47 protein-coding genes, 1 tRNA gene and 1 pseudogene are annotated in these 49,531 nt (G+C 70.7%); 22 read left to right on the top strand and 27 right to left on the bottom strand.

The window, feature by feature from the left end:
• Nucleotides 1-137 precede the first annotated feature (137 nt).
• From ACWF9Z_RS21175 to ACWF9Z_RS21195, 5 genes are all read right to left on the bottom strand, one after another.
• Nucleotides 138-1,415, bottom strand: a complete 1,278-nt coding sequence (locus tag ACWF9Z_RS21175) for a beta-ketoacyl-[acyl-carrier-protein] synthase family protein (RefSeq protein WP_453604179.1) — start codon at nucleotides 1,413-1,415, stop codon at nucleotides 138-140.
• A gap of 79 nt (nucleotides 1,416-1,494) precedes the next feature.
• On the bottom strand, nucleotides 1,495-1,743 hold the full coding sequence (locus ACWF9Z_RS21180; protein WP_356650184.1) for an acyl carrier protein: 249 nt from the start codon (nucleotides 1,741-1,743) through the stop codon (nucleotides 1,495-1,497).
• 63 nt (nucleotides 1,744-1,806) lie between these two features.
• Nucleotides 1,807-2,811, bottom strand: a complete 1,005-nt coding sequence (locus tag ACWF9Z_RS21185) for a beta-ketoacyl-ACP synthase 3 (RefSeq protein WP_453604181.1) — start codon at nucleotides 2,809-2,811, stop codon at nucleotides 1,807-1,809.
• 19 nt (nucleotides 2,812-2,830) lie between these two features.
• Nucleotides 2,831-3,748: an ACP S-malonyltransferase gene (locus ACWF9Z_RS21190; RefSeq protein ID WP_453604183.1), complete on the bottom strand. Its 918-nt coding sequence runs from the start codon at nucleotides 3,746-3,748 to the stop codon at nucleotides 2,831-2,833.
• 89 nt (nucleotides 3,749-3,837) lie between these two features.
• Entirely contained in the window at nucleotides 3,838-5,055 is a 1,218-nt protein-coding gene (locus tag ACWF9Z_RS21195) for a PucR family transcriptional regulator (RefSeq protein WP_453604184.1), read from the bottom strand.
• A gap of 104 nt (nucleotides 5,056-5,159) precedes the next feature.
• Between ACWF9Z_RS21195 and ACWF9Z_RS21200 the strand changes: the two genes are divergently transcribed.
• Nucleotides 5,160-5,873, top strand: coding sequence for a pirin family protein (locus ACWF9Z_RS21200; RefSeq protein WP_453604185.1), 714 nt, complete (start codon nucleotides 5,160-5,162; stop codon nucleotides 5,871-5,873).
• 70 nt (nucleotides 5,874-5,943) lie between these two features.
• Here the strand turns inward: ACWF9Z_RS21200 and ACWF9Z_RS21205 are convergent, their stop codons facing one another.
• A complete protein-coding gene (locus tag ACWF9Z_RS21205) occupies nucleotides 5,944-6,384 on the bottom strand; it encodes a nuclear transport factor 2 family protein (protein WP_453604187.1) in 441 nt (146 codons plus the stop codon).
• Between the two features lie 120 nt (nucleotides 6,385-6,504).
• Between ACWF9Z_RS21205 and ACWF9Z_RS21210 the strand changes: the two genes are divergently transcribed.
• Nucleotides 6,505-7,095: a TetR/AcrR family transcriptional regulator gene (locus ACWF9Z_RS21210; RefSeq protein WP_453604189.1), complete on the top strand. Its 591-nt coding sequence runs from the start codon at nucleotides 6,505-6,507 to the stop codon at nucleotides 7,093-7,095.
• 8 nt (nucleotides 7,096-7,103) lie between these two features.
• Here ACWF9Z_RS21210 and ACWF9Z_RS21215 read toward each other — a convergent pair whose 3' ends face one another.
• The gene (locus ACWF9Z_RS21215) at nucleotides 7,104-7,931 is read right to left on the bottom strand and encodes a serine hydrolase domain-containing protein (protein ID WP_453604191.1); all 828 of its coding nucleotides are present in this window, start codon (nucleotides 7,929-7,931) and stop codon (nucleotides 7,104-7,106) included.
• A 52-nt stretch (nucleotides 7,932-7,983) separates the two neighbouring features.
• Between ACWF9Z_RS21215 and ACWF9Z_RS21220 the strand changes: the two genes are divergently transcribed.
• The gene (locus ACWF9Z_RS21220) at nucleotides 7,984-8,409 is read left to right on the top strand and encodes a MerR family transcriptional regulator (RefSeq protein ID WP_453604193.1); all 426 of its coding nucleotides are present in this window, start codon (nucleotides 7,984-7,986) and stop codon (nucleotides 8,407-8,409) included.
• Nucleotides 8,406-9,428: an aldo/keto reductase gene (locus tag ACWF9Z_RS21225; protein WP_453604195.1), complete on the top strand. Its 1,023-nt coding sequence runs from the start codon at nucleotides 8,406-8,408 to the stop codon at nucleotides 9,426-9,428. The genes ACWF9Z_RS21220 and ACWF9Z_RS21225 overlap by 4 nt, the downstream gene beginning before the upstream one ends.
• Before the next feature lie 55 nt (nucleotides 9,429-9,483).
• Here ACWF9Z_RS21225 and ACWF9Z_RS21230 read toward each other — a convergent pair whose 3' ends face one another.
• The 3 genes from ACWF9Z_RS21230 to ACWF9Z_RS21240 form a co-directional block, all read right to left on the bottom strand.
• Complete coding sequence (locus tag ACWF9Z_RS21230; protein WP_453604196.1) at nucleotides 9,484-10,332, bottom strand: DUF4429 domain-containing protein; 849 nt, start codon at nucleotides 10,330-10,332, stop codon at nucleotides 9,484-9,486.
• Nucleotides 10,333-10,406: 74 nt separating this feature from the next.
• Nucleotides 10,407-11,546 (bottom strand): alpha/beta hydrolase, encoded by a 1,140-nt coding sequence (locus tag ACWF9Z_RS21235; RefSeq protein ID WP_453604298.1) that lies wholly within the window; start codon nucleotides 11,544-11,546, stop codon nucleotides 10,407-10,409.
• A gap of 151 nt (nucleotides 11,547-11,697) precedes the next feature.
• Nucleotides 11,698-12,363 (bottom strand): TetR family transcriptional regulator, encoded by a 666-nt coding sequence (locus ACWF9Z_RS21240; RefSeq protein ID WP_453604300.1) that lies wholly within the window; start codon nucleotides 12,361-12,363, stop codon nucleotides 11,698-11,700.
• A gap of 351 nt (nucleotides 12,364-12,714) precedes the next feature.
• On the opposite strand from ACWF9Z_RS21240, the gene ACWF9Z_RS21245 reads away from it, so the two are divergent.
• Nucleotides 12,715-13,137, top strand: a complete 423-nt coding sequence (locus ACWF9Z_RS21245; RefSeq protein ID WP_453604197.1) for a peptidase inhibitor family I36 protein — start codon at nucleotides 12,715-12,717, stop codon at nucleotides 13,135-13,137.
• On the opposite strand, the gene ACWF9Z_RS21250 is transcribed toward ACWF9Z_RS21245, so the two are convergent.
• Nucleotides 13,118-14,023, bottom strand: coding sequence for a potassium channel family protein (locus ACWF9Z_RS21250; protein ID WP_453604199.1), 906 nt, complete (start codon nucleotides 14,021-14,023; stop codon nucleotides 13,118-13,120). The genes ACWF9Z_RS21245 and ACWF9Z_RS21250 overlap by 20 nt on opposite strands.
• Nucleotides 14,024-14,092: 69 nt before the next feature.
• Nucleotides 14,093-16,825, bottom strand: a complete 2,733-nt coding sequence (aceE, locus tag ACWF9Z_RS21255; RefSeq protein ID WP_453604201.1) for a pyruvate dehydrogenase (acetyl-transferring), homodimeric type — start codon at nucleotides 16,823-16,825, stop codon at nucleotides 14,093-14,095.
• A 435-nt stretch (nucleotides 16,826-17,260) separates the two neighbouring features.
• On the opposite strand from aceE, the gene ACWF9Z_RS21260 reads away from it, so the two are divergent.
• The 6 genes from ACWF9Z_RS21260 (at nucleotide 17,261) to ACWF9Z_RS21285 (ending at nucleotide 21,781) form a co-directional block, all read left to right on the top strand.
• Nucleotides 17,261-17,686: a DUF3052 domain-containing protein gene (locus tag ACWF9Z_RS21260; RefSeq protein WP_214957128.1), complete on the top strand. Its 426-nt coding sequence runs from the start codon at nucleotides 17,261-17,263 to the stop codon at nucleotides 17,684-17,686.
• Between the two features lie 157 nt (nucleotides 17,687-17,843).
• Nucleotides 17,844-18,302 (top strand): peroxiredoxin, encoded by a 459-nt coding sequence (locus ACWF9Z_RS21265; protein WP_453604301.1) that lies wholly within the window; start codon nucleotides 17,844-17,846, stop codon nucleotides 18,300-18,302.
• 144 nt (nucleotides 18,303-18,446) lie between these two features.
• Complete coding sequence (locus ACWF9Z_RS21270) at nucleotides 18,447-19,022, top strand: TerD family protein (RefSeq protein WP_031150730.1); 576 nt, start codon at nucleotides 18,447-18,449, stop codon at nucleotides 19,020-19,022.
• Nucleotides 19,023-19,201: 179 nt separating this feature from the next.
• On the top strand, nucleotides 19,202-19,777 hold the full coding sequence (locus ACWF9Z_RS21275) for a TerD family protein (protein WP_453604203.1): 576 nt from the start codon (nucleotides 19,202-19,204) through the stop codon (nucleotides 19,775-19,777).
• A gap of 25 nt (nucleotides 19,778-19,802) precedes the next feature.
• The gene (locus tag ACWF9Z_RS21280; protein ID WP_453604303.1) at nucleotides 19,803-20,918 is read left to right on the top strand and encodes a DUF475 domain-containing protein; all 1,116 of its coding nucleotides are present in this window, start codon (nucleotides 19,803-19,805) and stop codon (nucleotides 20,916-20,918) included.
• 122 nt (nucleotides 20,919-21,040) lie between these two features.
• Nucleotides 21,041-21,781, top strand: coding sequence for a TerD family protein (locus ACWF9Z_RS21285; RefSeq protein ID WP_453604205.1), 741 nt, complete (start codon nucleotides 21,041-21,043; stop codon nucleotides 21,779-21,781).
• A gap of 31 nt (nucleotides 21,782-21,812) precedes the next feature.
• Here ACWF9Z_RS21285 and ACWF9Z_RS21290 read toward each other — a convergent pair whose 3' ends face one another.
• Nucleotides 21,813-22,559, bottom strand: a complete 747-nt coding sequence (locus ACWF9Z_RS21290) for a TerD family protein (protein WP_453604305.1) — start codon at nucleotides 22,557-22,559, stop codon at nucleotides 21,813-21,815.
• Between the two features lie 444 nt (nucleotides 22,560-23,003).
• Here ACWF9Z_RS21290 and ACWF9Z_RS21295 point away from each other — a divergent pair, with 444 nt between their 5' ends.
• The 4 genes from ACWF9Z_RS21295 to ACWF9Z_RS21310 are packed head-to-tail and all read left to right on the top strand — an operon-like array spanning nucleotide 23,004 to nucleotide 28,283.
• Nucleotides 23,004-24,170, top strand: coding sequence for an HpcH/HpaI aldolase/citrate lyase family protein (locus tag ACWF9Z_RS21295; protein ID WP_453604206.1), 1,167 nt, complete (start codon nucleotides 23,004-23,006; stop codon nucleotides 24,168-24,170).
• Nucleotides 24,171-24,202: 32 nt separating this feature from the next.
• Nucleotides 24,203-26,800: a phosphoribosyltransferase gene (locus tag ACWF9Z_RS21300; RefSeq protein WP_453604307.1), complete on the top strand. Its 2,598-nt coding sequence runs from the start codon at nucleotides 24,203-24,205 to the stop codon at nucleotides 26,798-26,800.
• Nucleotides 26,797-27,627: an HAD family hydrolase gene (locus ACWF9Z_RS21305; RefSeq protein WP_453604207.1), complete on the top strand. Its 831-nt coding sequence runs from the start codon at nucleotides 26,797-26,799 to the stop codon at nucleotides 27,625-27,627. Before ACWF9Z_RS21300 ends, ACWF9Z_RS21305 begins: the two co-directional genes overlap by 4 nt.
• The gene (locus ACWF9Z_RS21310; protein ID WP_453604208.1) at nucleotides 27,624-28,283 is read left to right on the top strand and encodes an O-methyltransferase; all 660 of its coding nucleotides are present in this window, start codon (nucleotides 27,624-27,626) and stop codon (nucleotides 28,281-28,283) included. The genes ACWF9Z_RS21305 and ACWF9Z_RS21310 overlap by 4 nt, the downstream gene beginning before the upstream one ends.
• Nucleotides 28,284-28,336: 53 nt before the next feature.
• On the opposite strand, the gene ACWF9Z_RS21315 is transcribed toward ACWF9Z_RS21310, so the two are convergent.
• The 3 genes from ACWF9Z_RS21315 to ACWF9Z_RS21325 form a co-directional block, all read right to left on the bottom strand.
• Complete coding sequence (locus ACWF9Z_RS21315) at nucleotides 28,337-28,558, bottom strand: FmdB family zinc ribbon protein (RefSeq protein ID WP_453604209.1); 222 nt, start codon at nucleotides 28,556-28,558, stop codon at nucleotides 28,337-28,339.
• A 69-nt stretch (nucleotides 28,559-28,627) separates the two neighbouring features.
• A complete protein-coding gene (locus ACWF9Z_RS21320) occupies nucleotides 28,628-29,170 on the bottom strand; it encodes a DUF4383 domain-containing protein (RefSeq protein ID WP_453604309.1) in 543 nt (180 codons plus the stop codon).
• Between the two features lie 308 nt (nucleotides 29,171-29,478).
• Nucleotides 29,479-30,726, bottom strand: coding sequence for a hypothetical protein (locus ACWF9Z_RS21325; RefSeq protein ID WP_453604210.1), 1,248 nt, complete (start codon nucleotides 30,724-30,726; stop codon nucleotides 29,479-29,481).
• Nucleotides 30,727-30,964: 238 nt separating this feature from the next.
• On the opposite strand from ACWF9Z_RS21325, the gene ACWF9Z_RS21330 reads away from it, so the two are divergent.
• Nucleotides 30,965-31,039: transfer RNA gene (locus tag ACWF9Z_RS21330), tRNA-Val, on the top strand.
• Between the two features lie 460 nt (nucleotides 31,040-31,499).
• Here the strand turns inward: ACWF9Z_RS21330 and ACWF9Z_RS21335 are convergent.
• Nucleotides 31,500-31,619 (bottom strand): TRADD-N-associated membrane domain-containing protein, encoded by a 120-nt coding sequence (locus ACWF9Z_RS21335; RefSeq protein WP_453604212.1) that lies wholly within the window; start codon nucleotides 31,617-31,619, stop codon nucleotides 31,500-31,502.
• A gap of 419 nt (nucleotides 31,620-32,038) precedes the next feature.
• A pseudogene (locus ACWF9Z_RS21340) lies at nucleotides 32,039-32,810 on the bottom strand (tyrosine-type recombinase/integrase); the annotation flags it as partial.
• 426 nt (nucleotides 32,811-33,236) lie between these two features.
• Between ACWF9Z_RS21340 and ACWF9Z_RS21345 the strand changes: the two are divergent.
• Complete coding sequence (locus ACWF9Z_RS21345) at nucleotides 33,237-34,988, top strand: ricin-type beta-trefoil lectin domain protein (RefSeq protein WP_453604214.1); 1,752 nt, start codon at nucleotides 33,237-33,239, stop codon at nucleotides 34,986-34,988.
• 104 nt (nucleotides 34,989-35,092) lie between these two features.
• On the opposite strand, the gene ACWF9Z_RS21350 is transcribed toward ACWF9Z_RS21345, so the two are convergent.
• The gene (locus ACWF9Z_RS21350) at nucleotides 35,093-35,566 is read right to left on the bottom strand and encodes a hypothetical protein (protein ID WP_453604215.1); all 474 of its coding nucleotides are present in this window, start codon (nucleotides 35,564-35,566) and stop codon (nucleotides 35,093-35,095) included.
• 299 nt (nucleotides 35,567-35,865) lie between these two features.
• Nucleotides 35,866-36,927, bottom strand: a complete 1,062-nt coding sequence (locus ACWF9Z_RS21355; protein ID WP_453604217.1) for an IS630 family transposase — start codon at nucleotides 36,925-36,927, stop codon at nucleotides 35,866-35,868.
• Nucleotides 36,928-37,616: 689 nt separating this feature from the next.
• Here ACWF9Z_RS21355 and ACWF9Z_RS21360 point away from each other — a divergent pair.
• Nucleotides 37,617-37,790: an HGGxSTG domain-containing protein gene (locus ACWF9Z_RS21360; RefSeq protein ID WP_453604219.1), complete on the top strand. Its 174-nt coding sequence runs from the start codon at nucleotides 37,617-37,619 to the stop codon at nucleotides 37,788-37,790.
• A 113-nt stretch (nucleotides 37,791-37,903) separates the two neighbouring features.
• Nucleotides 37,904-38,128, top strand: coding sequence for a DUF2277 domain-containing protein (locus ACWF9Z_RS21365; RefSeq protein ID WP_453604221.1), 225 nt, complete (start codon nucleotides 37,904-37,906; stop codon nucleotides 38,126-38,128).
• A 413-nt stretch (nucleotides 38,129-38,541) separates the two neighbouring features.
• On the opposite strand, the gene ACWF9Z_RS21370 is transcribed toward ACWF9Z_RS21365, so the two are convergent.
• From ACWF9Z_RS21370 to ACWF9Z_RS21385, 4 genes are all read right to left on the bottom strand, one after another.
• The gene (locus tag ACWF9Z_RS21370) at nucleotides 38,542-39,057 is read right to left on the bottom strand and encodes a hypothetical protein (RefSeq protein ID WP_453604223.1); all 516 of its coding nucleotides are present in this window, start codon (nucleotides 39,055-39,057) and stop codon (nucleotides 38,542-38,544) included.
• 390 nt (nucleotides 39,058-39,447) lie between these two features.
• Nucleotides 39,448-40,080, bottom strand: coding sequence for a DedA family protein (locus tag ACWF9Z_RS21375; RefSeq protein ID WP_453604224.1), 633 nt, complete (start codon nucleotides 40,078-40,080; stop codon nucleotides 39,448-39,450).
• Between the two features lie 270 nt (nucleotides 40,081-40,350).
• Nucleotides 40,351-42,000, bottom strand: a complete 1,650-nt coding sequence (locus ACWF9Z_RS21380; RefSeq protein ID WP_453604225.1) for an alkaline phosphatase D family protein — start codon at nucleotides 41,998-42,000, stop codon at nucleotides 40,351-40,353.
• 397 nt (nucleotides 42,001-42,397) lie between these two features.
• Nucleotides 42,398-43,012: an HNH endonuclease family protein gene (locus ACWF9Z_RS21385; protein WP_453604227.1), complete on the bottom strand. Its 615-nt coding sequence runs from the start codon at nucleotides 43,010-43,012 to the stop codon at nucleotides 42,398-42,400.
• A gap of 687 nt (nucleotides 43,013-43,699) precedes the next feature.
• On the opposite strand from ACWF9Z_RS21385, the gene ACWF9Z_RS21390 reads away from it, so the two are divergent.
• Nucleotides 43,700-44,152 carry a VOC family protein gene (locus tag ACWF9Z_RS21390; protein ID WP_453604229.1) on the top strand — a complete coding sequence of 151 codons (453 nt, stop codon included), beginning with the start codon at nucleotides 43,700-43,702 and terminating at the stop codon, nucleotides 44,150-44,152.
• A 199-nt stretch (nucleotides 44,153-44,351) separates the two neighbouring features.
• On the opposite strand, the gene ACWF9Z_RS21395 is transcribed toward ACWF9Z_RS21390, so the two are convergent.
• Together ACWF9Z_RS21395 and ACWF9Z_RS21400 are read right to left on the bottom strand one after the other, a co-directional pair.
• Nucleotides 44,352-45,035 carry an HAD-IA family hydrolase gene (locus ACWF9Z_RS21395; protein ID WP_453604231.1) on the bottom strand — a complete coding sequence of 228 codons (684 nt, stop codon included), beginning with the start codon at nucleotides 45,033-45,035 and terminating at the stop codon, nucleotides 44,352-44,354.
• A gap of 154 nt (nucleotides 45,036-45,189) precedes the next feature.
• Nucleotides 45,190-45,930 (bottom strand): peptidoglycan-binding domain-containing protein, encoded by a 741-nt coding sequence (locus ACWF9Z_RS21400; RefSeq protein ID WP_453604232.1) that lies wholly within the window; start codon nucleotides 45,928-45,930, stop codon nucleotides 45,190-45,192.
• A gap of 193 nt (nucleotides 45,931-46,123) precedes the next feature.
• On the opposite strand from ACWF9Z_RS21400, the gene ACWF9Z_RS21405 reads away from it, so the two are divergent.
• A complete protein-coding gene (locus ACWF9Z_RS21405) occupies nucleotides 46,124-48,178 on the top strand; it encodes a DHA2 family efflux MFS transporter permease subunit (RefSeq protein WP_453604234.1) in 2,055 nt (684 codons plus the stop codon).
• A gap of 70 nt (nucleotides 48,179-48,248) precedes the next feature.
• Here ACWF9Z_RS21405 and ACWF9Z_RS21410 read toward each other — a convergent pair whose 3' ends face one another.
• Nucleotides 48,249-48,845, bottom strand: a complete 597-nt coding sequence (locus tag ACWF9Z_RS21410; RefSeq protein ID WP_453604236.1) for a GNAT family N-acetyltransferase — start codon at nucleotides 48,843-48,845, stop codon at nucleotides 48,249-48,251.
• A gap of 145 nt (nucleotides 48,846-48,990) precedes the next feature.
• Here ACWF9Z_RS21410 and ACWF9Z_RS21415 point away from each other — a divergent pair, with 145 nt between their 5' ends.
• A complete protein-coding gene (locus tag ACWF9Z_RS21415; protein ID WP_453604237.1) occupies nucleotides 48,991-49,386 on the top strand; it encodes a nuclear transport factor 2 family protein in 396 nt (131 codons plus the stop codon).
• Nucleotides 49,387-49,531: the final 145 nt, after the last annotated feature.

Consider the following 49,531-nt stretch of genomic DNA (forward strand, 5'->3'; position numbering starts at 1 on the left):
TCTTCAACGCTTGGGCGAGGGGCGGCGCCCGCGCGGGGCGGAGGTCCTACGACGGCCTTTTGGTGCCTCTGAGGCGGGGGGGGCCGGCGCGCCCCCCCCCCCCCCCCCCGGGGGGGCCCTTCTCCGTGGAGCGCGGGTCAGACGGTACGGAACGCCAGGGTGACGTTGTGGCCGCCGAAGCCGAACGAGTTGTTGATCGCGGAGATCGGCCCCTCGGCCGGGAGCTTGCGGGGCTCGCCGGTCACGATGTCGGCGTCGATGTCGTCGTCGATCTCGTCGAGGTTCACGGTCGGCGGGGCCAGGCGGTGGTACAGCGCCAGCACCGTCGCGACGGTCTCGATGCCGCCCGCGCCACCCAGCAGGTGACCCGTCATCGACTTGGTCGCCGAGATCGCGATGTGGTCGAGGTCGTCGCCCAGGACCTTGCGCAGGGCCTTCAGCTCGGCCGTGTCACCCTGCGGGGTGGACGTGGCGTGCGCGTTCAGGTGGACCAGCTCGGCCGGGTCAAGACCCGTGTTGTCGAGCAGGTTCTGCACGGCGGCCGCGACGCCGCGGCCGGTGGGCTCCGGCTGCGCGATGTGGTGGCTGTCCGCGGACAGACCCTGGCCCAGCACCTCGCAGTAGACCCGGGCGCCGCGCGCGGCGGCGTGCTCGGCGGACTCCAGGACCACGACGCCGGCGCCCTCGCCGAGGACGAAGCCGTCACGACCCTTGTCGTACGGGCGGGAGGCCTGCTGGGGGTTCTCGTTGTTCTTGGACATCGCCATCATGTTGGCGAACGCGGCGATCGGCAGCGGGTGGATCGCCGCCTCGGTGCCGCCCGCGACGACCACGTCGGCACGGCCGGTGCGGATCATCTCTACGGCGTAGCCGATGGCCTCGGCGCCGGAGGCGCAGGCGCTGACCGGAGTGTGCACGCCCGCCTGGGCGTTGACCTCCAGGCCGACGTTGGCCGACGGGCCGTTCGGCATGAGCATGGGGACGGTGTGCGGGGAGACCCGGCGCACGCCCTTTTCCTTCAGTACGTCGTACTGGTCGAGCAGGGTAGTGACGCCGCCGATGCCGGAGGCGATGACCGTGCCCAGACGCTCGGGGGCGATCGAGGCGCCCTCGGTGGTCTCGGCGCCCGCCGGGTCGGTGTAACCGGCGTCGGCCCACGCCTCGCGGGCCGCGATGACCGCGAACTGGGCCGAGCGGTCCAGCTTGCGGGCCAGCGGCCGGGGGAGGACCTCACTCGGGTCCACGGCGGCAGGGGCGGCGATACGAACCGGGAGTTCGGCGAAGCGCTCACCCTCGAGGGGCTTTACGCCGGAACGGCCGGCAAGCAGACCTTCCCAGGTCGAAGCGCTGTCGCCACCCAGCGGAGTGGTTGCGCCGATACCGGTGACGACCACGGTGCGATTGGTCGGGCTCACAGGAATTCTTTCTCCACGTCTCAGGGGGTGCTGAATTGTCACGGCGCCACCGCCAGGTGGCGACAAACGCTCGTCAGGCTTAGGCCTGGTGCTTCGCGATGTAGTCCGCGGCGTCGCCGACCGTCTTGAGGCCCTTGACGTCCTCGTCCGGGATCTTGACGTCGAAGCGCTCTTCGGCGGCGACGACGACCTCGACCATGGACAGCGAGTCGACGTCCAGGTCGTCGGTGAAGGACTTCTCGATCTGGACGTCCTCGGTCGGGATGCCGGCGATCTCGTTGACGATCTCGGCGAGACCGGCGACGATCTCTTCCTGGGTGGCGGCCATGTGGCGCTCCTTCTCTAGCTGACTAACTGGGTGGATCAGGCTTCGGGATGTGGATCCCGGGCCCTAGGGGAGGGTAACGACCGTCGCGGCGTAGACGAGTCCCGCCCCGAAGCCGATGACGAGCGCGGTGTCGCCGCTCTTCGCCGCTCCGGTCGCCAGGAGCCGCTCCATTGCGAGCGGGATCGAGGCGGCCGAGGTGTTGCCGGTGGTTTCGACGTCACGGGCGACCGTGACGTGCTCCGGCAGCTTCAGAGTCTTCACCATCGAGTCGATGATCCGCATGTTTGCCTGGTGCGGAATGAAGACGTCCAGGTCGTCCGCGGTGATCCCGGCTGCGTCGAGCGCCTGCTGGGCCACCTTGGCCATCTCGAAGACGGCCCAGCGGAAGACCGCCTGACCCTCCTGCGTGATGGCCGGGAACTTCTCGGCGCTGTCCGTGGTGCGGTACTCGTCCCACGGCACGGTCTGCTTGATGGTCTCGGACTTGTCGCCCTCCGAACCCCACACGGTGGAGCCGATGGCCGGCTCGTCCGAGGGGCCGACGACCACGGCACCCGCGCCGTCGCCGAACAGGAAGGCCGTCGCGCGGTCCTCCAGGTCGGTGAGGTCCGAGAGCCGCTCCACGCCGATGACGAGGACGTACTCCGCGGAACCGTCCACCACCAGGCCCTTGGCCAGGGTCAGACCGTAGCCGAACCCGGCGCAGCCGGCCGAGATGTCGAAGGCCGCGGGCTTGCCGGCGCCGATGCGGTGCGCGATCTCGGTCGCGACCGCCGGCGTCTGCTTGAAGTGCGACACCGTCGAGACGATCACGGCGCCGATCTTCTCCGGTGCGATCCCGGCGGCGGCCAGCGCCTTGCCCGAGGCCTCCACCGACATCGCGGCGACGGTCTCCTGGGGCGAGGCCCAGTGCCGTGTCGCGATGCCGGAACGGGAACGGATCCACTCGTCGGACGAGTCGATGGTCTCGAGGATGACCTCGTTGGGCACCACCCGGACCGGGCGGTAGCCGCCGACCCCCAGGATGCGGGCGTACGGGGAGCCCTTGGCAGGCTTGATCTTCGACATGCTGTGTGGGCTCCTTCTCTCAGACCGCGTGCTCGGCGACGAGCGCCGCGGCCTTTTCGAGATCGTCCGGGGTCTTGAGGGCCACGCTCGGAACGCCCTTCAGCGCGCGCTTGGCCAGACCCGTCAGGGTGCCACCGGGGGACAGCTCGATGATCCCCGTGACGCCCAGATCGGCGAACGTCTCCATGCACAGGTCCCAGCGGACCGGATTGGCCACCTGGCCCACCAGCCGGGCGACGACATCGGCGCCCGTGGTCACGACCTGACCGTCCTTGTTCGAAACGTACTTCAACGCCGGGTCGGCCGGGGCGAGGGCGCGAGCGGCCTCCTCCAGCCGGGCGACGGCCGGGGCCATGTGGTGCGTGTGGAAGGCGCCCGCGACCTTGAGGGCGACGACCTTCATGGAACCCTCGGGCTTGTCGGCCTCGAGAGCGGCGATCTGCTCCATCGTGCCGGCCGCGACGATCTGGCCCGCGCCGTTGATGTTCGCCGGAGTCAGACCCAGCTTCTCCAGGTGCGCGACGACGACGTCCGGTTCCCCGCCGAGGACCGCGGCCATACCGGTCGCGGTGACCGCGGCGGCCTCGGCCATGCCGAGCCCGCGGGTCCGTACGAACGCCAGTGCGTCGGCGTCCGAGAGCACGCCGGCGTAGGCGGCCGCGGTGATCTCGCCGACGCTGTGGCCCGCGACGGCACCGAAGACCGTACGGGACCCGAGCTCGGACGCGGCGAGCAGACCGGCCGCGACCAACAGGGGCTGTGCAACGGCCGTGTCGCGGATCTCTTCCGCGTCGGCCTTCGTGCCGTAGTGGGCAAGGTCGAGCCCGATGGCGTCCGACCAGCCGGCGACGCGGTCAGCGGCGCCGGGCAGTTCGAGCCAGGGAGTCAGGAAGCCGGGCGTCTGTGCGCCTTGGCCGGGAGCGACGAGTACGAGCACCCTCACACTCTCTCTTGTGTTCGGTCCGCGCCGCCCGTGGGGACAGGGACGAAGAACCTTCGGCGTAATTGTTGATGTCCGACAAAAGTCTAGGACTGAGGATCGCCGTCGGCCAGACGCCCGAGGATCAGGGCGATCCTCAAAGTGAACGCGGAACGGACATCTGAGGGCGACCAGCCGGTGACGTCCGTCACACGTCGCAGCCGGTAGCGCACGGTGTTCGGGTGCACGAACAGCATCCGAGCTGCGCCTTCCAGGCTGCTCGCCTGCTCCAGATAGACGCTGAGGGTCTCCAGCAGGGCCGAACCCGCCTCTTCCAGCGGTCTGTAGATCTCCTCCACCAGCTGCTCGCGCGCCGCAGGGTCGGAAGCGATCGCGCGTTCGGGCAGGAGATCGTCCGCCAGCACCGGCCGGGGAGCGTCCTGCCAGGCGGTGCACGCCTTGAGCCCGGCCGCCGCCGCCTGCGCCGACTTCGTGGCGTTCAGCAGGTCAGCGACCACCGGACCGGCCACCACGGGGCCGGCCGCGAACGGACCGATCAGCGACTTCGCCACCTGGATCGGATTGTCACTGCCGCCCGCGATGACGACGAGCCGGTCCCCGAGCACCCCGGTGAGGACCTGGAGCTTGTGATGGCGGGCCGCGCGCCGGATCGCCTCGACCGTCAGCTCGCTGTCACCCTCCGGAGCGGTGCCCAGCACCACGCACACGTGTTCCGGGGAGTTCCAGCCGAGCGCCGCGGCCCGCGACAGCGCGCCCTCGTCGGCCTCCCCGGACAGCACCGCGTTGACCACCAGCGACTCCAGCCGGGCGTCCCAGGCCCCGCGCGCCTCGGCGGCCTGCGCGTACACCTGGGCGGTCGCGAAGGCGATCTCCCGGGCGTACACGAGCAGCGCCTCGCGCAGGATCGACTCGTCGCCCGGCGCCGCGACCTCGTCGATCGCGGTCTCCATGACCTCGATGGTGGTGCGCACCATCTCGACGGTCTGGCGCAGGGTGATCGCCCGCGTCAGCTCGCGCGGGGCCGTCCCGAACACGTCGGTCGAAATGGCCTGCGGGGTCTCCGGGTGCCGGAACCACTCCGTGAACGCGGCGATGCCGGCCTGGGCGACCAGGCCGATCCAGGACCGGTTCTCCGGGGGCATCGCCCGGTACCACGACAGGGTCTCGTCCATGCGGGCGATGGCGTTCGCGGCGAGCCGTCCGGAGGACTTCTCCAGCCGGCGCAGCGTCGCGGAATGCGGATGGGCGGGAGCCGGATGCGCGGGGTGGATCGCGGGGGAATGCTCACGTTCGGGTTGGGGCACGTGACAAGACTGCCTTATCGGGAAGGCTGCGCGGAGTCCGGTCTCCCCGGGGCCCCGTGGCCGCCTCGGGGGCGGTGGCCCGTCCGGGGGCTACGGTGGCCTCCATGATTGATGTACGCCGAGGCGCCGACCGCTACGAGGGCGGGGACCCGGAGGCCGGCATCGCCACCCGGCACGCCTTCTCCTTCGGGTCGCACTACGACCCGGACAACCTGCGCTTCGGGGCGGTCGTGGCGTGCAACGAGGAGCGCCTGGCCCCCGGTGCGGGCTTCGAGGAGCACCGCCACAGCCACACCGAGATCGTGACCTGGGTGGTCGAGGGCGAGCTCACCCACCGCGACGGCGCGGGCGCCACCGCCCAGGTCCGGCCCGGGGACGTGCAGCACCTGGGGGCCGGATCCGGGGCCCGGCACGCGGAACGCAACGAGGGTCCCGCCCCGCTGCGCTTCGTCCAGACCTGGCTCGCGCCGCTGGAACCGGCCGGGGAGCCCTCGTACGCCCTGGTCAGGGGCATTGCCGACAGTACGCCCTATGCCGTGCCGGCGGCCGGAGCCGTCCTGCACGTCCGGCGTCCCGGCGCGGGCGAGCGGGTCGCCCTGCCGGCGGCCGAGCGCGTGTACCTGCACGTCGTACGGGGAGACCTCAGGCTGGACGGCAAGGGGGACGGCGCCGGGGCGGACGACGACGAGCTGGGTCCCGGGGACGCGGCGCGGATCACCGGCGAGCCGGACCTGGAGCTCATCGCCGGCTCCCCGTGTGAACTGCTGATCTGGGAACTTCCCCGGCCGGCGGACGACGGGAGCCGGGGGACGGCTTAGGCGGCCGGTTCCACGGAGGTGGCCGCGGGCGTGACGCGGACGGCGCCGCTCCCTGCAGCTTTACCTGCGGCTACTCGCCGCCCAGCGCCGCCACCAGGTGCGGCAGGCCGCCTCCGGCCACGGCGAGGGCCAGGTGGTCGTGGAAATCCCTGCTGCTGACGATCAGGCCGTCGCGGACCCGCAGCACCTGGATGTTGGCGGCCTCGAAGGTCCGCCCGGTCGCGCGGTGGCGCACCTGGTAGTCCCACTCGGCGACGACCACTTCCGGATCGTCGGTCTCCCGGACCACCACGTTCGCCGGAGTCAGCTCCACGGGCGAGCCCGCGGCGACGGCCGCGAACCGCTCCCTGAGCGCCGCCCGCCCCTCGGTGCGGCGCGGACCGACCGGCTCGAACACGGTTTCCACCACGGCGTCCTCGGCGTAGAGCTCGGCCAGCTCCGAGAACCGGCCCGCGCTGATGCCGTCGAGCAGCTTCTGGAAGGCCTCACGCGGTGACAGCGCTTCGGACATGATCAACCCCCAGCGGGATGCGTCGCTAGAATCGGACTAGCGACTCCGGTTTCCAACGATACGGACTGGCGACTCCGGTTGTCTAGGGTGACTCCGCCGCGGCGGGGAAAGGCGGGAGGGATGGGCGGAGTGGGCGGAGCGGGCGGAGCCCAGGAACGTCCGTTGCGGGCGGACGCGGCCCGTAACCGGGCCAGGCTGCTGGACGTCGCGACGGAGGTGTTCACCACCCGCGGCGTCGGCGTGCCGACCGAGGAGATCGCCCGGGCCGCCGGGGTCGGGGTCGGCACGCTCTTCCGGCACTTCCCGACCAAGGAAGCGCTGCTGGAGGCGGTGATGGTGCGCAGGCTGGAGGCGATCGCGACCCGGACCGCGCGGCTGGCCGCCGAGGCCGAACCCGCCGAGGCCTTCTTCGCGTGTTTCCGCCTGGTGGTCGAGCAGTCCTCGGGCAAGAGCGAGTTCACCCGGGCGCTCGCCGCGGCCGGTGTGGACGCGCACGCGTCCCTGCGGGAGTCCAGCGCGGTGATCCAGGCGCAACTGGCCGGCCTGCTGACCGCGGCGCAGCGGGCCGGGGCGGTCCGCCCGGACCTGGGCCTGCCGGAGCTGGTCGCCCTGCTGGTCGGCACCGGCGCGATGACGGAGCAGCTGGATGCCGACCCGTCGGCCCGGGAACGGATCTTCGACGTGGTCTTCGACGGGCTGCGCCCCCGCTGAAGGGACGGCTAGCGGCCCTTGAGCTCGGTGAGGACCGCGTCGGTGAACGGGGGCCAGGCCTCCACGGCCCACGGGCCGAACGCCCGGTCCGCCAGGGCCACGCACGCGGCGCGCGCGTCCGGGTCCACCCACAGGAAGGTGCCCGCCTGTCCGAAGTGCCCGAACGTGCGCGGCGAGGAGCCGGCGCCCGTCCAGTGCGGGGACTTGCCGTCGCGGATCTCCAGGCCGAGGCCCCAGTCGTTGGGGGACTGGTGGCCGTAGCCGGGCAGGACGCCCTTGAGCCCGGGGTGGACCACGGCGGTGGCCTCGGCGACCGTGCGGACGTCCAGCAGCCGGGGCTGCTGGAGCTCGGCGGCGAAGCGCACCAGGTCGGCGACGGTGGAGACGCCGTCCTTGGCCGGGGAGCCCTCCAGCTGGCTCGACGCCATGCCCAGCGGCTCGAAGACGGCCTGGCGCAGGTACTCGGGGAACGGGATGCCGGTGGCCTTCGCGATGTGGTCGCCGAGCTCCTCGAAGCCCGCGTTCGAGTACAGCCGGCGCTGTCCGGGCGGGGCCGTCACGCGGTGCTCGTCGAAGGCCAGGCCGCTGGTGTGCGCCAGCAGGTGGCGCACGGTGGAACCCGCGGGTCCCGCGGGCTCGTCCAGCTCGATCGCACCCTCCTCGTAGGCGACGAGGGCGGCGTACGCGGCGAGCGGCTTGGTGACGGAGGCCAGCGGGAAGCGGTGGTCCAGCGGGCCGTGACTGCCGAGCACGGTCCCGTCGGCGCCGACCACGGCCGCGGCGGCGGTCGGGACCGGCCAGTTCTCGATGATGCGCAGACTCTGCAGGCTCTCCATGCGGCCGAGCGTACTTGCTTGGAGTGCACTCCAAGGTTTTAGCGTGGTGGTCATGAGCCTGACGCAGACGCGGTACACGATCAGCGAGGTCGAGGCACGGACCGGTCTGACCCAGCACACCCTGCGCTGGTACGAGCGGATCGGCCTCATGCCGCACGTGGACCGCTCCCACTCGGGACAGCGGCGCTTCAGCGACAAGGACCTCGACTGGCTGGCCTTCGTCGGGAAGTTGCGCACCACCGGAATGTCGGTGGCTGACATGGTCCGGTACGCCGAACTGGTGCGCGAGGGAGTGCACACCTCGCGCGAGCGGCGCGAACTGCTGGAGCGGACGCGCCGCGAGGTGCGGGCGCGCATCACGGAGCTGAACGACGCGCTCGCCGTGCTGGACTACAAGATCGACATCTATTCGATGAACACCGTTGCGGTGAACACCGCTGCGACGGGCGCCGTCGCGGAAGAGGCAGAGCGGACATGACCGAGAACACGGTGAAGATCGAGAAGGCCGAACTGGGCCGGGGCGGCCCGCTGGTGGGCGTCCAGGGCCTCGGCTGCATGGGCATGAGCGAGTTCTACGGGGACACGGACGAGGGGGTCGCCCGACGGACCCTGGACGCGGCACTGGCCGCCGGAGTCACCCTCTTCGACACCGCCGACGCCTACGGGCGCGGCGCGAACGAGGAGTTCCTCGCCCCGTTCGTCGCCGCGCACCGCGAGGAGATCACCCTCGCCACGAAGTTCGGCATCGTGCGCGGCGACGACGAGACGTACCGGGGGATCGGCAACGACCGGGCGTACGTCCGGCGGGCGGTCGAGGGGAGCCTGCGGCGGCTCGGCACCGACGTGATCGACCTCTACTACATGCACCGGCGCGACCCGGCCGTGCCGCTCGCCGAATCGGTCGGCGCCATGGCGGAGCTGGTGCGCGAGGGCAAGGTGCGCCACCTCGGGCTCAGCGAGGTGACCGGCGCCGAGCTGCGCGAGGCGCACGCGGTGCACCCGATCGCGGCGCTCCAGTCGGAGTGGTCGCTGTTCAGCCGGGACGTGGAGCGCAGCGCGGTGGGCGCGGCGGCGGAGCTGGGCGTGGCCCTGGTGCCGTACTCCCCGCTCGGACGCGGTTTCCTGACCGGCGCCTTCGCGGACGCGGCGGCCGAGCTGACGCCCGGGGACTACCGCCGTTATCAGCCCCGGTTCACGGGCGAGAACGCCAAGGCCAACGCGGCGCTGCTGGAGCCGGTGCGGGAGATCGCGGCGGCGCGCGACGCCACGCCGGGACAGATCGCGCTGGCGTGGGTGCACCAGCGGGCGCTGGTGCACGGGCTGACGGTGGTTCCGATCCCGGGGACGCGCAAGCCCGGCCGCCTCGCGGAGAACACGGCGGCGACCCGGATCACGCTGACGGACGCCGAGCTGGCGCTGCTGGAGCCCCTCGCCGACCGGGTCGCGGGCGACCGCTACCCGGACATGAGCTCGACCGCGACCGCGCGCGAGGCGTAGCCGCGGCCGCACCCGCAGGCGGCCGGGGGAGGGGCGGCCGGGTGGCGGTCGCGCCTCAGGCCCCGGCCGTGAACCGGTCGCGCAGGGCCGCGTACTCCGCGTCCGTCAGCAGGCCCGCGCTGTGCAGCTCGCCCAGGTGCTGGAGCCGGTCGCCGGAGCGGGCCCGGGGGACCGCGGCGACCGGGGAGCGGTCGCGCAGGGCGGCGAGGAGCGCCGCCGCGAAGGGCAGCGATTCGTGCACCGCCCCGTAGCCCGCGCCGAGCACCGCCGAGGCCAGATCGTGGTCGGGGCGCGGATCGCCCGCGTGACCTCGGGCGAGCAGGCGCAGATGGGCTCCCCGGCGGTCCGGGGAGTGCCATTCGACGCCCGTCAGGGCGGCCAGCGGATACCGCTGGTCGCCCGCCTTCCACTTGGCGCTCGTGGCTCCCGTACGGGACCAGCGGAAGGTCACCGCCGAGCCGTCGAAGACGAGCCGGGCGTCGTACGCCTTGAGCGTGAGCGGTGGCCGCGGCGCGGTCGTCACCAGGAACCGCTCCGCCGGCTCCGCTTGCTCCGCCGGGCTCCGGCCCAGCCGCTCCCGTACGGCGTCCACGAAGGCCGCCGCCCGCGCGGTCCGGTCGCCCGGCAGGACCAGCCGGTACGGATCGCACGCCTCCTTCAGCTGCCCCGCCGCGGCCTCCATCAGCGGATCCGCGCCGGGCCGCACCACGGCGCGCAGCACCACCGCGTCCCGCCGCCCCGCGGTCAGACTCACCCCCGACAACGCCTCGAGGGGGATCCGGCGTGCCCCGAGGGCATGCCAGAGCCTGGGCGTTCGCATCCCCCGAGCGAAGCGGATGAGCATCGAGTCCGTGGTGCGGTCGAACTCCCAGACGGCATGGTTTCCGGCCAGTACGTCACCCATGCGGCACATGGTAAAGGGACGCACCCCTGTGCGTCCCCCTGTCGTGAAGCCCGTTTTCCGACCGTCTACGCGTGTCAGGAACCGTTCGTGCCGGAAATTCCACGTCGGCAGGCGTCGTCCCCCGTGGAACACACCGTGGAACCGAACGCACCGGTTCCGATTTTGGCGAAGTTGTCCAAAGAGTCGGTCCCTGGCTCGAAGTAGCCGGTGTGGCTCTTGGCCCCGGCGGCCGACAGCACCCGCGCGCCGAAGTCCGGGTCGACCGGATCCGCGCCGTGGCCGAGGCCCCCGAGCTCCAGGTGCGGCACGTCGGCGATCCAGTCGCCGGAGTCGCGCGTGGCCCATACCCGCGCCGAGGTCCCCAGCTCTCCGACGTTCTCGGCGCGCATCCCGGGGCTGCCCGCCACCGCGATGTCCGTGACCCGGGCCGGAAGTTCGTGCGCGGCGACCCCGCAGACCACCGAGCCGTAGCTGTGGCAGAACAGCGCCACGCTGGCCCGGCCGGGCAGCGAGGAGGTCAGCGCGCGCAGCTTGTGCGCGCCGTCCACGGCCATCCGGCCGGTCGCCGCGTCCATGCCGACCCCGGTCGGCGCGGTGTACCCGGCCCAGGCGATGACCGCCGTCCGGCCCGCGGGCGCGGCCGCGAGCTCCGCCTCGTACAGGGACTGCGCCATGCCGGCGGGGGCGGTGAGGCGGCGCTGGGTGCGCTCGAAGGTCAGCGCGTCGGTGTCGACCCCCGGGACGATCACCGAGACCCGGCGGGCCTCGTCGAGGTCGCCGAAGACCTCCGCGACGAGGCCGCCGCCGGTCGGGTCGAAGGTGAGGATCTGCCGGCCGGGCTCGGCGAGGGACTCGAAGCGGTGGGCGCGGCGGGAGGCCATGACGCGGTCGGCGGGGGCCAGCGTGACGTCGTGCGCGTCGGCCTCCTCGGCGCGGGCGGCCTGCTGCAGCGCGATCCCGTTGGCCCGGTAGCGGGTGGTGACCGGGACGCCCTCCAGGCTGCCGACCACGAGGGGGTGCCCCTCGGCGAGCCGGGCGCGCTGGGCGCCGTCGAGGCCGGCGAAGAACCGGGCCACGGTCGGCGCGGGGGCGTCGGCGGCGGGCAGCGTCCGGCCCTCGAAGAGGGTCTGCGACCAGGCGGCGAGGGCGGTCTGGCGCGCGGACACACCGTTCTCGGGCCGGTGCACGGCGGTCCAGCCGGTGGTCGCGAGCATCAGGAAGACCACCGCCAGCGCGAGCAGGATGCGCAGGGCGGCCGGACGCACGGGATCGACGGCGGGGGAATGGGGGGTGGCGGGGCCGGGCAGGTTCACTGAGTCCAGCCTATGAGACCGGCGCGGGCGTTGGCGCGCCGGGTGACCGGAGTCACCGCCGGCCGGAACCCCAGTCGGTGGCCAGCGCGGGGCCGATCTGGTCGAGGTAGGCCTCCGTCATCCGCCGGATGGTGGCCACGCTGGTGTCCTCGCCCTGCCCCCAGAGCCGTCCGGTGACTCGCATCACACCCGAGAAGGCGGCGACGGCCACCCGGGGCCGCGGATCTTCGTTCACGTCCAGGCCCTCGCGCTCGGCGACCAGCCGGGCGATCCGCTCCTCCAGGTCGGTGGAGCGGCGCAGGTGCACGGCGAGCAGGGCCGGAGTGGACTCGATGAGCCGGTAGCTGCGCATGTACAGGTCGACCGGGACCACCTCGGAGATGGCCTCGTCGACGGTGTCCCAGGCGTCGAGCACGGCCGCGCGCATCGCCTCGAGGGGGCCCTCGGCGGCCGGCCGCAGGCTCAGGGCGGCGACGAAGTGCGATTCGACCAGGTCCTGGACGGCGAACGCGACCTCCTCTTTGTTGGCGAAGTACCGGAAGAAGGTGCGCTGCGAGACGTCCACGGCCTCGGTGATCTCGTCGACGGTGGTCTCCTCGTACCCCTGTGCGACGAAGAGGAGGAGGGCGGCACGCAGCAGCGCGTCGCGGGTTCGCCGTTTCTTGCGCTCCCGCAGTCCGGTCGCCGGTGCGGACGGCGCGGGCCGTCGGTCGGTCATCACGGGCGGTCGGGCTCCTCGTCCGTCGGCGGAGTGGGCGTAAGGCTACCCGGGACGGACCCGCCCACACGGTCCGCGGGCGCTCACCTGCGTCTCGCACGACACGTTCGTGTCCGGGTGAACACCGCCTTCGTCCCCGGAGTGCGGGCGCCACGCCCGGCCGGCACGGCCGCGCAGGCGTCAACTCCGAGGCTCCGACAGCCCCGCCGGACGGTTCCGGCGGGGCTGTCGCCTATCCGGGTGGACCCGCCCGGGGCCCCTTCCGCCCGCCCGTCCGCGCAGGTCAGCGTGGTGTGGACGGAGCCGCGGAGAAGGTCCGGGGCCCGTCCGTCCACCAGGAGTTGACCCGTCATGCGTACGTGGAACACCATCCGTCCCGGGCGCGCCGCCGTCTCGGCCGCCGTCCTCGCCGCCACCCTGCTGATCCCTGGAACCACCGGTTCCGCCCACGCGGCGGGCCGGGGCGGGGGTCACGCCTCGGGGCCGCCGCCGCTCGGGGCCTGCGCCACCGGACAGTTGTGCCTGTGGGCGAAGCCCGAGTTCAAGGGGACCCGCAGGACGCACGAGCTCAGCACCCTCGACATCAACAGCTGCACCGCCCTGCCCGCCGGGACCAGCGCCCAGTCGCTCGCCAACCGCACCGGACGCCCGGTCACCACCTACCAGTCGGCCGAGTGCGCCGAGACCGGAGAGTTCCAGACCTATCCGGGAGACGGGGTGTGGCTCCCGCAATCGCCCTACCAGGTCAGGGCGTTCAAGGTGTGGGAGCGCTGAGCGACCCGGCCGCCGGAGCCGCCTCGGGGAACGGGAGCGGGACACCCCGGGCGTGGACGTCCGCGCCCGGGGCGGGCCCGTCGGGCCCCGGGCCCGGGGCGGTCCCGGCTTCCGTGTCCGGGGCGGTCCCGGCTTCCGGGTCCGCCCCCGCCTCGGCGGCGCGCGCTCCGCCGAGGCGGGCCACCTCGGCCCGCAGCGCCCGTACCTCGGCGGCCAGGTCGGTGATCGCGGCCGTCTGGGCGCGCTCCATCTGGTCGTCGCGCTCGAAGCGGGAGATGAACCAGGCCGCGATGTTGGCGGTCACCACACCCAGCAGCGCGATGCCCGACAGCATCAGCCCCACCGCCAGCAGCCGGCCGAGTCCGGTCGTCGGGGAGTGGTCCCCGTACCCGACCGTCGTCATCGTCGTCACCGACCACCACAGGGCGTCCCCGAGGTTCTTGATGTTGCCGTCGGGCGCGTCGCGCTCCACGCTCAGCACGGCGAGCGAGCCGAACATCAGCAGCCCGACCACCGCGCCCGCGACATAGGTGGTCAGCCGGATCTGCGGGGCCATCCGGGCCCGCCGGCCCACCAGCATCAGGGTCGAGACCACGCGCAGCAGCCGGAGCGGCTGGATCATCGGCAGCAGCACCGCCGCCAGGTCCAGCCAGTGCGTCCGGACGAACGCCTTCTTCGACCGGGACAGGCCCAGCCGCATCAGGTAGTCGACGGCGAAGGCCCCCCACACCACCCACTCGGCGTGCGTGCAGGCGCGGTGCACCCCCGCGGCCGCGTCGGGGGCGACGATGGGCACGGTGTAGGCGACGGCGAATCCGAGGGCGAGCACCAGCAGAGGCGTCTGCGTCCGGCGCTCCCACCGCGTCTGGCGGGAGTGTTCCTTCATGCGGGCATAGTAAAGAACGCGTAAGGGGCGCCGGAACAAGAGTCCCGGCGCCCCTCACGGGCGTGTCGGTCAGGCGTCGCCGCCCGCCGCGCCCGGATCCGCCGCCGAGACGTCCAGCAGCTGGTACCGGTCGACGGCCTGCTTGAGCACCGAGCGGTCGATCTTGCCTTCCTTGGCCAGCTCGGTCAGCACCGAGAGGACCACCGACTGCGGGTCGATGTGGAAGAACCGGCGGGCCGCGCCGCGCGTGTCCGCGAAGCCGAAGCCGTCCGCGCCCAGCGAGGTGTACGGGCCGGGCACCCAGCGCGAGATCTGGTCCGGGACCGCCCGCATCCAGTCCGAGACCGCCACGAACGGACCCTCGGCGCCGGACAGCTTGCGCGTCACGTACGGGACGCGCTGCTCCTCCTCCGGATGCAGCAGGTTGTGCCGCTCCACGTCGACGGCCTCGCGACGCAGCTCGTTCCAGGAGGTCGCCGACCAGACGTCCGCCCGGACGTTCCACTCGGCGGCCAGGATCCGCTGCGCCTCCAGCGCCCACGGAACCGCCACGCCGGAGGCCATGATCTGCGCCCCGATGCTGCCGATGGTGCCGGCCGAGACCCGGTGGATGCCCTTGAGGATGCCGTCCACGTCCACGTCCGCCGGCTCGGCGGGGTGCTGGATCGGCTCGTTGTAGACCGTCAGGTAGTAGAAGACGTCCTCGGCGTCCGGGCCGTACATGCGCCGCAGACCGTCCTTGACGATGTGCGCGATCTCGTACCCGTACGCCGGGTCGTACGCCACGCAGCCCGGGTTGGTGGAGGCCAGCAGCTGGGAGTGACCGTCGGCGTGCTGCAGGCCCTCACCCGTCAGGGTGGTCCGGCCGGCGGTCGCGCCGAGGACGAAACCGCGCGCCAGCTGGTCGGCCATCTGCCAGAACTGGTCACCCGTACGCTGGAAACCGAACATCGAGTAGAAGACGTAGACCGGGATCAGCGGCTCGCCGTGCGTGGCGTACGCCGAACCGGCGGCGATCAGCGAGGCCGTGCAGCCCGCCTCCGAGATGCCGTCGTGCAGCATCTGGCCGGTCGGGGACTCCTTGTACGCGAGCAGCAGGTCGCGGTCGACCGCCTCGTACTGCTGGCCCAGCGGGTTGTAGATCTTGGCGCTCGGGAAGAACGCGTCCATGCCGAAGGTGCGGTACTCGTCGGGCGCGATCAGCACGAAGCGGCGGCCGATCTCCTTGTCCCGCATGAGGTCCTTCAGGATGCGGACGAAGGCCATCGTCGTGGCGATCGACTGCTGCCCCGAGCCCTTCTTGGCGGCCGCGTACGTCGCGTCGCCCGGCAGCTGCAGCGGCTTCGCGCGCACCACGCGGGTCGGCACGTAGCCGCCCAGCGCACTGCGGCGGTCGTGCATGTACTGGATCTCGGGGGAGTTGCGGCCCGGGTGGTAGTACGGCGGTGCGCCGCCCTCCAGCTGGGCGTCCGTGAGCGGGATGTGCAGCCGGTCGCGGAAGCGCTTGAGGTCGTCGGCCGTCAGCTTCTTCATCTGGTGGGTCGCGTTGCGGCCCTCGAAGTTCGGACCCAGGGTCCAGCCCTTGACCGTCTGCGCCAGGATCACCGTCGGCTGGCCCTTGTGGGCCTTGGCCGCCGCGTACGCCGCGTAGACCTTCTTGTGGTCGTGACCGCCGCGGCCCAGGTGCTGGATCTGCTGGTCGGACATGTTCTCGACCATCGCGCGCAGCCGGTGGTCGCCGCCGAAGAAGTGGTCGCGGATGTACGCGCCGGATTCGGTGGCGTACGTCTGGAACTGCCCGTCCGGGGTCGAGTTCAGCTTGTTGACCAGGATGCCGTCGCGGTCCTGGGCCAGCAGCGGGTCCCAGGAGCGGTCCCAGATCAGCTTGATGACGTTCCAGCCGGCGCCGCGGAACTGCGACTCCAGCTCCTGCATGATCTTGCCGTTGCCGCGGACCGGGCCGTCGAGGCGCTGCAGGTTGCAGTTGACGACGAAGGTCAGGTTGTCCAGGCCTTCGCGGGCCGCGATGGACAGCTGGCCGAGCGACTCCGGCTCGTCCATCTCGCCGTCGCCGAGATACGCCCAAACGTGTGACTTGGAGGTGTCCGCGATGTCGCGGGCCTGCATGTACCGGTTCATCCGGGCCTGGTAGATCGCGCCGAGCGGGCCGAGGCCCATCGAGACGGTCGGGAACTCCCAGAAGTCCGGCATCAGCCGCGGGTGCGGGTAGCTGGACAGGCCGTACGGGGCCTTGGACTTCTCCTGGCGGAACGCGTCGAGCTGCTGCTCGGAGAGCCGGTCCAGGAGGTAGGCGCGGGCGTAGATGCCGGGGGAGGCGTGGCCCTGGAAGAAGATCTGGTCGCCGCCGTCGCCCTCGTCCTTGCCCCGGAAGAAGTGGTTGAAGCCCACGTCGTAGAGGGAGGCGGAGGAGGCGAACGTGGCGATGTGGCCGCCGACGCCGATCCCGGGACGCTGGGCGCGGGAGACCATGACGGCCGCGTTCCAACGGGTGGCGTTGAGGACCTTGCGCTCGATCTCCTCGTTGCCGGGGAAGAAGGGCTCGTCCTTGGTGGCGATGGTGTTGACGTAGTCGGTGGAGCGCATCTCGGGGACGGCCACGCGCTTCTCGCGGGCGCGCTCGATCAGGCGCAGCATCAGGTAGCGGGCGCGCTCGCGGCCCCGCTCGTCGACGGCGGCGTCAAGGGAGTCGAGCCACTCCTGCGTCTCTTCCGGATCGAAGTCCGGGACCTGGCTCGGCAGGCCGCCAATGATGATCGGATTGCGATCGGATGCGGAAGCCACGCTGTTCCTTCGCTGTCGGGGGAGTCGTGCCTGGGGTCTCGCCGCCTCCCATGGTCTTACGCTCGGCGGAAATCGTCACCTTTACCACTCGGTAATCCCTGGAGCCGGTGGGACGCGGGCGCCGTGATGACGGGCATGGGCCAAACCGCAACCTTACGCCCGAGTCGATCAACGCTTCGCAAGGCCGTTCGTCCCTCAAACAGGTAGGAAAGTCCCGAGCCGATGCCGAATGAGGTGGAATGGTGTGGGATGAATCACGAGAGGTACATACACAGGGGCTGAAAGTTGCGGCGAGACGGCCGCAATCGTCACCGTTTCGACGGTCTCGGCGGCCGGGTACTTGCGCGATCCGCCGCGCCCGTGTGGACTACGCCCAATGCTGCGCGTACGCGCGCTGCCGAAGAACATTCACCGAACATGAGCAGGAGGCACCCCGTGAGCGCGACCGCGGACCACGCGGAGAACCTGGCCGCCAGGCTGGGTTTCCAGTCCGAACAGGTGGTCCAGGAGATCGGCTACGACGACGACGTCGATCAGGAATTCCGTGATGCCGTAGAGGGTCACGTCACCGAACTCGTCGACGAGGACTACGACGATGTCGCAGACGCGGTACTGCTGTGGTTCCGGGAGGACGACGGCGACCTGACGGACGCCCTGGTCGACGCGACCGAGCTGGTCGAGGACGGCGCACTGATCCTGCTGGTGACTCCCAAGACCGGCAAGGACGGTTTCGTCGAGGCCAGCGACATCAGCGAGGCCGCCGAGACCGCAGGCCTCTCTCTGGCCAAGGGACTCCCCGTTGGCAAGGAGTGGACCGCCACCAAGCTGGCGACCCCGAAGACGGCCAAGTCCAAGCGCTGAGCCGCGCCCCGCAGTCCCGAGCGGACACACGCACCCCGCCTGCCGGAATTCCTCCCGGTCGGCGGGGTGTGTGCGTTCGGCGGCGGACCGGTGTCGAGGCATAGGCTGGCCACCCGAACGGCCGAACGCAGGATGAAGGAACGAAGGGATGCGACAGATGGCGATCGAGGTCGGCAGCAAGGCCCCGGACTTCGAGCTCAAGGACAACCACGGTGCCACCGTGCGGCTCTCCGACTTCCGGGGGGAGAAGGCCGTCGTGCTGCTCTTCTACCCGTTCGCCTTCACCGGCGTGTGCACCGGGGAGCTGTGCGAGCTGCGCGACCAGCTGCCCCGGTTCCAGAACGACGACGTGCAGCTCCTCGCCGTCTCCAACGACTCCGTGCCCACCCTGCGCGTCTTCGGCGAGCAGGAGGGCCTCGATTACCCGCTGCTGTCGGACTTCTGGCCGCACGGGGAGACCTCCCGCGCCTACGGGGTCTTCGACGAGGAGAAGGGCTGCGCGGTCCGCGGCACCTTCGTCATCGACCGCGACGGCATCGTGCGCTGGAGCGTCGTCAACGGACTGCCCGACGCGCGTGACCTGAACGAGTACATCAAGGCCCTCGACAGCCTCTGAGGTCTCCGAGCGCGTGTCGCAGGCTCGAGGGCACGCTCGCCCGAATAACCCCGTACAGGCGGGAACCCGTCACTAGGATCGAACCGTTGATCCGGTGAAATCGCACGACGGGGCACCGCCCCACACCAACCTTATGGAGGACCCGTGGGAGTCAGCCTCAGCAAGGGCGGCAACGTCTCGCTGACCAAGGCCGCGCCGAACCTGACGGCGGTCATCGTCGGTCTGGGCTGGGACGCTCGCACCACCACCGGTGTCGATTTCGACCTCGACGCCAGCGCGATCCTGACCAACGACCAGGGCAAGGTCGCCAGCGACGCGAACTTCGTCTTCTTCAACAACCTGAAGAGCCCGGACGGCTCGGTCGAGCACACCGGTGACAACACCACCGGTGAGGGCGAAGGCGACGACGAGGCCATCAAGGTCAACCTCGCCGGCGTCCCGGCCGACGTGTCCAAGATCGTCTTCCCCGTCTCGATCTACGAGGCCGAGAGCCGCCAGCAGAGCTTCGGCCAGGTCCGCAACGCGTACATCCGCGTCGTGAACCAGGCCGACAACACCGAGCTCGCCCGCTACGACCTGTCGGAGGACGCCTCGACCGAGACCGCCATGGTCTTCGGCGAGCTGTACCGCAACGGCGCCGAGTGGAAGTTCCGCGCCATCGGCCAGGGCTACGCCTCGGGCCTGCGCGGCATCGCGCAGGACTTCGGCGTCAACGTCTGAGTCGACGCGCCGGCCGATCCGTCGGACCAGCCAGTTCACCCGTCCGGCGCCGTGCACCCCGTGTGTGCGGCGCCGGACCGGCTTTACGGCCGGGGCCCCGCCGTGCCCCGCCGTATCGCCGGACCCTCGCACCGCCGTACCGTCATACCGCCACACCGTCGTCCGGGGAGGACCACAACATGGGCGTCACACTCGCCAAGGGGGGCAACGTCTCCCTGTCCAAGGCCGCACCGAACCTCACCCGGGTTCTGATCGGCCTCGGCTGGGACGCGCGCTCGACCACGGGCGCGGACTTCGACCTCGACGCCAGCGCGCTGCTGTGCACGAACGGCCGCGTGCTCGGGGACGAGTACTTCGTCTTCTACAACAACCTGAAGAGCCCCGAGGGCTCCGTCGAACACACGGGGGACAACCTCACCGGCGAGGGTGACGGTGACGACGAGTCGATCGTCATCGACCTCACCAAGGTCCCGGCCGGCGTGGACAAGATCGTCTTTCCGGTCTCCATCCACGAGGCGGAGGCCCGCCGGCAGAGCTTCGGCCAGGTCAGCAACGCCTTCATCCGCGTGGTGAACGAGGCGGACGGCCAGGAACTGGCCCGTTACGACCTCACCGAGGACGCCTCCAGCGAAACCGCGATGATCTTCGGCGAGGTCTACCGGTACGGCGGGGAATGGAAGTTCCGTGCGGTGGGGCAGGGGTACGCGTCGGGGCTCCGGGGCATCGCTCTAGACTTCGGGGTCAACGTTTCGTAAAGCCGTACAAGACGATGGGATGCCAGTGGTTCTGAAAACCTTCGGCTGGTCGTTCGCAATCACTGCGCTCGGACTGGCCGCTGCGGTGCTCTACGGGGGGTGGGAGGCCTTCGGGATCGTGGCGATCCTGTCGGTCCTCGAGATCTCGCTGTCCTTCGACAACGCGGTGGTCAACGCCGGAATCCTGAAGAAGATGAATGCCTTCTGGCAGAAGATCTTCCTCACGATCGGCGTCCTCATCGCGGTCTTCGGCATGCGACTGGTCTTCCCCGTCCTCATCGTCGCGATCAGCGCCAAGATCGGGCCCATAGAGGCCGTCGACCTCGCCATGACCGACAAGGACATGTACGAGCAGCTGGTCACGGACGCCCACCCGTCCATCGCGGCCTTCGGTGGCATGTTCCTGCTGATGATCTTCCTCGACTTCATCTTCGAGGACCGTGACATCAAGTGGCTCGCCTGGCTCGAGCGTCCGCTCGCCAAGCTCGGCAAGATCGACATGCTGTCGGCGTGCATCGCGCTGATCGTCCTGGTCATCACCTCGATGACCTTCGCGACCCATGCCCACCAGCACGGCGGCATCGAAGTCGACAAGGCCCAGACCGTCCTGGTCTCCGGCATCCTCGGCCTGATCACCTACATGATCGTCGGCGGTCTCTCCGGCTACTTCGAGAACAAGCTCGAGGAAGAGGAAGAGGCCGAGCACGAGGCGGAGGAAGCGGCCAAGAAGTCCGGCAGCGCGGTCTCGGCCGTCGCCATGGCCGGCAAGGCCGCGTTCTTCATGTTCCTCTACCTCGAAGTCCTCGACGCCTCCTTCTCGTTCGACGGGGTCATCGGCGCCTTCGCCATCACCAACGACATCGTGCTCATGGCGCTGGGCCTCGGCATCGGCGCCATGTACGTCCGCTCGCTGACGGTCTACCTGGTCCGCCAGGGCACCCTCGACGACTACGTCTACCTGGAGCACGGCGCGCACTACGCCATCGGCGCGCTCGCCGTCATCCTGCTCGTCACCATCCAGCACGAGATCAACGAGGTCATCACCGGTCTCGTCGGCGTCGTGCTGATCGCGTGGTCCTTCTGGTCCTCGGTGCGCCGCAACAAGCGCATGGAACTGGAGGGTTCCACCGCCGAGGCATGATCACGGCGGTAATGCGGAACGCTCAAGTGCGGGGCGGTCCGGTGGGTCCACCGACTCGCCGGGCCGCCCCGCACGCGTACGCGGACAGGCAGGCAGACCAGGGGATCAGGGGGGTTGTGGGGATGGGATTCTTCGACGGCATCAGGGGCAGCCGCGCCGTGCACTTCCAGTCGGGCAGCGCCTCGTCGAACGCGATCGAGCTGACCAAACGCCATCCGACGGTGTCGCTCACCAAACAGGGGGCGGTGCACGGCAATCTGCGCGTCAACCTCTCGTGGCGCATGCGCACCTCGGACATCGGCGGCCGCGCGGCCGGCCAGAGCGGGCAGCTCTTCCGCCACCCGTTCAAGCTGTTCAAGCCGGACATGGTGCAGGCGCACACCCAGGGCATGGTCAATGTCGACCTCGACATCGGCTGCCTCTACGAACTGACCGACGGCACCCGGGGCGTCGTCCAGCCGCTGGGCAACTTCCACGGGGACATCAACAGCCCGCCGTACGTCAAGCTCAGCGGCGACGACCGGTTCGGGGCGCCCTCAGGTGAGACGATCTTCGTCAATCTCGACCATGCCGAGGACATAAAGAGGCTGCTGGTCTTCGTCTACATCTACGACCAGACCCCGGCCTTCGACCGGACGCACGCGCTGGTGACCCTCTTCCCGATCACCGGGCCGCGCATCGAGATCCCGCTGGAGGAGCGCCACCCGCACGCGCGCTCCTGCGCGGTGGTCTCCCTGGAGAACGTCAAGGGCGAGCTGATCGTGCGGCGCGAGGTCAAATTCGTCTACGGGTTCCAGGCCGAGCTCGACCGGCTGTACGGGTGGGGACTCCAGTGGGGCCGGGGCTACAAGGCGAAGGCCTGACCGCCCCGGCCCGGGATCCCGCGCGGGGTGCTCAGCGCCGGATGAACTGGGGGCCCTGCACCGGCAGCCGGAAGGTCGGGTCCCCGCCCGGGGCCGGGACCGGAGCCGGCGCCGGGGACACCGGCTGCGGGTACCCGTACGCGGGCTCCGCGGCCGGCGGGGCCTGGGTGTGCGGCGTCGGGAGCACCGGGGCGGCCGGCGCCTGATGCGGGGGCGCCGGGGTCTCCGGGGCGCTCTCGTCCACGGAGATCCCGTGGTCGGTGGCCAGTCCGACGAGGCCGTTGGAGTAGCCCTCGCCGAGCGCGCGGAACTTCCACCCGTCGCCCCGCCGGTACAGCTCGCCGCAGATCAGCGCCGTCTCGGCGCCGGTCTCGGGCCGCACGTCGAAGAAGGCCAGGGGTTCGCCGCCGCCGGCCGCGGTGGCGTCGTAGAGCAGGATCCGCAGGTCGTGGACCCGCTGGAAGGGCACGTCCTCGGCGGAGGCGACGACCAGGATCCGGTCCACGACGGGCGTCACCGCCCGCAGGTCCGCCTGGACGGCGTCGGTGACCCCGTCGCCGAGCTGCTTCTTGCCGAGCCGCCAGACGGCCCCCGAGGGGTGCCGGGGCTGGTTGTAGAAGACGAAGTCCTCGTCCGAGCGCACCCGCCCGTCCGAGCCCACGAGCAGCGCCGAGGCGTCCACGTCGGGAACATCGGGCCCACCGGTCCAGCGCAGCACCGCCCGTACCGCCGCGGCGGTGACCGGGATGTTCGAGCCCTTCTGCATCGCGTGCGTCATGCCGGTCATCCTGCCCTCCCGGGCACGACCGGGACAATGCGGCCCCCCGTAGCGTCCCGTTCGGTCCCGATCCGCCGCATCGTGTGCCGTTGGTCCCTCCTGCCGTGCGCCCCCGACGCGCCCCCTGAGCGCCCCGCAAGTGCGCCGGGGCGCCCCCCGAGGGCGTGCCCGAGGCGTCCCCGAGGAAAGAGGCGGCCCCACACCTTGTCCCGGCCACGAGTCCTGGGCATGGTGCAAGGGGGTGCGCGACGGGCACGAGAGCCCGTGGGCCCCCGGACCGTCCCGGGGCGACGGCGATGACCTCAGCGGACCGAGGACCCGCGTCACTCGTCTGACCAGGACGGTTACCTGAACTTCATGTGCGCGGGGAAGTTTTGAATCTCATTCGTACGTACTATTACCGGCCACGCCAGTTGGGCCGCCGAGGCAGTACGGGGGAAGCACATGCGTCATTTCGGGCACATATCGCCCACCGTCCGCGAGGACCTCTTCCACCAGGAGCCGGCCGAGTTCACCGCCGCCTCCCCCGCACGCACGCTCGCCGCTGCTCTGGGGGCCACGCTCTACAGCCCCGCCACCCGTCCCCAGCTCGCCCGTGACATCCGCAAGCAGGCCGGCCGGGGAGTCGTCTCGATGGTCCTCTGCCTGGAGGATTCCATCAGCGACGCCGATGTCGTCGGGGGCGAGGAGAACCTCGTCCGGCAGTTCGCCGCCCTCGACGAGGACCCGGCGGAGATCCCGCTGCTCTTCATCCGGGTCCGTACGCCCGAGCAGATTCCCGACATCGTGCACCGGCTCGGCGGCTCGGCCGCGCGACTGGCCGGATTCGTACTCCCGAAGTTCACCGAAAGTCGCGGCGTGGCCTTCCTGGACGCGGTGGCCCAGGCGGAGGCGGAGAGCGGACAGCCCCGGCTGTACGCGATGCCCGTCCTGGAGACCCCGGAGCTCCTGCACCTGGAGACCCGGGTCGAGGCCCTCGCCGGAATCTCCCGTACCGTGAACAAGTACCGCGAGCGGGTCCTGGCGCTGCGGCTCGGAGTCACCGACTTCTGCTCCGCGTACGGACTGCGCCGTACGCCCGACATGACCGCCTACGACGTGCAGATCGTCGCCGGTGTGATCGCCGACGTCGTCAACGTGCTCAGCCGCGCCGACGGCACCGGCTTCACGGTCACCGGCCCGGTGTGGGAGTACTTCCGCAGCCAGCAGCGCCTCTTCAAGCCGCAGCTGCGCCGCAGCCCCTTCCTGGAGGAAGGCGTGGAGGAGCTGCGCACCGCGCTGATCGAGCACGACCTGGACGGGCTGCTGCGCGAGATCGAGCTGGACCGCGCCAACGGGCTGCTGGGCAAGACCTGCATCCACCCCGCCCACGTCACGCCCGTCCACGCGCTGTCGGTGGTCTCCCACGAGGAGTTCAGCGACGCGCAGGACATCCTGCGCCCCGAGCGGGACGGCGGCGGCGTGATGCGTTCCGCCTACACGAACAAGATGAACGAGGTGAAGCCCCACCGGGCCTGGGCCGAGCGCACCATGCTGCGCGCCGAGGTCTTCGGTGTGGCGAAGGAGGAGGTCGGCTTCGTCGACCTCCTCACGGCCGGTCTCCAGGTGTGAGCGGGCCGTTGACTGCGAGGAAGGGCAAGAAGATCGAATCGGTGTGGTCGGGAACGTGGGTCGCGGACCGGCTGGGCGTCGGCCTGGAGGAAGCCGCCGGCCCCGCGACGGCCGGCGCAGGCGCTCCGGCGACCGCAGGCGGCGGACCGCGGCTGCGCGAACTCCTCGGCCTCGCGCTGCGCCGCAACCCCAAGCGGGCACACCTGCTGGTCTCGCAGGTGCTGGGCAAGCACGTCCCGCAGTCCCCGGCGACCGTGTACGCCGCCGGGTACGGGCTCGGCGAGCGGGTCCGGGAGCTGCTGGGCGAGGACGGGGCGGCCGCGGCGGTGGTCCTGGGCTACGCCGAGACGGCGACCGGCCTCGGCCACTGCGTCGCCGACGGCCTCGCCGACGCCCCCTACCTGCACTCCACCCGCCGTCCTGTCCCGGGCGTGGAGCCCGCGGGCGGCTTCGAGGAGGCGCATTCGCACGCCACCTCGCACCTGCTGCTGCCCGAGGACCCGAAGCTGCTCGCGGGCTCCGGCCCGCTGGTCCTCGTCGACGACGAGTTCTCCACCGGCAACACCGTCCTCAACACCATCCGCGACCTGCACGCCCGCCACCCGCGCGGGCACTACGTCGTCGTCGCCCTCGTCGACATGCGCTCCCCGGCCGACCGCGACCGCCTCACCGCCTTCGCCGCCGAGCTGGGCGCCCGCGTCGACCTGATCTCCCTCGCCTCGGGCACGGTCCGCCTCCCCGAGGGGGTCCTGGCCAAGGGACAGGCGCTGGTCGAGCGGTACGAGGGCGCCCAGGGGGACGAGGACACCGAGGGTGCCGAGGGTGCCCAGGGGGACGAGGACGCCGAGGGTGCCCAGGGCGCCCAGGGTGACGAGCCGCGGGGCGCGGGTGCCGAGGCACCGCCCGCGGGCGCCCCCTCCCCGTCCCCCGCGGACGGCCCGCAGGTCACCCGCGTGGCGCTGGACTGGCCCGCCGCGATACCCGACGGCGGACGCCACGGCTTCTCGCCCGCGCACCGCGAAGCCCTCGACGCGGCGCTGCCCGCGATGGCGGACCGGCTCGGGGCCGCGCTCGGCGACGGCCCCGCCCGGGTCCTCGTCCTCGGCAACGAGGAGCTGATGTACGCCCCGCTGCGCCTCGCGAAGGCCCTGGAGGAGTCCGGCGCGGCGGCCGAGGTCCGCTTCTCCACGACCACCCGCTCACCCGTCCTCGCCGTCGACGACCCCGGCTACGCGATCCGCACCCGCCTGGTCTTCCCCGCCCACGACGCCCCCGCGGACGGTCCCGGAGACCGATACGCGTACAACGTGGCCGGAGCCGGCTTCGACGCCGTCGTCGCCGTCGTCGACTCGGCGGGCGACACCCCGGAGCTGCGCACCGGCCTCCTCGCGGCCCTCGCCCCGCACACCGGCCGGGTCCTGCTCGCGGTCATACCGTCGTACACCCCTGACGTTGCCTCCGACCGGCAGGAGCCGATCATGACCGAGCCCCGGCGCGAACCGCTGCGCGGGCCCGCCTTCTCCTCGTACGCCGCCGAGGACGTCGGCTGGCTGCTCCAGGACTTCTCCGACGTCGAACTGGAGGCCCCGACCGAGGAGCGCGAAGAGGCGATACAGGCGGGCGGCGCGCACTACGCCGAGTCCCTGCCGGTCGAGTACCAGCCGTCCCCGCAGTACCAGGAGCTCTACCAGAGCGCGCTGACCGCCTCCGCCGCCCGCATGGCCCGCGCGGTCGGCACGGTGACCGAGACGGTGCTCGCCGAGCGGTCTCCGTCGCCGGTCCTCGTCTCCCTGGCCCGCGCCGGCACCCCCGTCGGCGTCCTGATGCGGCGCTGGGCGCGGGCACGGCACGGCCTGGACCTGCCGCACTACGCCGTCTCCATCGTGCGCGGCCGCGGCATCGACGCCAACGCGCTGCGCTGGCTGGCCGCCCACCACGATCCGGCCGACATCGTCTTCGTCGACGGCTGGACCGGCAAGGGCGCGATCACGCGCGAGCTGCGCGAGGCCCTGGGCGAGTTCGAGGGCTTCAACCCCGAGATCGTGGTCCTCGCCGACCCCGGCTCGTGCGTGGAGACGTACGGGACGCGCGAGGACTTCCTGATCCCCTCCGCGTGTCTCAATTCCACCGTCTCGGGACTCGTCTCGCGTACGGTGCTGAGGTCCGACCTGGTCGGGCCCGCCGATTTCCACGGCGCGAAGTTCTACCGGGAGCTCGCCGGGGCCGACGTCTCCGTCGCGTTCGTCGACACGGTCGCCGCCCGCTTCGAGGAGGTGGCCGAGGCCGTGGACGCCGAGGTCAAGGAGCTCCTCGCCGCCGACCGCACGCCGACCTGGGTGGGCTGGGCGGCCGTGGAGCGGATCAGCGAGGAGTACGGCATCCACGACGTGAACCTCGTCAAGCCGGGCGTCGGCGAGACCACGCGCGTACTGCTGCGCCGGGTGCCGTGGAAGATCCTCGCGCAGCGCGGCGCGGGAGCCGACCTGGACCACGTACGCCTCCTCGCGGAGCAGCGCGGAGTGCCGGTGGAAGAGGTCGACGGGCTGCCCTACACCTGCGTGGGACTCATTCACCCCCGCTTCACGCGCGGCGCCACGGGCGCCGACGGAAAGGCTGTGTCCGCCAAGTGACCGTTCTCGTAGCCAGTGACCTCGACCGCACGCTCATCTACTCGACGGCCGCGCTCGGCCTGACCATGCCCGACCCGGTGGCCCCGCGGCTGCTGTGCGTCGAGGTCCACGAGAGCAAGCCGCTGTCGTTCATGACCGAGACGGCGGCGGGACTGCTGGCGGAACTGTCGGCGGACCCGGACGTCGTCTTCGTCCCGACCACCACCCGTACGCGCAAGCAGTACCAGCGGATCCGCTTCCCCGGACGGCAGGCGAAGTACGCGATCTGCGCCAACGGCGGCCAGCTGCTGGTCGACGGGGTCCCCGACCGGGACTGGCGGCGGCAGGTCGCGGCGCGCCTGGAGCGCGAGTGCGCCCCGCTGGAGGAGGTGCACGGGCACCTGCTGGCGACGGCGGACCCGCAGTGGCTGCGCAAGGCGCGGGTGGCGGAGGAGCTGTTCGCCTACCTCGTGGTGGAGCGGGAGCTGGTCCCCGCCGAGTGGATCAAGGCACTGGCGGAATGGGCGGAGGCGCGCGGCTGGACGGTCTCCCTCCAGGGCCGGAAGATCTACGCCGTCCCGCGCCCGCTGACCAAGAGCGCGGCGATGGGGGAGGTGGCCCGGCGTACCGGGGCCACGACCACGCTGGCCGCCGGGGACTCGCTCCTGGACGCGGACCTGCTGCTCGCGGCGGACGCGGGCTGGCGGCCGGGCCACGGCGAACTGGCCGACGCCGGGTGGACGGCGCCGCACGTGACGGCGCTGGGGCTGGCGGGCGTGCTGGCCGGTGAGGAAATCGTGCGCGCGTTCACCCGGGAAGCGGCGCGACTCGGCACACTGGACGCATGACCAAGGGCAACAGCACCAAGATCACGGACGAGCTCTACCGGTACGTGCTCGCGCACAACCCCCCGCTGGACGAGGTCCAGCGGGGCCTGGTGGCGACGACGTACGAAGTGTTCCCGGCCTCGGCCGGCATGCAGTCGGCGGAGGAGCAGGGGCCGTTGCTGGCCTTCCTGGTCCGGCTGACCGGCGCCCGGCACATCGTGGAGATCGGGACCTTCACCGGCTTCTCCTCCCTGTCGATGGCGCAGGCGCTCCCGGCGGACGGCCGGCTCATCGCGTGCGACGTCTCGGAGGAGTGGACGGCGTACGCGCGGGAGGCCTGGGCGAAGGCGGGCGTCGAGGACCGCATCGAACTGCGGATCGCGCCCGCGCTCCAGACGCTCCGCGCGATGCCGGCCGAGCCGCACATCGACATGGCGTACGTGGACGCCGACAAGGAGAGCCAGATCTCCTACTGGGAGGAGCTCGTGCCGAGGCTGGTGCCGGGCGGCCTGATCGTCACGGACAACACGCTGTTCCACGGCTCGGTGCTCGACGAGTCGGCCACGGGCTCGGCGGCGGGCGTCCGCGCCTACAACGAACACGTCGCGGCGGACGCCCGCATGGAGTCCGTGATGCTGGGCATCTCGGACGGCCTGACCTTGTCGCGCAAGCGGTAGGCAGGTGTTCTGTCTGCCGGCCAGCCGGCAGACAGGCACACTGACCGGCTGACCTAGCCGCAGCCGCCGCCTCCGCAGCAGCCTCCGCCGCCCATCGGGGCTGCGGGGGCCGCGCCGGCGCTGCTGCTGCCGCCGCCCACGGCGACGGCGGAGAGCAGCTTGACGGTGTCGGCGTGCCCGGCCGGGCAGTCGGCGGGCGCGGAGGACTCGGCCATGGGCCGGCTGACCTCGAAGGTGTCTTCGCAGGTCCGGCAGCGGTATTCGTAACGAGGCATGCGGACAGGCTACGCAGTGCGGGTCGCGATGCGGAATCCCCTTGCCGGGGTACCCACGGGGCGCAGGTCCTAGCCCGGCCGAACCGCCCGGTCGACGGACCTGGCCGTGGCACGCGTCCGCTCCTCCCGAGCCGCCTGCTCGGGGTGGCGGGCCCGCCAGTACGGGTTGTCGTGCGGCAGGGCGCTGCCCACCCGCCCGTACATCCCGAACCACATCAGCATCACGCCGACCACGAAGCTGAAGAGCACGTTCTGGATGCGGAAGGCCAGGAAGTTCAGCCCCGTATCGAGCAGTGCGAGGTTCACGAACCCGCTCGCGATGAACAGCAGGCCCACCACGATGTTGAGCGTCGAGGCGGTGCTGCCCCCGATCACCATCCCGAAGAACAGCAGCCCGCCGATGCAGATCGACAGGATGCTCAGCGCGCCGTTGGTGTTCAGGGCGAGCACGGTGTCTCCGCCGGTGTCGAAGAACCCGATCTGGTCGATGAGCCCCAGGATCCCGAAGACGACCAGCAGCAGCCCGGTCAGCCCGGCGCCGATCCGGTAGACCTGGCTGAGCTTGTGATCGACGGGCAGATGGTCGTCGAGCTTGGCATTGACGGGACGCATGACGCGTCGCAGCGGTCCGGGGGAGTCCGGAGGCTCGTGGGTCGGATAGGGCTCGTGCGCGATGTACGGCGCGTAGGACTCATGGGGCTCGTGGCACCCGTAGAGCGCGTGGGCCCCGTAGGGCTCGTGGGGTGCAGGCGGTGTCGGGGGTACGCGGCCTGCACGAGGCCTGTGGAAAGTGTGGGCAGCCATACCGCCCTCCTCTGCTCCGTTCCCGGAACCACCAGCATCCGCCGATGCGCACGCGGGGACAACCCCGGACGTTTCGGGCCGGCGTGTGGAGGGGCCCCGGGTGGGCGGCCGGGGCCTCAGCCGTGCCCGCGTTCGGTCCGGATGTCCGCCACGACCCGGTGCACGGCCGAGCGCACCGCCTCCATCTCCTGGAGGAAGGCCCAGTAGTCGGGATGGCGGTCCTCCAGACCGGCCAGCGCCCGGTCCACCCGGGCCACCGCCTCGTCCAGCGGGCGCGCGTGCCGCGCCTCGGGCACCGTGCGGCCCTCCATCACCAGGCGCTGCGCGTCCCGGATCGCGAACCGCGTCCGCTGCACCTCTCCTTGCGGATCCCGGGCCACCGCCTCCAGCCGCGTCAGCCGGTCCTGCGCCGCCGACACCGCCTCGTCGGTCGCGTCCAGCGCCGTGCGCACCGCTTCCACCAGCGCCGCCACATCGGCCCAGCGCTGCTCGTCGCGTGCCCGGCCGGCCTCCGCGAGCCGCTCCTCGGCCCGCGCCACATCCCGTACCGCCTGGTCGGGAACGTGCTGGAGGTCCTGCCAGCACGCCGCGCTGAAACGCCGGCGCAGCTCGCTGAGGACCGGATCCACCCGGTCCGCGCGGTTGCGCAGCGCCTGCGCCCGGGTCCGCAGGCTCACCAGCCGCCGGTCGATCTCCGCCGCCCGCTCCGGGAGCCGCGCCGCCTCGGCCCGTATCCCCTCGGCGTCGCGCAGGATCCGTTCGGCGCGCTGGACGGTCTCCTGCACACCGTGCTGCGCCGCGCCCTGGTTCAGCTTGGTCAGCTCCGGAGCCAGCGCGGCGAGCCGGGCGGCCAGGTCGTCCGCGCGCATCCCCTTGCCGCGCACCTCGTCCAGCGCGCTGCTCGCCGCGAGCAGCGCGGCCTTCGCCCGCTCGCGGGCGGGCGCCACCCGGGCCAGCTGCGTCTCGGCCTTGTCCAGCAGCGGCCGCAGCCCCTGCTCGAAACGGTCGAGCTCGGCCTTGACCCGTACCAGCTCGTCCTTGGCCCGCGTCAGCTCCTCGCGGGCCCGCGTCGCCGCGGACGCCTCGAGCTCCGGCCGGTCCAAGTCATGGGCGTCGACGGCCTCGATGTACACGTGGCTGACCTGGTCGATCCGCTGACCGAGCGCGCGGAACCCCTCGCCGGCCCGCCGCGCTTCCGGCGAACCGTCCGCGGCCGCGATCGTCTCGATCGAGATCTGCAGATCCCGCTGCGCGGTGTCGAGTTCGTAGAACGCCGCCGCGGCGGCGTCCTTGGCCGCCTGCGCGTCCGCCCGCCGACTCTCGTCCCGCCCGCCGCCGAACCACCGCCGGGGTGCCGTCGTCACAGTCGCTTCTCCCGTACCCCGTCCGCAATGCCCCTGCCCAGGCCCATTCTCCCTCACGGCAACGGGTTTGCGTGGGGGGTACGCCGTCCATGTAGGCTGTCGTTCTGCCTTCGGGCAGCGGGCAGGGCTTGTCCGGGCACCGGTCGTGGACCGGGTTCGAAGCCCCGGGGTGAGAGCCCTTGGGGATCAGTCACGTAGGCTGTCCACCCAGAGGGTGGCGCCGGGACCAAGCGTCCAGGGGTGCGTAGCTCAGGGGTAGAGCGCTGCTCTTACAAAGCAGATGTCGGCGGTTCGAAACCGTCCGCGCCCACCAGCACGAAGGCCCCCCGCCGATCATGGCGGGGGGCCTTTGACGGCTACAAGTGACGGCAGGTCCTTGGTCCGGGTGCTGACGTGCGGCACCCCAACGAGAGTCCCAATGCCTGTCGGCTAAGCCGGACCGCCGTTTGGTGACGGCACCTTCCTTGCCGTGGCCGCTGGCTCAACTGATGCGGCGGTCTGGATTGACCTCAGTACCCGGTCGGGGAGCTCGGGTAGCTGGGTGGCGCCGAGCTTTAGGACGAGGGCGGCCTGGAGGAGCGCTCGCAGCCCGGGGTCTGGGACTTCCTGGACAAGCCGCAGCGATGCTTCCAGCTCCCTTTCGCGCTGCATATCTGAACGCAAAGACTCAGTCTGCTTCTGCATCTGATCCATGGCGGCATCGGCGCGTCGGTGTCCGAGATGCCCGATGACCGTGGCGACGGCGCCTGCAACGCTAGTCACGATTGACGCGTTTATAGATCGCCGGAGGTCTCAGCGTTCCAGACGGCGAGAGCTGCACCGCCGACAATCACGGCGACTCCAAGACCTGAGCAGACCAAGCTGAGTGCTGTCGTGCGTCTTGCCTGAGTCAAGCCCCAGGCGCATTACTCGATGAGTAGCTCGGCGAACTTGTCGTCGTCGATTCGTTGGACGCCAGCGAGCGGTGCTGGCTCTTGAGTCGTTGTCGCAGGCCCATCCGCATCTGTCTCTGGGCTTCTGGACGAGGACGAGTCGGGCCGTCGGAGCCGGTAGTGACCACGAACCAACCGCGGGGAATCCTGCGTGTTGAGAAGCGTCCTCAGGCGGTCGCTCTCCGAGTTCGAATCGCGCCGCAAGACGCTTACCAACACGCCTGTTGCTGCGGCGACCAGCCCGATTAGTGCGCTGACAGCTCCGAGAAGCTCGGGAAACGAGATGCTCAAGGTGACTCCCCCCCCCCACTCGTAGGTAGATCCTGTGGGAGCCCCCTCCGTCTCAGAGCTGATTTCGAACCAGCATCGTCTTGCGGCACTTAGTCCGTCGGCCGCCGCCGACGCAGCATCCGGTCCATGTGCCCAATCGCTTCCCGCCGGGTCTCCTCAGTCACGTGCGTGTAGATGTTCATCGTGACGGCGATCTGTGAGTGCCCGAGGATCTCCATGACCACCCGCGCGGGCACCCCGGCCGCGAAGAGCAGTGTGGCGCATCCGTGCCGGGCGTCGTGTAGTCGGATCCGGGGGAGGGCCGCCCCCTCCCCGACGCGCTCGAAGGACCGGCTGATGTTCCGTGGCTCGATCGGCCGGCCCGACCGCGTGGTGAACACGTAGTCGCTCTCCTGCCAGGTCTCGCCTGCGGTCTCCCGTTGGGCGGACTGGCGCAGACGCTGCCACCGGAGCGGCGCCACGGTCATGAGCGGGATCGGGATGACCCGGATCCGACGGTTCTTCGTGGAGTCCGCGTACAGCTCCTTCTGCACGCGCTGGATCTGGTTCCGCACGGTGAGGGTCCGGCGCTCTAGGTCGATATCTTGCCAGCGCAGTCCCAGGACCTCCCCGCGCCGCAGCCCCATCGTCACGGCCACGACAAAGGCCGCGTATAGGGGGGCCTGCCGTGCGGCCTCCAGGAAGGTGACCGTCTGGTCGAGGTTCCACGGCTTGAGCTCGTGCCGGCTGCACCCGAGGAGCCGGCACGAGCTGGACGACGTTCCTGCTGATGAGTTCCTCCCGGCAGGCTGCGGAGATGGCACTACGCAGCACGCGGTGCGACTCCTTGCACCGAAGCTCTCGCACGGTCGCCATCAGCCGGGTTTCGCCGCCCGACGGGGCCGACCAGCGGTCGCGCTCAAGCTCCTCAAGAGAGCGGTCACGGTTCACGAATCGAGTCACCGACCGATCGTCCCATGTCAGATCTCAAACGCGGTCTCAGAGTCTGTAGGTCAAGGACCCTCACCTGCACAAATGCCTTAACTCACCGCCATTGTGGCTAAGGGCTGCCCTCTTCGACCGCCCAGCCTCCGCGCGAGTACCAGCTCTCCAGGATACCGGTGACCAGACCCTTGGAGAGGCCGATACGCGGTTGCGTAAGCCAATCCCAGCCAACCAGAAAAGCCAGGTATGCCCTCGCGTGAGCGATCGGCAGTCTCCTTAAATTTGATTTATCCGGTATGTACTCCTCTAGTCGTCGAAGGTTTTCAGGCAATACATTCGACCGCCCCAAGTTCTCTTGTTAGCGTGCCGCATGTAGATCAGCATCCGATTGGGGGGATGAAAGTGAAACGTGCGGCCTCGGTCACGATAGGGCTCGTTATGGTTTTTGGGGTGATGGGATCGCCATCTTCATCGGCGGTCGAATCGAAGTCGAGCTCCACAATCTGGTCTCGTAGCGATGAAGCTCCTGCTCTTTCCGCAGTCGGGTCCATATACTGGGACACTGCATTGCAGGGAGGTCTCCTGCCTTCGTCGGACAGTCCGTCTGCTCCGATCCAGCCGACACCGGAGAATCAGAAGAAGGCCATCCAGAAAGGTGGAGACAGCTACAAGACAACCCTCGGGGAGGCGAATAACACCTCCCTTGTTAAGAGTGATGGCGTCGTCGACTTCGCGACATGCGACGCAGACCTTGCGGGGCACCAAGCCAACGGGCATGTGCTAAACCACTTCAGTTTCTGCCGGTGGGGCTACAACACAGCCACCAAACTGGACGGGCAAGGACGCATCGAAGGCCAGGTCCGGTTCAGAGAAACGGAAGTCGGCGACGGCTCGAAGACGGCTAGAACTGGGCGGGTGTACGTAAAGGTCACGGAGGTCACTTCCACCGGAATATTTGCTGCCGGCACTGGGGCCACCATGCGAATGGCCGTCAGCGCCTCAGGCTACCCGGGATCGTGCTCCGCTTCCTTTGGCACCACGTCGGTGTACCAGGAGCCAGTAGCCACCTGGAACGACACCTTCGTCTTCTACGAGGTCACGAGCCCCAGCACCTCCGGTGACCAGACTCGGATCGACAAGGTGGCCTCTTGCTCCTTCCACAGTGGTTACAAGGTGGACTCCGCCAAAGGCGCAACCGACTACAGCTCGGGGCCGGCGGGTGGCATGCGTATGGATTCCGCCGCCTATCTGGCCCCTTACGGGACCGAGGGAACGATATTTAACTACGCCCTCCCATCCCTGCTCTACGACTACAACAACAAAGAACTTGGTCGCGTTGCAGAGCACATTTTCTACACCTTCAGAAATCCGGATGGTACCGATCCCTGGATCAGCACTCCAAAGATAATACCGGGTGAATATATCGTGGGCAAGATGCTGCATCGAAACTACCCTAAATTCAATGCGGCCTCTGACGAGATCTCAAAGAATAATCTCTCGGCGAAGAACACGGCATGCGCAAGCGTCGTAAAGGGAAATTCCACATACGAATGCGATGAGTTCCCGTTTGCATCAACCAAGGAAGGGGCGGGCTTGGGTGATCGAAACTTCTCTGTGCGCTACCTTCCACAGCCGGACAACTCCAAGGCGGGAGGTGCACTCTCCAAGTGGTACGGAGAGGATCGCATCCTCGACGGAGATGAGTACTGGGTTCAGGTGGACAATCATCTGAAGCTGGTTCCAGGCGCCGCCACCTCCCAGCACTCCGGCCTTGTCCTGGATGCCGTCAGTAACCGAAATGGGGCCGCACTCCAGGTCTGGGCCCCCTGGGGCGGGGCAAATCAGAAATTCTACGTCAATGACGATGGGGAAGTTCGGGTCTACGGCAACTGCATAGACGCCGACAGTGGCGCGCAAGGGACTCTCCTGACGGCAAAAGCTTGCAATGGAGGACCGAGCCAGAAATGGGGCCCCCACCTCACCTATAAAGGGGCCATTGTGCACACCCAAAGTGGCCTTTGCATGGACGTGAAGGATTGGGGAACCCAGAACGGTACACTCGTCATGCTGTACACCTGCACTGGTAACCCGAATCAGCTGTGGTCAAATTCGTGACCCGCATGTAGATGCTCCCGGATCCCGATCCGCTGAGGGGTCCGGGAGCATCTATCTGGACCGGATTGGAGAGTGGCTGGAGCAGTGCCTTCAGCGCTGACGGATTATTCCTTAACGCGGAACTGGACTACATACTCTTCTAGTCCCTCAATGGGGAACACGGCGCCTAGGAGCTCGGAGTACCGCTGGACGGCCGTTTCACCCCCCCTGCGCCATACCCGCAGCGTGTACACCCGATTCGGTTCGAGCGGGAAGGGCATCACAGGGCCATCTATGTTGAAAATGTATGCCTTTCCAGTGCTGCTCTGGTAGGACCACTCGCCAAGGAGCTTAAATCCAGGTACCTCTACGGCAGTGAACTCCCGGAGAATTTCGACCGTGACCAAAGCGTCATGTGTACCTACAAGGCTCATCACGCGCAACGTGCTCAGTCCAACCCGGACGGGCTCACTATCCATGGACAGATCGACCCAATAGGGGCGATCCAGCTCTTCTGGCGACCTATCCTCATCAACGCCGAATATAGATCTGTCAATCGCTACAGTTGTCGACTCGCGGAACACCGCATCATTTGACATGCAGGAATTATAAAGCCTCGAGAGCGTTGTTGGCGTTGCATGCGATCATAGGCTTGCTCGGCCCGTAATGATCTACTATTCTTCCGTGCGAATGATCTCTGCGTTCAGGTTGGCCCGGGACTGGAATAGGCGCCACGGGCGTGCCTCGAGGGTTCCCCGCAGACAGCTCGAGCTGTAGCCGATGCTCGACGCGGACTGCCTCTGCCCAGGTGGGCTTGCCTGACCTCGGCGGGGCATACGATGCTGTGCTTTCGCTGACCCCATTCATCGTTCACGGCCTATCTGTGGGCGTCTATTGATCAGAAACTCAAAGGGTTCTCGTCCAGGACGTAGCGGACGTGTGGGCCGCCGAAGTAGCCGCGGACGATGTGTGGTTGACGCTGGCGTCTGTGGAAGAACCTGCGGGTTTCGGCGGCGAGTTCGGCCTGGTTCCTGGCCCGGTGGGTGTGGGGCAGGCTGCGTTTGAGGTCGGCGTTGACCAGCTCGTCGGGGTTCAGCTCGGGTGAGTACGAGGGCAGGAAGTGCAGCTCGATCTCGTCCGTGTGGCCGGCGAGCCAGGCCTGGACGGTCTTCGAGCGGTGGGCCGAGTGCCGGTCGACGATCAGGTGGACCTTCCGGTCGAAGTGCCCGACGATCCGGGTGAGGAAGCGGCACATGACCTTCGCGTCGAACGACTCGGTGAAGACCATGAAGTGCATCCGGCCGCGGGTGCTGATCGCGGACATCGCGTTCACGGAGAACCGGTTCCCGGTGCGGCGGACGATGGGAGTCGCGCCTTTGGCACCCCAGGTGCGGCCGGTGACCTGGTCCGAGCGGACCCCGACCTGGTCGCCGAAGAGAACCTCGGCGTTCTCCGCCTTCGCCTTCGCCCGGATCGCCGGCCAGGTCTCCTCGTGCCAGACGCGGACTGCTTCCGCGTTCTGCTCGACCGCCCGCTTGTCCGGACGCTGGAAGGTCAGCCCCCAACGCTTGAGGTACTTGCCCACCCCGGGCTCGGTGAAGCGGACCCGGTACAGCTTGAAGATCAGCTCACCTATCTGCCCCCGTGTCCACAGCTGACCCGAAAGCCCCAGGTCGGAGGGGATGTGATCGAGGACGGCCTGCCGGACGGCAGCCTGCTCGGCCTCCCCGAGCACCTGGTGCACCCCGACCGGCTTGCCGCGCGGCTGCATGACCAGAGCTTCCCGGCCGCCGGCCTGCCACTTCGCCCACCAGATGTCGACCGCCTTCAGCGACACCCCGAACACCGCCGCCACGTCCTCACGGTCCCGCCCCGCCACCAACGCGGCCACCGCCCGCAGCCGCAGGGCCTCCTGCGCCGACGGCGACAGATGCCGCGCGTCCCCCACCAGATCGCTCACACCCCTCCAACGACCCAGAACCCAAACCGTTTCTGATCAATAGGACTCGCGGGTCCGCTTCCGGATTCTTGACCTGCTGAAACACGGGGTCTGCAGAGCCGTGTGCGGTGTTGTCGGTCGCGCCTTGCTTGCTGCGCCTGACGGCAGCCGCTGACGGCAACGTGGACGTACATCTACGGGTCCGCGCTGACTGACCGAGCCCTCCGCCGTAGCGGGATCTGGCTCGGTGCCTGGCCCCGTGCATGGTTGGGCGAACTTACAAAGCAGATGTCGGCGGTTCGAAACCGTCCGCGCCCACCAGCACGAAGGCCCCCCGCCGATCATGGCGGGGGGCCTTTTGCATCCCGTTGTGACGGCGAATTGCGCGTGCCCGAGGGCCTCCCTCACGATCCGGGGCGGAACGTCAGTAACGGGCTGGAGGACGGTTCCCTCGGCCTGGTCCTGGAGCGGTGCGACGCGGAGTGAGGGCGGCAGGCGGTCGTAGTGCAGTGGGGGGTGGAGCTGACCACGGCTGACATCGACGGCTGACGTCAACGATGGCGGATGCCGGCCCGGGCCGTGCCAGCGATCGGCGGGGCCGTGTGCCGGGTGTGCTGCCGTCCGCGTCTTTTGCGCCTGTCGCCCGGGCGTCCTCGGCGAGATCATCACCTCGCCCGGTCCGACCGGAGCCGGAAACAGGTGGGGGCCAGATGACTCAGCCGCGGTGTGGGGCGCAGACGGTCAAGGGGCGGCCGTGTACCAAGCCCGCGATCACGAACAGTTCCCGGTGCCAGTTGCACCAGGGAGGGTGGTCGGGCTACGCAGTGGCGCAGCGGAAGAAGAAGGAAGCCGAAGCGAGGATGCGGAAGCTCCGGAAGAAGTGAGCGGGTGCGCGGGCCGCCTCCGCTCCTGCCGCTGACCGGCCTTTTCCGTGGAGGAACCTACCAAGGGGGTCGGCGGCGGGTCCTGGAGGCGGGTTGAGCGGGATAGTGGAGGCATGTGCCGATCCATTAAGACGCTGCGTCCGCCCGCCATTCCGGAGAAGGCGACCGAGGAGGAGATCCGGGCCGCCGCCCTGCAGTACGTGCGGAAGGTGTCCGGGTTCAGGGCGCCCGCCGCGCACAACGAGGAGGTGTTCGCGGCCGCCGTGGACGCGATCGCCGAGGCCACGCGCGACCTGCTGGGCGGGCTCCAGGTCAGGGGCGCGGCCGTGGCCGGGTAGCCGGCCCGGGATCCGGCACCCTCAGACCGCCGTGACACGGAGTCTTTCTCCAGGGGACCACCGCGGCCGGGCGGGCCGGAGCGCCTCCGGCTGGGAGCAGCACCGCGTCGGTCATCGAGCCGAGCCGAGCCGCGCCGCGGCGGGAGCGGGCGCTGGTTGATGGCGGGCCCCTGTGGGGGCCGCGGTGGGTGGACACAGCCTTGCGGGGACGGGCTCCGGGCGGGAGTGGGGAAGGTCCCGAGTGGCGCGGGACCTTCGCCGCCCCCGCCGTCGATTCCGGCGGTGTGACGGGCCCCGGGCGCGCCGGGTCGGTGCTCGTGCGGGGCCGGTCGGATGCTTCCGGGGCTTCTCGAAGCTTCCGGACGTATCCGGGTTCTTGGCTGCCGCGACGTCCGGGACCGGCCTTCGGACGGCTAGGAGGCGCGTCCCGTGCGGCGGCGCATGAACCAGGCGCCGGCGCCCAGCGCGGTCGCGACGAGCGCGCCGCCGGCGGCGATCTGGCCGGGGCTCATGCTGTCGACGCTGCCGCCGAGCCCGCCGCGGGCGGCGCCCGGGGTGATGTTGAGCGCGACGGTGACGCGTTCGCCGCCGGGGCCGCCGCACTCGAAGGTGACGGGATGGGAACCGGCGCTGATGTTGCCGAAGGTGGTGGCGGCGCCGAAGAGGTTCGTGGCCTCCGCGTTGCCCGGGGTCAGCCATACGTCGCCGAAGGCGCGCGAGGAGGCCTTGCCCGTCTTGGTGCCGCAGCCGGTGATGTTGAGGCTGACCCGGCCGCCGGGGGCGACGTTGGTCGGAGAGACGTTGCCGGAGGGGCCGGCGTGGGCCACGGTCGCGGGAACGGCGGCTGAGAGGGCGATCGCCGCGGCGGCGACGGCGAGTGCGCGGGGGAGGGCGCGGTGTGAGCGGGGGTGGCGGGGTGTGGTGGGCATGGAGAGGACTCCTCGGGCTCCGTGACGGTGCGTCGCGGCGCGGCTTCGGATGCGCACCGTGTCTTGGACGCTAGGAGCCCGGCGCCGACGCGGCGATCCCTGCCGGGTGAACGGGTGAGCCACTGCTCCGCCCGGGGGAGGCCGGACAGCCCCACGGGCCGCGCGGCGTCCGGTCGGACGTCCGGGGCGGACGGGCCGGGGCGGAGCCTGGACCTGGCCGCCGGAGGCGGCGCTCGGTCTGGTGCTGCCCAGTCTGGCGCGGGCTGGTCTGGCGCGCCCCGCTCAGGCGCGCCCCGCTCTGGCGCCCGCTCTGGCACGCCCCGCTCAGGCGCGATGCGAGTAGGAGCCCGGAGCCGCCGGTCGGGTTTGGCGGGCGGCGGAGGGGGTGGGTCAGGCGGCTTGGGCGGGGGGTGCGTTGGTGGGGCGGCGGACGACGAAGGCGGCCAGGGCTCCGGCGGCGAAGAGGGCGATCAGGGAGACGGACGTACCGAGCCAGGTGGCGCCGAGCCACTGGGTGCCGAAGTAGCCGAGGGACACGCTGTACCCGGCCCAGGCCACGGCCGCCAGGACCGACCAGGGCAGGAACTCCATGACCTTGCGGTGGGTCTTCCCCGCCCCGAGGGAGACCACCGAGCGGCCGGCCGGGGCGAAGCGGGCGATCACCACCAGGGCTCCGCCGCCGCGGGCGAGGGCGGTGCCGAGGCGTTCGTGGGCGCGGGTGAGCCGCCGGGAGCGGGCGATGGCCCGGTCGAGCCGGTCCCCGCCGCGCCGGGCCAGCCGGTACGCGGCCATGTCGCCGAGCACCGAGGCGGTCACGGCCGTCACCAGCAACGCCAGGATGTCCGGCACCTGCTCGTGCACGGCCACCGGACCGGCCGCCCCGGCGGCCGCCGCGGCCGCTGCCGCGGTGATCACCAGGATCCCGCTGGGCAGCACCGGCAGGAAGACGTCGAGCAGGATGGACAGCGCCACGAGGGCGTAGATCCATGGGCTCGACGTGAAAGAGCCCAGCGTCTCAAGCAAAACGGGACTCCCCGGTCCAGTTGACGTGCTTCGGCGTGAAGCGCCGCTTCGTTCGCGGGGGAGCGGCAGGGGCGGCTGACAGCGGAACAGCGTACGCCGGGCGTCCGCAGACCGAACGCTCGGGGGGTGAACGGGTGCCGCGCTGCGCCCCCCCGTGGTGCCCGCCCCGCCCCGGCCGCCCGCCCCGACCGGCCCCGGCCGCCCGCCCTGTCCGGCCTCGCGCCCCGGCCGTGCGCGCGCCCCGGCGCCCGCCCCGTCCGGCCCCCGCCCTTACCGCGGGGCCGTGAGGTCCCGGTCCAGGACCGTCACCAGGCGGGGGCCCTTGCGGGCCTGGTCGAGGCGGAGCCGTGCAGAACGGCCCGACAGGGCGAGCGTCATGAGCTGGTTGCCGAACCACGGCCCGTCCGTACGCCGCCAGCTCAACGGGGGCCGGCCCGTCCGGCCGTGCCGGGAGAAGCCGCGGCCCAGCCACCGGCCCACCCGGGACCAGCCCAGCCGGAAGCCCCATTTCACCGCCGTGTGGATGGAGTTGTGCACCGGCGAGCACGTCAGCTGGAACACCCGCGCCGTGCTGGGTATGCGGGGCTCGGCCACGTACGCGTGGTGCACGTCGCCCGAGAGCACGCACACCGTCGCCGGTGCCCGCGGACCCGTGCCCACTTCCTCTATGAGGTCGCTGAGGGCCGCGAACGAGGCCGGGAACGCGGCCCAGTGCTCCAAGTCGCTGCGCCGCCGCAGGTCCTCACCGATCCTGGCCCACCGGGGGCCGCGTTCTCCGCGGCACAGGGCGGCGTTCCACACTTCCGCGTCGTGGACGAGCGGAGGCATCAGCCAGGGCAGCGACGACCCTATGAGGAGGTGGTCGTAACCGCCGTGTCCGGCCAGGGCGTTGTCGCGGAGCCACTGCTGCTCCGTCGGGTCGAGCATCGCCCGTCCGTCCTCGGCGAGCACCCGGGCGGCCCGGGTGTCCACCATCAGCAGCCGGGACCGGCCGAAGTCGCGGCGGTAGCTCCAGCGGACGGTGGCCGGGTCGGCGTCCGCCGATGCGGCGAACGCCCGGAGCGCGTCGGTGCCGTCGGGGGTGTCGCGGACCGCTTCGTACAGCGGGTCGGCGGCGAGTTCGGCGGGGGAGAGGTTGCCGAGGTGCTGGTACACCCAGTACGACATCAGTCCGCTGAGCACCCGCTCCTGCCACCACGGGGTCGCGCGCATCTCCGCCAGCCACGCGGCGCTGGTGTTCCAGTCGTCGATGACGTCGTGGTCGTCGAATATGTGCAGGCTGGGGACGGTGGAGAGGAGCCAGCGGATCTCCGGGTCGAGCCAGGACTCGTCGTAGAGCCGGGTGTACTCCTCGAAGTCGGCGACCTGGGCGCCGGGGGCCTCGCGCAGGTCCCGGCGGGCCGCGAGCCACTGGCGGGTGGGCCGCGACAGCTGGTCCGCGTACACCTGGTCCCCGAGGAGGAGCAGGACGTCGGGCCGCTCGTGCGCGTCCCCGCCGGCGGCCAGCCGCGCGGCGAGGGTGTCGAGGGCGTCGGGGCCGTGCGGTCCGCGCCGGTCGGCGGGCGGCGCGGCCTGTCGGCAGGAGCCGAAGGTGACGCGGAGAGGAGGGGCGGGTCCGGACCGTGCGGTGGAGGGCGTGGTGATGGTGCTCGCGGGGAACGGGCTGTCGGCGAGGGGCCACACGCGGACGTCGTCGAGCAGCACCTCGTACGCCGTGGTGGAGGCGGGCGTCAGGCCGGTAACGGGGATCAGGGCGTAGTGATGGCCGGCGACCTGGAAGGTACGGACGCTGCCGCCGGAGCCGTCGGCACAGCGCACTTCGGCGGTGCAGGGGCGGTCCGCCTCGACCCAGACCGTCGCGCAGTCGCCCCTGTCCCAGTCGACATAGCGCAGCAGTGGTCCCAGACGCATCGTGGCCATGCAACTCCCCCTCCTGCGATGTGCGTTGGCCGGTGATCGCCGGCCCGCGGCCGTGACCTCCGGCCGTGCGTTCCGGCCGTGACCTCCGGCCCTGCGATCACGGTACGACGAGGAGGGGGCGCTCCACCTCCCCCTGGCGGGGGAAAGATCTTTGGCCAGGGGTGGAGGCGGAGGTGGAGGCGGAGGTGGAGGTGGAGGTGGAGGTGGAGCGGGCGTACGGGCGGGGCGGGGCCTGGAGGGGGGAGGGCCGAGCGGGCGTCGGTGGGCGCCCCGCCGGGCGCCCACCGGTTGCTCGTCAGGTGTCGGCCACCGCGACAGTCCCGGCGGGCGCCCCCGGCTCCCGGCAGGTCCCGGCGGGCGCCCCGGTCCCCGCAGGTCCCGGCGGGCGCCCCCGGTCTCAGCAGCCGTTGAGGATGTTGACCAGGGCCGTCTTCTCCGTCGAGTCCATGCTCAGGCCCCAGTACTGCTTCACGTTGACCCACATCCGCGCGTACGTACAGCGGTAGGCCGTGCGCGAGGGGAGCCACTTGCCGGGGTCGAGGTCGCCCTTGGCCTGGTTGACGTTGTCCGTGACCGCTATGAGCTGCGGGCGGGTGAGGTCGTTGGCGAACTGCTGGCGCTTGGCGGTGGTCCAGGAATTGGCCCCGGAGCGCCAGGCTTCGGCCAGCGGGACGACGTGGTCGATGTCGAGGTCGGAGGCGGCGGTCCAGGTGGCGCCGTCGTACTCGGAGTACCAACTGCCGCTCACGGCCGCGCAGGCGGAGTCCTGGACGACGTTCGAGCCGTCGCGCTTGAGGACGGTCTCGCGGGTGTTGCAGGCCCCGGAGACGGTGCTCCAGTGGGGGAAGAGGTCCCGGCTGTATCCGCTGGTGGTGCCCTCGGTCTTCGGGGTCACCGTGGCGAGGTACGAGCGGGCGGCCGCGGCGCTGATGGGGGCGGGAGGGGCGGCGGAGGCGGTGGGGGCGGCGAGGAGGGTCGTGAGGGAGACGGCCGCGACTGCTGAGGCGAGCATGCCAAGTCGACGCGCGTAGACAGAGGGCGTGAACAGCATGAGGGGCTCCTGGGTGGGGTCGGACAGGGGCGGTAACGCCGTGGCGTCGCCATGGTGGCCGCGCCGGGTTGCGTGAGGGTGGGCGTCAGGTGACAGTGTGGCGACATGGGCATGTCATGGCGAGATCCGTAACGTAACCGGAATCAGCGGAAGTTGAGAGTCCGGACGAGGCGGGCGGGTCGCGGGGGCCGGTTTGGCACCACCTGGGGCCCAAAGTCCCCCTCCGGGAGCGCGCCGGCGTTGCTTACCCTGGGCGAGCAGAAGGGGGGAGAAGGGGGAGTAGCTCTTTGCCGGACCGTCGCCATACTGCTGGGTCACACCAGCCGGCGCCCGGAGGCAGACCGCGGGCACGTGTGCGCGGGGTCGGCCAGCGAGACCTTCGGCCGCAGTGTCCTGCGCGTATGTTCGCGTACGCATTCCAGGGGCGCCGCCGAGCCGAAGCGACCCCTGATCCCCATCCGGACCTGGTCTCTCGGTGTCGACGGCGTCCTGCCGACCGATAGAGGTTCGGCTCCGTGTTCAGCTTCACCGTGATGGCGGCGCTGGGCGTGTTCACGCTGTACGAGGCCCTCGGCTGACGGCGAGGTGGCGGGCCGGCCGTGGGGCGGCCCGCCGCCCGATGTCAGTGGGGTCTGGGACGCTGCGGGCATGGAGCTGACGATGCAACTGACCATCGACTGCGCGGACCCGGCGCTGATGGTGGCCTTCTGGAGCCGGGCGCTGGGCTACGAGCCGGAGCTGCCGCCCGGCGGGCACCCCACCTGGCGGGCGTACTGGCAGGACATGGGGGTGGCCGAGGAGGAACTGCCCGAAGGCGCGGGCGAGAGCCCCGAGTCGATCGTCGACCCGCAGGGTCGGTGGCCGCGGGTGTGGTTCCAGCAGGTTCCGGAGGCCAAGGCCGGGAAGAACCGGGTGCACCTGGACCTGAAGGTCGGTGGCGGCCGCGACGTCCCGATCGAGGTCCGGACCCGGCGGATCGACGAGAAGGTGGGTCTCCTGACGGCCGCGGGTGCGACCGTGTCGCGGGTCCTGGACGAGCCGGAGGGCTTCTACGCCGTCGTGCTGCAGGACCCCGAAGGCAACGAGTTCTGCGTCGCCTGAGGGGCCGCACCGTCTTGCCCGAGGGGCTGGAGTGTCGTCTGCGGGTCCGGGTCGTACCGCCTGCGGGGTCGCACCGCCCGAGGGGGTCCGCACCGCCTGAGGGGTCGCACCGCTGGAGGGGCTCACCGTCTGGTCCCCACCGCCCGGGCCGGGTCGGCCCCGGGGGCCGCGTCCGGACCCCGGCCGGCCCGGATTCGGGTCAGGCCGCTTCCGGCCGGAGGGTGAGGGTGATGGAGCCGTCGGGGGAGGCGGTGACGTCGATCTCCGTCAGGTCGAGCACGTGGGCGGTCGGGGCGTGGGCGGCGGCGCGGGGGCCGACGCCGATCACGCGCATGCCCGCGGCCTGGCCGGCGGCGATTCCGGCGGCCGAATCCTCGAAGACGATGCAGTCGGCCGGGTCGACGCCGAGGGCGGCGGCGCCCTTCAGGAAGCCCTCGGGGTGGGGCTTGCTGGCCCGCACGGACTCGGCGGTGACCCGGACCTCGGGCATCGGCAGCGCCGCGGCGGTCATCCGGGCCGCGGCCAGGGCCGCGTCGGCGGAGGTGACCAGGGCGTGCGGGAGCGTGGCCAGGGAGGCCATGAACGCGGGAGCGCCGCCGATCGGGACCACGCCGTCGGTGTCGGCGGTCTCGCGGGCGAGCATCACCGCGTTCTCGGCGAGGTTCTCCGCCATCGGGCGGTCCGGCAGGAGGATCGCCATGGTGGCGTAGCCCTGGCGGCCGTGGACCACCTTGAGGGCCTCGTGCGGGTCCAGGCCGTGGGTGACGGCCCAGTCGCTCCAGCAGCGCTCGACCACCGCGTCGGAATTGACCAGAGTGCCGTCCATGTCCAGGAGGAGGGCCTTGGCGGTCAGGACGGCGGGGGCGGTGGTGCTGGCCGGCATCGGTGGGGCTCCAGACGGGGCGGGAAAAGAGAACAAGTGGTTCCGTCCACCGGTCAGGGATAGAGGACGGAACCACTTTGTTCCTGAACCATACAAAATCGAGAGGGGTCCGCGCCACCGGAGGGAGTGTGTTCTATCCCTCGCCCCCGAGGGGCTACCCCTCCAGGGCGCGACGGGTCTCCGGGCCGTAGACGCCCCAGTCGTCTCCCTCGATCTCGTTCTGCCACTGGAACGTGGACACCGCGTTCTCCGTGCGGGAGCCGTACTTTCCGTCGATCTTCCCCGAGTACACGCCCTGCGCCGCGAGCTGGCGCTGGAGGCTCTCCACCTCCGGGCCGGAGTCCCCGTACCGCAGGACGGGGGCCTGGGGTGCCGGCGGGGGGCTGGACGGGCGGCTGGGGGTGGGGGAGGGGGCGGCCGCGGGCGCCGACGAGCGGCTCGGGGTGGCCGAGGGGGTCGCGGACGGGGAAGCCGAGCGGGACGGGCTCGCCGAGCGGGATGCGGAGGGGCTCGGCTCGGCGCTCGCCGAGGACTGCGACGGAGCCGCCTGGGTCACGCCGATGGCCGGGTCGGAGGGCTTGGCGTCGAGCAAGGTCACCTCGGGGTCGTCGGATCCCGAGGAGGCCGTCAGGGCCAGTGCGACCGCGCCGGCGACGATCACCGCGGAAGCGGCCACCAGGAGCGGGCGCGTGCGGCGCCGCGGGGGCGCCGCGTACGCCGGGACGGGCCGCAGCTGCATCGTTTCGTCGGCTGCGGGCGGGGCTGCGGGCGGGGCCGCGTACGGGGCCGTGGGCGCGGGCCAGGGCACCTCCGGCGTCCCATACGCCGGGGTGTGGGCCTGCGCCGGCAGGTCGGCCGTCTGACCCGGGTCGGGCAGTGAGACGTACGGGCGCACGCGCAAGGAATCGCATCGGCAGGCGTCGCCGACGGCGTCGCAATTCGGACAGTGTTCAGCGTTCACTGGTACCTCTCCCTGGCCACTGCCTGCGATTATGCAGACCCGCGGGCCCGCCCCCAACCCGCCCGACAGGCCATAACAGGACACACCGCTCAGGATGGAGGAGTCGATCTGGCCTGAGGAGGAGCCGATGGTTCAGGACGTGACCACGGAGCCCGGCCCGAAGAAGTCCGGCCCGGGTGCCGAGCACACCTCGCGCGAGGTGCTCGTTTCGATCGGCGCGCTGCTGCTGGGGCTGCTGATCGCCGCGCTCGACCAGACGATCGTGTCGACGGCGCTCCCGACGATCGTCAGCGATCTCGGCGGCATGGCGCACCTGTCGTGGGTCGTCACCGCCTACATGCTCGCGTCGACGGCCGCGACGCCGTTGTGGGGCAAGCTCGGCGACCAGTACGGGCGCAAGAAGCTCTTCCAGTACGCCATCGTGCTGTTCCTGATCGGATCGGCCCTGTGCGGACTGGCACAGGACATGCCACAGCTCATCGGCTTCCGCGCGCTGCAGGGCCTGGGCGGCGGCGGGCTGATCGTGCTGTCGATGGCGATCGTCGGAGACATCGTCCCGCCGCGCGAACGGGGCAAGTACCAGGGCCTCTTCGGTGCCGTATTCGGAGCGACCAGCGTGCTGGGACCCCTGCTGGGCGGGCTGTTCGTGGACCACCTGTCCTGGCGCTGGGTCTTCTACATCAACCTCCCCATCGGTCTCGTCGCACTCGTCGTCATCGCGGCCAGCCTGCGCATCCCCGCGCGCTCCGCGAAGCACACCATCGACTACCTCGGCACCTTCCTCATCGCCTCGGTCGCCACCTGCCTGGTGCTCGTAGCCTCCCTCGGCGGCACCTGGGGCTGGAGCTCCCCCGAGATCATCGGACTGGCCGTACTGGGCTTCGTGCTGCTGATCGCCTTCGTCCTCGTGGAGCGGCGGGCCCTGGAGCCCGTGCTCCCGCTCAAGCTGTTCCGGATCCGCACCTTCACGCTCTGCTCGCTGATCAGCTTCGTCGTGGGCTTCGCGATGTTCGGCGCGATGGTCTACCTGCCGACCTTCCTCCAGGTCGTCCAGGGGGTCTCGCCGACCATGTCGGGCGTCCACATGCTGCCCATGGTGCTCGGCATGCTGATCACCTCCACCGGCTCCGGCCAGATCGTCAGCCGCACCGGGCGCTGGAAGGTGTTCCCCATCGCCGGCACGGGCGTGACCGCGATCGGGCTGCTGCTCCTGCACCAGCTGGACCGGACCAGCTCCACCTGGGAGATGAGCGTCTACTTCTTCGTCTTCGGCGCCGGCCTCGGACTGGTCATGCAGGTGCTCGTGCTGGTGGTGCAGAACTCCGTCAGCTACGCCGACCTCGGCGTCGCGACCTCGGGTGCCACCTTCTTCCGCTCCATCGGCGCCTCCTTCGGCGTCGCCATCTTCGGCACGGTCTTCACCAACCAGCTCGACGAGAAGCTGACCGCCGCGCTGGCCGGGACCCCCCTGCCGCCCGGGGTGAACGTGGGAGAGCTGGAGGCGGACCCCCGTTCCGTCGCCGCCCTTCCCGCCGACCTCCAGTCGACGGTGCTGGACTCCTACTCCACCTCGATCACCGACGTCTTCCTCTGCGCCGTGCCCGTCGTGCTGGTGGCCTTCGTGCTGGCCTGGTTCCTGAAGGAGGACAAGCTGCGCGGCTCGGTGACGGCGCCCGATGTCACCGAGACCCTCGCCTCCAACCCCGTCCAGCGCTCATCCCGTGAGGAGGTCGCCCGCGCCCTGACGGTGCTGGGCACCCTCCAGGGCCGCAAACACGTCTACGAGAAGATCACCGCGAAGGCGGGCTACGACCTGCTGCCCGCCTCCAGCTGGCTGCTGCTGCGGATCAACAAGTACGGCTCCGCCGATCCCGCCGTACTCGCGGAGCGGACCATGGTGCCGCTGAGGGCCATCACGGACGCGGGCCGCCAGATCGAGGAGCGTGGACTGGCCGTCCGCGACGGGCTGTCGCTGGTCCTGACCGACAAGGGGCGGGTGAGCGCGCTGAAGCTCTCCGGCGCCCGCCAGGAGTCGCTCGCGGAACTGCTCGGCGACTGGTGGAGCCCGGACCGCCCGACGGACCTGTCCCAGCTGGTCGAGGAGATCAACGGGGAGCTCTGCGGATCCGACGCCGAGGAGCCCTACGACACCTTGGCGCGCCGGGACCACGCGGCGCCCTGATTCCCGACCGTTCGCAGCCCGCCCGCGCCGACCGGCCCCACGGTATGCCGGACGGCCCGCCTGCCTGCCGTCAGCGCAGGGGCTTCTCGAACCAGTGCTCGGCGTACGGGCCCGCGTTGTACGCCGGTATCTCCGCGTACCCGTGCCGCGCGTACAACGCGCGCGCTTCCACCAGGTCCGACCGCGTGTCCAGCCGGACGCGCTCGGCGCCCAGCGCGCGGCCCGCCTCCTCCAGGGCCTCGAGCAGGGCCGCCCCGCCACCCGTGCCGCGGGCGCGCGGGTCCACGTACACCCGGGTGAGCTCAGCCGTGGCGGGGTCCAGGAGGCGTACGCCCCCGCACGACAGGGGCCGCCCGTCCAGTCGGCCGACCACGAACCGGCCCGTCGGGGCCGTCAGCTCGTCGTCCGGGAAGTCCAGGAGCCCCTGGTCGATCTCGGCCTCGGTGACGGACCGTTTCCAGTACCGCCCGGCGACCTCCGCGTAGTAGGCGCGTCGCAGCAGTGTGGCGTCCGGGGTCGTGAACGCCTCGACGACGACCTGCCACGCGCCGCCCGTCCGGTCCGCCACCGTCGTACCGCCCCCCGCCGTACCGCTCCTCGCCGCGCCGCCCCCCGCGGTACCGCCTACCGCGGTGCCGTTCCTCGCCGTGGCCGTTCCCGTATCCATCGGTGTGCCCCTCCCTGTGCCGTCGCATCGCCGGTCGTGGCGTCATTGTGCAGCGGCAGCGAGCGACCCCGCGTTGGAATATCCACAGGCTCGGGCCGATGATAGGAAAAAGGGACAACCGCGCACATGAAGGGCGTGAACCGTCATGTCGGAGCATCCTGACTGTGTCCTGGTCCGTCGGACCTACGAGGCCTTCGGACAAGGCGACATGGACAAGCTGAGCACGATGATGACGGCCGACGTCATCCAGCACGTCCCCGGCACCAGCATCGTCTCCGGGCACCACAAGGGCAGGGAAGCCGTCTTCGACCTCTACCGCCGACTCGGCGAGGAGACGAACGGAACATTCAAGATTCAGCTGGACAAATTGCTCGCGGACGGCCGCGGTCACGTCATGAGTTTCCACACAGTGCGCGCGGACCGCGGCGACCGGGGGATCGAGATCCACGAGGGAATCTTCTTCACCATCGTCGCCGGGAAGATCAGCGACCTCGACGTCTGCACCGAGGACATCGACGAGAGCGACGCCTTCTGGAGCTGACGCGAGACGGCGGGCGGCGGCGGCAGCCAGGACGCAGATCACGCCGAGGGGGGCCGGCGCACCCCCCCCGGGCCCCCCCCCCCCCCCCCCGCGAGGGGGGCCCCCGCGGGGACGCCCCCAAACTACACCCCCCCGAGCCCCGCGG

The sequence above is a fragment of the Streptomyces sp. NPDC054961 genome, from assembly GCF_053609145.1.

What these genes read in the sequence shown, in the direction of transcription:
- ACWF9Z_RS21180 (WP_356650184.1), bottom strand. Translation starts at nt 1,743, where the DNA reads ATGGCCGCCACCCAGGAAGAGATCGTCGCCGGTCTCGCCGAGATCGTC.
- ACWF9Z_RS21185 (WP_453604181.1), bottom strand. Translation starts at nt 2,811, where the DNA reads ATGTCGAAGATCAAGCCTGCCAAGGGCTCCCCGTACGCCCGCATCCTG.
- ACWF9Z_RS21200 (WP_453604185.1), top strand. Translation starts at nt 5,160, where the DNA reads ATGATTGATGTACGCCGAGGCGCCGACCGCTACGAGGGCGGGGACCCG.
- ACWF9Z_RS21205 (WP_453604187.1), bottom strand. Translation starts at nt 6,384, where the DNA reads ATGTCCGAAGCGCTGTCACCGCGTGAGGCCTTCCAGAAGCTGCTCGAC.
- ACWF9Z_RS21210 (WP_453604189.1), top strand. Translation starts at nt 6,505, where the DNA reads ATGGGCGGAGTGGGCGGAGCGGGCGGAGCCCAGGAACGTCCGTTGCGG.
- ACWF9Z_RS21215 (WP_453604191.1), bottom strand. Translation starts at nt 7,931, where the DNA reads ATGGAGAGCCTGCAGAGTCTGCGCATCATCGAGAACTGGCCGGTCCCG.
- ACWF9Z_RS21220 (WP_453604193.1), top strand. Translation starts at nt 7,984, where the DNA reads ATGAGCCTGACGCAGACGCGGTACACGATCAGCGAGGTCGAGGCACGG.
- ACWF9Z_RS21225 (WP_453604195.1), top strand. Translation starts at nt 8,406, where the DNA reads ATGACCGAGAACACGGTGAAGATCGAGAAGGCCGAACTGGGCCGGGGC.
- ACWF9Z_RS21230 (WP_453604196.1), bottom strand. Translation starts at nt 10,332, where the DNA reads ATGGGTGACGTACTGGCCGGAAACCATGCCGTCTGGGAGTTCGACCGC.
- ACWF9Z_RS21235 (WP_453604298.1), bottom strand. Translation starts at nt 11,546, where the DNA reads ATGCTCGCGACCACCGGCTGGACCGCCGTGCACCGGCCCGAGAACGGT.
- ACWF9Z_RS21240 (WP_453604300.1), bottom strand. Translation starts at nt 12,363, where the DNA reads ATGACCGACCGACGGCCCGCGCCGTCCGCACCGGCGACCGGACTGCGG.
- ACWF9Z_RS21245 (WP_453604197.1), top strand. Translation starts at nt 12,715, where the DNA reads ATGCGTACGTGGAACACCATCCGTCCCGGGCGCGCCGCCGTCTCGGCC.
- ACWF9Z_RS21250 (WP_453604199.1), bottom strand. Translation starts at nt 14,023, where the DNA reads ATGAAGGAACACTCCCGCCAGACGCGGTGGGAGCGCCGGACGCAGACG.
- ACWF9Z_RS21265 (WP_453604301.1), top strand. Translation starts at nt 17,844, where the DNA reads ATGGCGATCGAGGTCGGCAGCAAGGCCCCGGACTTCGAGCTCAAGGAC.
- ACWF9Z_RS21275 (WP_453604203.1), top strand. Translation starts at nt 19,202, where the DNA reads ATGGGCGTCACACTCGCCAAGGGGGGCAACGTCTCCCTGTCCAAGGCC.
- ACWF9Z_RS21285 (WP_453604205.1), top strand. Translation starts at nt 21,041, where the DNA reads ATGGGATTCTTCGACGGCATCAGGGGCAGCCGCGCCGTGCACTTCCAG.
- ACWF9Z_RS21290 (WP_453604305.1), bottom strand. Translation starts at nt 22,559, where the DNA reads ATGACGCACGCGATGCAGAAGGGCTCGAACATCCCGGTCACCGCCGCG.
- ACWF9Z_RS21295 (WP_453604206.1), top strand. Translation starts at nt 23,004, where the DNA reads ATGCGTCATTTCGGGCACATATCGCCCACCGTCCGCGAGGACCTCTTC.
- ACWF9Z_RS21310 (WP_453604208.1), top strand. Translation starts at nt 27,624, where the DNA reads ATGACCAAGGGCAACAGCACCAAGATCACGGACGAGCTCTACCGGTAC.
- ACWF9Z_RS21315 (WP_453604209.1), bottom strand. Translation starts at nt 28,558, where the DNA reads ATGCCTCGTTACGAATACCGCTGCCGGACCTGCGAAGACACCTTCGAG.
- ACWF9Z_RS21320 (WP_453604309.1), bottom strand. Translation starts at nt 29,170, where the DNA reads ATGCGTCCCGTCAATGCCAAGCTCGACGACCATCTGCCCGTCGATCAC.
- ACWF9Z_RS21350 (WP_453604215.1), bottom strand. Translation starts at nt 35,566, where the DNA reads ATGTCAAATGATGCGGTGTTCCGCGAGTCGACAACTGTAGCGATTGAC.
- ACWF9Z_RS21360 (WP_453604219.1), top strand. Translation starts at nt 37,617, where the DNA reads ATGACTCAGCCGCGGTGTGGGGCGCAGACGGTCAAGGGGCGGCCGTGT.
- ACWF9Z_RS21365 (WP_453604221.1), top strand. Translation starts at nt 37,904, where the DNA reads ATGTGCCGATCCATTAAGACGCTGCGTCCGCCCGCCATTCCGGAGAAG.
- ACWF9Z_RS21370 (WP_453604223.1), bottom strand. Translation starts at nt 39,057, where the DNA reads ATGCCCACCACACCCCGCCACCCCCGCTCACACCGCGCCCTCCCCCGC.
- ACWF9Z_RS21380 (WP_453604225.1), bottom strand. Translation starts at nt 42,000, where the DNA reads ATGGCCACGATGCGTCTGGGACCACTGCTGCGCTATGTCGACTGGGAC.
- ACWF9Z_RS21385 (WP_453604227.1), bottom strand. Translation starts at nt 43,012, where the DNA reads ATGCTCGCCTCAGCAGTCGCGGCCGTCTCCCTCACGACCCTCCTCGCC.
- ACWF9Z_RS21390 (WP_453604229.1), top strand. Translation starts at nt 43,700, where the DNA reads ATGGAGCTGACGATGCAACTGACCATCGACTGCGCGGACCCGGCGCTG.
- ACWF9Z_RS21395 (WP_453604231.1), bottom strand. Translation starts at nt 45,035, where the DNA reads ATGCCGGCCAGCACCACCGCCCCCGCCGTCCTGACCGCCAAGGCCCTC.
- ACWF9Z_RS21405 (WP_453604234.1), top strand. Translation starts at nt 46,124, where the DNA reads ATGGTTCAGGACGTGACCACGGAGCCCGGCCCGAAGAAGTCCGGCCCG.
- ACWF9Z_RS21410 (WP_453604236.1), bottom strand. Translation starts at nt 48,845, where the DNA reads ATGGATACGGGAACGGCCACGGCGAGGAACGGCACCGCGGTAGGCGGT.
- ACWF9Z_RS21415 (WP_453604237.1), top strand. Translation starts at nt 48,991, where the DNA reads ATGTCGGAGCATCCTGACTGTGTCCTGGTCCGTCGGACCTACGAGGCC.